51 protein-coding genes and 1 tRNA gene (1 of these 52 cut by a window edge) are annotated in these 55,672 nt (G+C 70.6%); 29 read left to right on the top strand and 23 right to left on the bottom strand.

Annotated features, from left to right (window positions below; genetic code table 11):
* The 3 genes from aroC to NON00_RS02905 form a co-directional block, all read left to right on the top strand.
* Positions 1-569 carry the 3' portion of a chorismate synthase gene (gene aroC, locus NON00_RS02895; protein WP_256017502.1) on the top strand. 538 nt of this gene lie to the left of the window's left edge, so the window shows 569 of its 1,107 coding nt (coding positions 539-1,107); the start codon falls outside the window, past its left edge; its stop codon occupies positions 567-569.
* A gap of 240 nt (positions 570-809) precedes the next feature.
* Entirely contained in the window at positions 810-2,039 is a 1,230-nt protein-coding gene (locus NON00_RS02900; protein ID WP_256017611.1) for a hypothetical protein, read from the top strand.
* A gap of 210 nt (positions 2,040-2,249) precedes the next feature.
* The gene (locus NON00_RS02905; protein WP_256017503.1) at positions 2,250-2,399 is read left to right on the top strand and encodes a peptide chain release factor 1; all 150 of its coding nucleotides are present in this window, start codon (positions 2,250-2,252) and stop codon (positions 2,397-2,399) included.
* Between the two features lie 104 nt (positions 2,400-2,503).
* Here the strand turns inward: NON00_RS02905 and NON00_RS02910 are convergent, their stop codons facing one another.
* From NON00_RS02910 to NON00_RS02940, 7 genes are all read right to left on the bottom strand, one after another.
* Complete coding sequence (locus NON00_RS02910) at positions 2,504-3,244, bottom strand: TlyA family RNA methyltransferase (RefSeq protein ID WP_256017504.1); 741 nt, start codon at positions 3,242-3,244, stop codon at positions 2,504-2,506.
* 92 nt (positions 3,245-3,336) lie between these two features.
* The gene (gene dxs / locus NON00_RS02915) at positions 3,337-5,301 is read right to left on the bottom strand and encodes a 1-deoxy-D-xylulose-5-phosphate synthase (RefSeq protein ID WP_256017505.1); all 1,965 of its coding nucleotides are present in this window, start codon (positions 5,299-5,301) and stop codon (positions 3,337-3,339) included.
* Positions 5,301-6,200: a polyprenyl synthetase family protein gene (locus NON00_RS02920; RefSeq protein ID WP_256017507.1), complete on the bottom strand. Its 900-nt coding sequence runs from the start codon at positions 6,198-6,200 to the stop codon at positions 5,301-5,303. Before NON00_RS02920 ends, dxs begins: the two co-directional genes overlap by 1 nt.
* An 11-nt stretch (positions 6,201-6,211) precedes the next feature.
* The gene (locus NON00_RS02925) at positions 6,212-6,457 is read right to left on the bottom strand and encodes an exodeoxyribonuclease VII small subunit (RefSeq protein ID WP_256017509.1); all 246 of its coding nucleotides are present in this window, start codon (positions 6,455-6,457) and stop codon (positions 6,212-6,214) included.
* 62 nt (positions 6,458-6,519) lie between these two features.
* On the bottom strand, positions 6,520-7,449 hold the full coding sequence (locus NON00_RS02930) for a histone deacetylase family protein (RefSeq protein ID WP_256017511.1): 930 nt from the start codon (positions 7,447-7,449) through the stop codon (positions 6,520-6,522).
* 10 nt (positions 7,450-7,459) lie between these two features.
* Positions 7,460-7,711 carry a sulfurtransferase TusA family protein gene (locus NON00_RS02935; RefSeq protein WP_256017513.1) on the bottom strand — a complete coding sequence of 84 codons (252 nt, stop codon included), beginning with the start codon at positions 7,709-7,711 and terminating at the stop codon, positions 7,460-7,462.
* 46 nt (positions 7,712-7,757) lie between these two features.
* Complete coding sequence (locus tag NON00_RS02940) at positions 7,758-8,090, bottom strand: DHCW motif cupin fold protein (RefSeq protein ID WP_256017515.1); 333 nt, start codon at positions 8,088-8,090, stop codon at positions 7,758-7,760.
* Positions 8,091-8,220: 130 nt separating this feature from the next.
* Between NON00_RS02940 and NON00_RS02945 the strand changes: the two genes are divergently transcribed.
* Both NON00_RS02945 and NON00_RS02950 read left to right on the top strand, forming a co-directional pair.
* The gene (locus NON00_RS02945; RefSeq protein ID WP_256017517.1) at positions 8,221-9,114 is read left to right on the top strand and encodes an ROK family protein; all 894 of its coding nucleotides are present in this window, start codon (positions 8,221-8,223) and stop codon (positions 9,112-9,114) included.
* A 120-nt stretch (positions 9,115-9,234) separates the two neighbouring features.
* Positions 9,235-10,497: a DNA polymerase IV gene (locus tag NON00_RS02950; protein WP_256017519.1), complete on the top strand. Its 1,263-nt coding sequence runs from the start codon at positions 9,235-9,237 to the stop codon at positions 10,495-10,497.
* 137 nt (positions 10,498-10,634) lie between these two features.
* Here the strand turns inward: NON00_RS02950 and NON00_RS02955 are convergent, their stop codons facing one another.
* Entirely contained in the window at positions 10,635-11,117 is a 483-nt protein-coding gene (locus NON00_RS02955; RefSeq protein WP_256017521.1) for a hypothetical protein, read from the bottom strand.
* A gap of 172 nt (positions 11,118-11,289) precedes the next feature.
* Between NON00_RS02955 and kdgD the strand changes: the two genes are divergently transcribed.
* On the top strand, positions 11,290-12,222 hold the full coding sequence (kdgD, locus tag NON00_RS02960; protein WP_256017524.1) for a 5-dehydro-4-deoxyglucarate dehydratase: 933 nt from the start codon (positions 11,290-11,292) through the stop codon (positions 12,220-12,222).
* Positions 12,223-12,357: 135 nt separating this feature from the next.
* On the opposite strand, the gene NON00_RS02965 is transcribed toward kdgD, so the two are convergent.
* Positions 12,358-13,116, bottom strand: coding sequence for an HpcH/HpaI aldolase/citrate lyase family protein (locus NON00_RS02965; protein ID WP_256017527.1), 759 nt, complete (start codon positions 13,114-13,116; stop codon positions 12,358-12,360).
* A 126-nt stretch (positions 13,117-13,242) separates the two neighbouring features.
* Here NON00_RS02965 and NON00_RS02970 point away from each other — a divergent pair, with 126 nt between their 5' ends.
* From NON00_RS02970 to NON00_RS03000, 6 genes are all read left to right on the top strand, one after another.
* Entirely contained in the window at positions 13,243-14,124 is an 882-nt protein-coding gene (locus NON00_RS02970; protein WP_256017529.1) for a dimethylarginine dimethylaminohydrolase family protein, read from the top strand.
* Positions 14,121-15,509 carry an FAD-binding oxidoreductase gene (locus tag NON00_RS02975; RefSeq protein WP_256017531.1) on the top strand — a complete coding sequence of 463 codons (1,389 nt, stop codon included), beginning with the start codon at positions 14,121-14,123 and terminating at the stop codon, positions 15,507-15,509. The genes NON00_RS02970 and NON00_RS02975 overlap by 4 nt, the downstream gene beginning before the upstream one ends.
* Before the next feature lie 222 nt (positions 15,510-15,731).
* Positions 15,732-17,291: a calcium-binding protein gene (locus NON00_RS02985; protein WP_305123172.1), complete on the top strand. Its 1,560-nt coding sequence runs from the start codon at positions 15,732-15,734 to the stop codon at positions 17,289-17,291.
* A gap of 138 nt (positions 17,292-17,429) precedes the next feature.
* Positions 17,430-18,530 (top strand): TRAP transporter substrate-binding protein, encoded by a 1,101-nt coding sequence (locus tag NON00_RS02990; protein ID WP_256017534.1) that lies wholly within the window; start codon positions 17,430-17,432, stop codon positions 18,528-18,530.
* A 73-nt stretch (positions 18,531-18,603) separates the two neighbouring features.
* Positions 18,604-19,152, top strand: a complete 549-nt coding sequence (locus NON00_RS02995; protein WP_256017536.1) for a TRAP transporter small permease subunit — start codon at positions 18,604-18,606, stop codon at positions 19,150-19,152.
* A 31-nt stretch (positions 19,153-19,183) separates the two neighbouring features.
* Positions 19,184-20,596, top strand: a complete 1,413-nt coding sequence (locus tag NON00_RS03000; RefSeq protein WP_256017538.1) for a TRAP transporter large permease subunit — start codon at positions 19,184-19,186, stop codon at positions 20,594-20,596.
* A gap of 130 nt (positions 20,597-20,726) precedes the next feature.
* Here the strand turns inward: NON00_RS03000 and NON00_RS03005 are convergent, their stop codons facing one another.
* The 7 genes from NON00_RS03005 to NON00_RS03035 all read right to left on the bottom strand — a co-directional run bounded on the left by NON00_RS03005 (position 20,727) and on the right by NON00_RS03035 (position 28,105).
* Entirely contained in the window at positions 20,727-22,028 is a 1,302-nt protein-coding gene (locus NON00_RS03005) for an esterase-like activity of phytase family protein (protein ID WP_256017540.1), read from the bottom strand.
* Between the two features lie 50 nt (positions 22,029-22,078).
* Positions 22,079-23,206, bottom strand: coding sequence for an FAD-dependent oxidoreductase (locus tag NON00_RS03010; RefSeq protein ID WP_256017542.1), 1,128 nt, complete (start codon positions 23,204-23,206; stop codon positions 22,079-22,081).
* A gap of 159 nt (positions 23,207-23,365) precedes the next feature.
* Positions 23,366-24,208 (bottom strand): aldose epimerase, encoded by an 843-nt coding sequence (locus tag NON00_RS03015; RefSeq protein ID WP_256017544.1) that lies wholly within the window; start codon positions 24,206-24,208, stop codon positions 23,366-23,368.
* A gap of 1 nt (position 24,209) precedes the next feature.
* A complete protein-coding gene (locus tag NON00_RS03020) occupies positions 24,210-25,052 on the bottom strand; it encodes an NAD(P)-dependent oxidoreductase (protein ID WP_256017546.1) in 843 nt (280 codons plus the stop codon).
* 194 nt (positions 25,053-25,246) lie between these two features.
* The gene (locus NON00_RS03025) at positions 25,247-26,527 is read right to left on the bottom strand and encodes a TRAP transporter large permease (protein ID WP_256017549.1); all 1,281 of its coding nucleotides are present in this window, start codon (positions 26,525-26,527) and stop codon (positions 25,247-25,249) included.
* A 13-nt stretch (positions 26,528-26,540) separates the two neighbouring features.
* On the bottom strand, positions 26,541-27,107 hold the full coding sequence (locus NON00_RS03030; RefSeq protein ID WP_256017551.1) for a TRAP transporter small permease: 567 nt from the start codon (positions 27,105-27,107) through the stop codon (positions 26,541-26,543).
* A 2-nt stretch (positions 27,108-27,109) separates the two neighbouring features.
* Positions 27,110-28,105 (bottom strand): TRAP transporter substrate-binding protein, encoded by a 996-nt coding sequence (locus NON00_RS03035; RefSeq protein WP_256017553.1) that lies wholly within the window; start codon positions 28,103-28,105, stop codon positions 27,110-27,112.
* A 251-nt stretch (positions 28,106-28,356) separates the two neighbouring features.
* Here NON00_RS03035 and NON00_RS03040 point away from each other — a divergent pair, with 251 nt between their 5' ends.
* Both NON00_RS03040 and NON00_RS03045 read left to right on the top strand, forming a co-directional pair.
* Positions 28,357-29,715 carry an amidase gene (locus NON00_RS03040; protein WP_256017555.1) on the top strand — a complete coding sequence of 453 codons (1,359 nt, stop codon included), beginning with the start codon at positions 28,357-28,359 and terminating at the stop codon, positions 29,713-29,715.
* 74 nt (positions 29,716-29,789) lie between these two features.
* Positions 29,790-29,866: transfer RNA gene (locus tag NON00_RS03045), tRNA-Arg, on the top strand.
* Between the two features lie 507 nt (positions 29,867-30,373).
* Here NON00_RS03045 and NON00_RS03050 read toward each other — a convergent pair.
* Both NON00_RS03050 and NON00_RS03055 read right to left on the bottom strand, forming a co-directional pair.
* On the bottom strand, positions 30,374-31,291 hold the full coding sequence (locus NON00_RS03050) for a DNA-binding response regulator (RefSeq protein ID WP_256017606.1): 918 nt from the start codon (positions 31,289-31,291) through the stop codon (positions 30,374-30,376).
* Positions 31,284-34,655 carry an ATP-binding protein gene (locus NON00_RS03055; RefSeq protein WP_256017557.1) on the bottom strand — a complete coding sequence of 1,124 codons (3,372 nt, stop codon included), beginning with the start codon at positions 34,653-34,655 and terminating at the stop codon, positions 31,284-31,286. Before NON00_RS03055 ends, NON00_RS03050 begins: the two co-directional genes overlap by 8 nt.
* Positions 34,656-34,860: 205 nt before the next feature.
* Between NON00_RS03055 and urtA the strand changes: the two genes are divergently transcribed.
* The 12 genes from urtA (at position 34,861) to NON00_RS03115 (ending at position 45,074) form a co-directional block, all read left to right on the top strand.
* The gene (urtA, locus tag NON00_RS03060; RefSeq protein WP_370688657.1) at positions 34,861-36,135 is read left to right on the top strand and encodes an urea ABC transporter substrate-binding protein; all 1,275 of its coding nucleotides are present in this window, start codon (positions 34,861-34,863) and stop codon (positions 36,133-36,135) included.
* 79 nt (positions 36,136-36,214) lie between these two features.
* Positions 36,215-37,141, top strand: a complete 927-nt coding sequence (gene urtB, locus NON00_RS03065; RefSeq protein WP_256017560.1) for an urea ABC transporter permease subunit UrtB — start codon at positions 36,215-36,217, stop codon at positions 37,139-37,141.
* A 10-nt stretch (positions 37,142-37,151) separates the two neighbouring features.
* Entirely contained in the window at positions 37,152-38,279 is a 1,128-nt protein-coding gene (gene urtC / locus NON00_RS03070; RefSeq protein ID WP_256017562.1) for an urea ABC transporter permease subunit UrtC, read from the top strand.
* Positions 38,280-38,319: 40 nt separating this feature from the next.
* Complete coding sequence (urtD, locus tag NON00_RS03075; protein ID WP_256017564.1) at positions 38,320-39,078, top strand: urea ABC transporter ATP-binding protein UrtD; 759 nt, start codon at positions 38,320-38,322, stop codon at positions 39,076-39,078.
* Positions 39,079-39,080: 2 nt separating this feature from the next.
* Positions 39,081-39,818, top strand: coding sequence for an urea ABC transporter ATP-binding subunit UrtE (gene urtE / locus NON00_RS03080; RefSeq protein WP_256017567.1), 738 nt, complete (start codon positions 39,081-39,083; stop codon positions 39,816-39,818).
* A gap of 86 nt (positions 39,819-39,904) precedes the next feature.
* Positions 39,905-41,134: a formamidase gene (fmdA, locus tag NON00_RS03085; protein WP_256017569.1), complete on the top strand. Its 1,230-nt coding sequence runs from the start codon at positions 39,905-39,907 to the stop codon at positions 41,132-41,134.
* Between the two features lie 7 nt (positions 41,135-41,141).
* Positions 41,142-41,471: an FmdB family zinc ribbon protein gene (locus NON00_RS03090; RefSeq protein WP_256017571.1), complete on the top strand. Its 330-nt coding sequence runs from the start codon at positions 41,142-41,144 to the stop codon at positions 41,469-41,471.
* Between the two features lie 52 nt (positions 41,472-41,523).
* Positions 41,524-42,573 (top strand): aliphatic amidase, encoded by a 1,050-nt coding sequence (locus NON00_RS03095; protein ID WP_256017573.1) that lies wholly within the window; start codon positions 41,524-41,526, stop codon positions 42,571-42,573.
* Between the two features lie 174 nt (positions 42,574-42,747).
* Positions 42,748-42,951, top strand: a complete 204-nt coding sequence (locus tag NON00_RS03100) for a hypothetical protein (protein ID WP_256017575.1) — start codon at positions 42,748-42,750, stop codon at positions 42,949-42,951.
* A gap of 120 nt (positions 42,952-43,071) precedes the next feature.
* Positions 43,072-43,299: a DUF2934 domain-containing protein gene (locus NON00_RS03105; RefSeq protein ID WP_256017577.1), complete on the top strand. Its 228-nt coding sequence runs from the start codon at positions 43,072-43,074 to the stop codon at positions 43,297-43,299.
* A 53-nt stretch (positions 43,300-43,352) separates the two neighbouring features.
* A complete protein-coding gene (locus NON00_RS03110) occupies positions 43,353-43,847 on the top strand; it encodes a CreA family protein (RefSeq protein WP_256017579.1) in 495 nt (164 codons plus the stop codon).
* A gap of 99 nt (positions 43,848-43,946) precedes the next feature.
* On the top strand, positions 43,947-45,074 hold the full coding sequence (locus NON00_RS03115) for an MBL fold metallo-hydrolase (RefSeq protein ID WP_256017581.1): 1,128 nt from the start codon (positions 43,947-43,949) through the stop codon (positions 45,072-45,074).
* Between the two features lie 155 nt (positions 45,075-45,229).
* On the opposite strand, the gene NON00_RS03120 is transcribed toward NON00_RS03115, so the two are convergent.
* From NON00_RS03120 to NON00_RS03140, 5 genes are all read right to left on the bottom strand, one after another.
* On the bottom strand, positions 45,230-45,892 hold the full coding sequence (locus NON00_RS03120; protein ID WP_256017584.1) for an MBL fold metallo-hydrolase: 663 nt from the start codon (positions 45,890-45,892) through the stop codon (positions 45,230-45,232).
* Positions 45,893-45,923: 31 nt separating this feature from the next.
* Positions 45,924-47,306, bottom strand: a complete 1,383-nt coding sequence (locus NON00_RS24705) for an O-antigen ligase (RefSeq protein WP_305123173.1) — start codon at positions 47,304-47,306, stop codon at positions 45,924-45,926.
* Positions 47,306-48,802 carry an exopolysaccharide biosynthesis polyprenyl glycosylphosphotransferase gene (locus NON00_RS03130; RefSeq protein WP_256017586.1) on the bottom strand — a complete coding sequence of 499 codons (1,497 nt, stop codon included), beginning with the start codon at positions 48,800-48,802 and terminating at the stop codon, positions 47,306-47,308. Before NON00_RS03130 ends, NON00_RS24705 begins: the two co-directional genes overlap by 1 nt.
* An 82-nt stretch (positions 48,803-48,884) precedes the next feature.
* Entirely contained in the window at positions 48,885-49,685 is an 801-nt protein-coding gene (locus NON00_RS03135; RefSeq protein ID WP_256017588.1) for a polysaccharide biosynthesis/export family protein, read from the bottom strand.
* Between the two features lie 74 nt (positions 49,686-49,759).
* The gene (locus NON00_RS03140; protein WP_256017590.1) at positions 49,760-51,811 is read right to left on the bottom strand and encodes a hypothetical protein; all 2,052 of its coding nucleotides are present in this window, start codon (positions 51,809-51,811) and stop codon (positions 49,760-49,762) included.
* Positions 51,812-52,452: 641 nt separating this feature from the next.
* On the opposite strand from NON00_RS03140, the gene NON00_RS03145 reads away from it, so the two are divergent.
* The 3 genes from NON00_RS03145 (at position 52,453) to NON00_RS03155 (ending at position 55,671) form a co-directional block, all read left to right on the top strand.
* Complete coding sequence (locus tag NON00_RS03145; protein WP_256017593.1) at positions 52,453-53,229, top strand: WecB/TagA/CpsF family glycosyltransferase; 777 nt, start codon at positions 52,453-52,455, stop codon at positions 53,227-53,229.
* Between the two features lie 169 nt (positions 53,230-53,398).
* A complete protein-coding gene (locus NON00_RS03150; protein ID WP_256017595.1) occupies positions 53,399-54,337 on the top strand; it encodes a glycosyltransferase family 2 protein in 939 nt (312 codons plus the stop codon).
* Positions 54,338-54,384: 47 nt separating this feature from the next.
* Positions 54,385-55,671 (top strand): hypothetical protein, encoded by a 1,287-nt coding sequence (locus NON00_RS03155; RefSeq protein ID WP_256017597.1) that lies wholly within the window; start codon positions 54,385-54,387, stop codon positions 55,669-55,671.
* The last annotated feature ends 1 nt before the right edge of the window (position 55,672 follow it).

Genomic DNA, 55,672 nt, shown 5'->3' on the forward strand with positions numbered 1-55,672 from the left:
GCCCCGACCCCGGCGCCGTGCCGCTGTGGGAGGAAAAGCTGGCCGCCACCCGCAAGGCCGGCTCCTCCCTCGGCGCCGTCATCGAACTGGTGGCGGAGGGCGTGCCCGTGGGCCTCGGCGCGCCGCTCTATGGCAAGCTGGATGCCGACCTCGCCGCCGCGCTGATGAGCATCAACGCCGTCAAGGGCGTCGAGATCGGCGAGGGCTTCGCCAGCGCCGCCCTCGATGGCGAGGCCAATGCCGATGAGATGCGCATGGGCGCGCAGGGCGAGGTGGAATTCCTCTCCAACCATGCCGGCGGCATCCTGGGCGGCATCTCCACCGGGCAGCCCGTCATCGCCCGCTTCGCGGTGAAGCCGACCTCCTCCATCCTCACGCCCCGCCGCAGCGTGGACCGCTTCGGGGAAGAGGTCGAAGTGCTCACCAAGGGGCGGCATGACCCCTGCGTCGGCATCCGCGCCGTGCCGGTGGGGGAGGCCATGATGGCCTGCGTCCTCGCCGACCACCTGCTGCGCCACCGGGCGCAGAACCCGGATGCCCCCACCCGGCCCCGGCTGCCGCGCAACTGAGGCGGGAGGCGCCGCCTCCCCACACCAGGCTTTGCTCTCTGGGGAGGCTCCGCCTCCCCAAACGAAAAGAAGATTCTCTGGGGAGGCTCCGCCTCCCCAGACCCCTCCACCGGGGTGGCAGGGCCACCCCGGACCCCGCCATCAGAAAGAGCATCCACCGAATAACCAAGCAAAGCACTTGACTATTTTCGGGTCTGTCAGGATAGGGAAGGCACACAGAACGGCCGAGGCACCTCAACCATGCTCCAGGCTTCCCCCGCCACCGACGATGCCACCTCCGATGCCAGCGGCGCCTGCCGCGGCTTCCTGGCCCTGGCCGGGGAACAGGTCTGGCGACAGCGCATGGCCGATATCGCCGCCCGCGCCCGCCCCCGCTCCTGGAGCGGCCGCGCCGCGCAGCAGCGCCACGCCCTGGAACTCCTCCTCGCCCGCCTCGCCGACCCGCGCCAGACCCCGCGCCTGAGCGCCGCCGAGCAGCAGGTCCTCGCCCTGGCGCGCGAGGCCGTGGCCCTGGCCGATACCCTGCCCGCCCACCCCCGCGCCCGCCTGCGCCAGCGCCTGATGGAGGGGCTGACGGGGGAGGCCACCCTCATCCCCCTCTTCCACCTGCTGCGCGAGGCCAGCCGCCAGCGCGCGCGCGGCTTCACCGTGCATTTCGCCGGCCTCGCCGATGACGCGCCCTATGACCTGCTGATCGAGCGCGAGGGCATGGCGGCGGAACTCGCCTGCCGCACCGTCTCCGCCGAGGAAGGCCGCCACCTGCACCGGCAGGACTGGTGCACCCTGGTGGATGGCATCAACCCCGACCTGCAAACCTGGCTGGCCGCCCATCCCGGCCGCTACCTGCTGAAGATGACCCTGCCCGAGGGCATCCAGGACCAGGCGGCCCTCGCCGACCTCCAGCGCCAGGTGAGCAACCTCCTCGCCACCGAGAAGCGGCAGGACGCCACCGCCGCCGCCGTGCTGAAGCTGGACCCGCTGATGCTCGCCGGCGTCCAGGCCGCCGGGCAGTCCATCGCCCAGGCCCTGCCGCAGAAGCTGCGCGACCTCTTCGGCCCCGATGCCCATCTGGCCGTGACCGGCGACCCGGCGGCGGGCAGCCTCTTCGTCATGGCCGCCCGCGCCGGGCGGGAGAACGCCCTGGCCGCCACCGTCGTCCGCCACCTCGGCGCGGCGGCGGAGCAGGGCCTCACCGGCACGCGGCCGGGCATCGTCTGCATCTTCCTCGACGATATCGAGCGCGCCGAATGGCGCATGCTGCGCGAGACGCTGGAGCTGGAAGGCGCCGTGCGCCGCTTCTTCACCACCCAGGCCGCGGCGCGAATCACCGCCGCCGCCTGCGCCACCCGGCTGGAGATGTTCGGCCTCGCCCCGCCCGACGGCGCGGAGGCCGGGGAGCTGCGATTCCGCAACCAGTCCCATCCGGCGGCGCGGGAGCCCGCCCTGCTGCCGGCCATCGCCTCCTGCTGAGGCTTCTCCTTTAACATTTTGAAAACAAAAAACCCCTGCGGCACCCGATCGGTGCGGCGGGGGTTTTTGTATCAAACCGAGGCATTCGTAACCGAAACGTGACGGACACATTCCACGCCCACCGCAAAGTTTCGTCTCGGTGCTGCCACTTTTTCCCGGCATGGTGCGTTGCAATGCAATCCCGCAACCCCTGCCTCCAAGGGCGCTCCGATGTCTGAACGAGAGATGGAAGCCAAGCTGGTGGAGCTGGACCGGCTGCTGAACGATCCGGAGGTCCAGATGGACCCGCATCGTGTCTGGTCGCTGCTGCAGGAAATCTCCGGCGCCAAAGCCGCCCCGGCCGCCCCCCGCGCGGCCTGAGGGAGAGGACTCACGGATGGGTTTCCAAAGGCCTCAGGCCTTTGGTGGGGAGAGTATGAGAGGGGCAAAGCCCCTCTCATAAAGGCCGCGCCGGCAGGCCCGGCCTAGCCTTCCCGCCGTGCCGCGATCAGGAATTCCCGGTTGCCCTCCGGCCCCAGGATGGGGCTGGCCTCCACCCCCAGCACGGACCAGCCCGCCAGGGCGGACCACCATTCCACCACCCGCGCGCAGACCTCGTCATGCACCGCCGGGTCGCGCACCACGCCGCCCTTGCCCACCTTCTCCGGCCCCGCCTCGAATTGCGGCTTGATCAGCGCCACGGCCCAGGCCCCCGGCGCCGCCAGCCCCAGCGCCGCCGGCAGCACCGTCGCCAGCCCGATGAAGCTGGCATCGCACACCACCACCCCCGGCGCCTCCGGGATCAGCGTGGCATCCAGGCGGCGGGCATTGGTCTTCTCCAGCACCACCACCCGCGCATCGCTGCGCAGCTTCCACGCCAATTGGCCATGGCCGACATCGACGGCATAGACCTTCGCCGCGCCATGATGCAGCAGCACATCGGTGAAGCCGCCCGTCGAGGCCCCCACATCCACCGCCACGCGGCCCGCCGGGTCCAGCCCGAAATAAGACAGGGCATGGGCCAGCTTCATGCCGCCACGGCTCACCCAGGGGTGCTCCTGGCCCTTCACCTCCAGCGGCGTGTCCTCCGCCACCGGCTGGCCAGGCTTCTCCACCCGGCGCGTTTCGGAAAACACCTTGCCGGCCATGATCAGGGCCTGCGCCTTGGCGCGCGACTCCACAAGGCCGCGCTCGACCAGCGCCACATCGGCGCGTTGCTTGGGCATGGTTATCACTCCAGGGGCAGGATTCCAGGGGCTCCGCCCCTGGACCCCGCCGGGGGGACAGGGTCCCCCCGGACCCCGCCTTCCGTTCTGATTTACGCGCGGGCGGTCTGCGCGGCGACGCCCAGGGCGGCGCAGGCGGTCTCGACAATCGCGCGGGCGGAAAGGCCGGCGGTCTCGTACTGGGCCTTCGGGGTGTCGTGGTCCAGGTAGAGGTCCGGCAGCGTCATCGGGCGGAACTTCAGCCCATGGTCGAACAGGCCGCGCCCGGCCAGATGGTGCATCACCAGCGCGCCGAAGCCGCAGACCGAGCCCTCTTCCAGGGTGATCATCACCTCATGCTCGCGCGCCAGCCGCTCCACCAGCGCGGTGTCGAGCGGCTTGGCGAAGCGGGCATCGGCCACGGTGCAGGACAGGCCGCGCGCCGCGAGCTCGTCCGCCGCCTTCAGGCATTCCTGGAGCCGCCCGCCATAGCTGAGCAGCGCCACCTTCGTGCCCTCCCGCAGCACCCGGCCACGGCCGATCTCCAGCACCCGCCCGCGCGCCGGCACCGCCTCCAGCCCGAACCCCTCCCCGCGCGGGAAGCGGAAGGCCACCGGCCCCTCGTCAAAGGCGGCGGAGGTGGCGACCATATGAGCCAGTTCCACCTCATCGGCGGGCGCCATCAGCACCATCTGCGGCAGGCAGCCGAGATAGGCGATGTCATAGGCCCCGGCATGGGTGGCGCCATCCGCCCCCACCAGCCCGGCGCGGTCCAGCGCGAAGCGGACGGGCAGCTTCTGCAGCGCCACGTCATGCATCACCTGGTCATAGGCGCGCTGGAGGAAGGTGGAATAGATCGCCACGAAGGGCTTCATCCCCTCCGTCGCCATGCCGGCGGCGAAGGTCACGGCATGCTGCTCGGCGATGCCGACATCGAAGCAGCGCTTCGGGAAGCGCTTCTCGAACAGGTCGAGCCCGGTGCCCGAGGGCATGGCCGCCGTCACCGCCACGATGCGCGGATCCGCCTCCGCCTCGGCGATCAGCGACTGGGCGAAGACCTTGGTATAGGTCGGCGGGCCGGGCGGCGCCTTGGCCTGGGTGCCCGTCACCACGTTGAACTTGGCCACCGCGTGGTACTTGTCGGCGCTGGCCTCGGCGGGGGCATAGCCCTTGCCCTTCTGCGTCACCACATGCAGCAGCACGGGCGCGCCATCCTCCGCATCGCGCAGGTTGCGCAGGATGGGCAGCAGGTGGTCCAGGCTGTGGCCATCGATCGGGCCGACGTAATAGAAGCCCAGCTCCTCGAACAGCGTGCCGCCGGTCAGCAGGCCGCGCGCATATTCATCGGCCCGCCGCGCGGCGCGCTCCAGCGGCGCCGGGAAGCGCCGCGCCAGCTTCGCCATCATCTCCCGCAGCGAGAGGAAGGGGCGGGAGGAAATCAGCCGCGACAGATAGGCCGACATCGCCCCCACCGGCGGCGCGATCGACATGTCATTGTCGTTCAGCACCACGATCAGGCGGGAGCGCATGGCCCCGGCATTGTTCATGGCCTCATAGGCCATGCCCGCGCTCATCGCGCCATCGCCGATGACGGCGATGACGTTGCGGTCATCCCTCGCCCCCGCCTGGCGCTTCAGGTCGCGCGCCACCGCCATGCCCAGCCCGGCCGAGATGGAGGTGGAGGAATGCGCGGCGCCGAAGGGGTCGTATTCGCTCTCGCTGCGGCGGGTGAAGCCGGACAGCCCCCCCGCCTGCCGCAGCGTGCGGATGCGGTCGCGCCGCCCGGTCAGGATCTTGTGCGGATAGGCCTGGTGGCCGACATCCCAGATCAGCCGGTCCCGCGGCGTGTCGAACACGGCGTGGATGGCCACCGTCAGCTCCACCACGCCCAGCGAGGCGCCGAGATGCCCGCCCGTCTGGCTGACGGCGTGGATCGTCTCGGCGCGCAGCTCGGCGGCGAGCTGCCGGAGCTGCTCGGCGGAGAAGTTGCGCATGTCGGCGGGGATGCGCACGCGGTCCAGCAGCGGCGTGGCGGGGGGCACGAGGCCACCCGCCGCCGCATTCGGGGAATTCGCCATCAGGACCTCCGGGCGATGGTGTAGTCGGCCAGCATCCGCAAGAGATCGGCACGATCCCCGAAGCTGTCGAGATGCGCCCGGGCCTGGGCGGCCAGTCTTTCCGCCTGCACCTTCGCGCGATCGAGGCCGAGCAGCCCGACCAGCGTGGCCTTGCCGGCGGCGGCGTCCTTGCCGGTGGCCTTGCCCGCCTCCTCCGCGCTGGCGGTGGCGTCCAGGATGTCATCGGCGATCTGGAAGGCCGCGCCGAGTTCGCGCCCATAGGCGCAGAGCGCATGGCGCTGCGGCCCCGGCGCCTTGCCCAGGATGGCCCCGGCCTCGGCGGAGAACTCGATCAGCTTGCCGGTCTTGAGCAGCTGGAGGCGGCCGATGGCCGGCTCGCTCAGCGGCTCGGCGCTGTCCTCGGCCAGCATGTCCAGCATCTGGCCGCCGCACATGCCCTTGGGGCCGGCGGCGAGCGCCAGGCGCAGACACAGCTCGGCCCGCACGGCGGGGTCGGAATGCGTGTCCTCCGCCGCCAGCACGGCGAAGGCATGGGCCTGGAGGGCATCCCCGGCCAGGATCGCCGTCGCCTCGTCAAAGGCGCGGTGGGCGGTGGGCTTGCCGCGGCGCAGATCGTCATTGTCCATCGCCGGCAGGTCGTCATGCACCAGCGAATAGGCGTGCAGCATCTCGATCGCCGCCGCGGCGCGCAGGGCGGAGACGCGGGAGACGCCGAACTGCGCCGCCCCCTCCAGCACCAGGAAGCCGCGCAGCCGCTTGCCGCCGCCCATGGCGGCATAGCGCATGGCCGCGTAGAGCCGCGCCTCCGCCCCCTCCGCCGGGGGCAGCAGGGTGTCGAGGGCGTGCTCGATCTCGGCCGCGGCGGCGGCCAGGGCGAGGGTGAGCGGCGTGCCGGACATGGGGCGGCCGCTCAGTCGAGGTCGCGCAGGCCGGCGGCGGCCCCGCCGGGGCCGGCCACGATGGCCTGCACCTTCTGCTCCGCCTCGGCCAGCTTGGCCTCGCAGTGGCGGCGCAGCAGGGCGCCGCGCTCGTAATCGGCGATGGCGTCCTCCAGCTTCGCCTGGCCGCCCTCCAGCTTCTTCACGATGGCGTCCAGCTCGGCCAGGGCGGCCTCGAAGGACAGGGCGGCGACGTCCTGGTGGAGCGTCTCGGACATGGGAGCAACCTCAGGCGAAGGAACAGGCAGGGGAATGTCAGGCAGGCGAACGTCTGGCAGGCTCAGGCGCGCATCAGCGCCCGCACATGGCTGGCGGCCGAGGCCGCCAGCGCCGCCAGATCATAGCCGCCTTCGAGCAGCGAGACGACCCGCCCACCGCATAGCCGGTCCGCGATCTGGCAGATTTCCGTGGTCAGCCAGCCGAAATCCACCTCCCGCACGCGCAGCTGCGCCAGCGGGTCCCGCGCATGGGCGTCGAAACCGGCGGAAATCACCACGAGGCCCGGGCGGAAGGCCTCCAGCGCCGGCAGCAGCCGGTTGCCCCAGGCGGCGCGGAAGGCCGCGCCATCCGCCCCCGGCGGCAGGGTGGCATTGACGACATTGCCCACCCCCGTCTCGCTCTCCATCCCCGTCTCCGGGTAGCAGGGCGACTGGTGGGAGGAGAGGAAGAGGATGGAGCCATCCGCCTCCACCGCCGCCTGGGTGCCATTGCCGTGGTGCACGTCGAAATCCAGCACCGCCACGCGGGCGATGCCATGCGCCGCCTGGGCATGCCGGGCGGCCACCACCGCATTGGCGAAGAGGCAGAAACCCATGGGCCGGCCCGGCTCGGCATGGTGGCCGGGCGGGCGCACGGCGCAGAAGGCCCGCCGCACCTCGCCCCGGCACACGGCATCGACCGCCGCCACCCCGGCCCCGGCGGCGCGCAGCGCGGCCTCGGCGCTGCCCGCGCCCATCGCCGTGTCGCCATCGATCGAGACCCATTCCCCCTCCGGCGGGCGGATGGCCAGCAGGCCCTCCACATAGGAAACGGGGTGGACGCGGGCGAGCTGCTCCAGCGTCGCCGCCGGGGCCTGCTCACGGATCAGGTCGGAAAACTCCTCGGCCTCCAGCGCCGTCAGCACCGCGCGCAGGCGGTCCGGGCATTCCGGGTGGTCCTCGCCATTGGAATGGCCGAGGCAGGCCCGGTGGGTGACGAGGAGGACACTCATGGCAGGACGCTCATGGCGCCTCAGCCACCGCCGGCTCGTCCCGCTTGCGGAGCGTGAAGCGGTACAGCCCGGCCGACTCGCTGAAGCCAACCAGGGCATGCCCCGTCTCGCGGCTATAGGCCTGGAAATCCTTCACGCTGGCCGGGTCGGTGGCCAGCACCACAAGCTTCGCCCCGGCGGGCAGGCCGCGCAGGGCCTTGTTGGCCTTCAGCACCGGCAGGGGGCAGGTCAGGCCCTGGACGTCCAGCGTTGTCTCGCTCATGCCCGGCATGATGAACGCCGGGCGGGCGAGGACGCAAGGCCAACTCTCAATCGACGATGAACAGCTTCGCGCCCTTCGGCGTGCAGGAACGGTGCGCGGCATCGCCGAAATCAGACACCTGGTAGCCCATGCCAGGGCGCAGCACGAAGCGGCGGCCATCCTTCAGCTCGGCCTCCACCTCGCCCTCCAGCACATAGACGACATGGCCGCGGTCGCACCAATGGTCGGCCACATAGCCCGGCGAATACTCCACCACCCGCACCCGCAGCTCGCCCACGGTGAAGGTACGCCACAGCGCCTCGCCGCTCTCGCCCGCATGGCGCGTCGGCTCGATTTGGGACCAGTCAGTGACGGTATAGGGGAGGGGGGGAATCTTCATGGGGAATAAGGTTAGGGGAAAAGGGGGGGGGAATGAATTCCCCCGCACCCCCTTCTTTTTTCTGCCAGGGCCGCCCGCCGCTGGCGGGCGGCGGGTTGTCCGGGCCCATCGCAAGGGGCATCGTCGCGGCATGATCCCGCGCATCGGCCTCGACCTGGGAGGCACCAAGACCGAAATCGTCGCCCTCGGGGAGCAGGGAGAGGTGTTGCTGCGCCAGCGCCAGCCCACGCCCGGCGACTATGAGGGCATCATTGGCAACCTCGCCGCCATGGTCGAGGGGGTGGAAGGGCAGTTGGGCGCGCGGGCGGCGCGCATCGGCATGGGAATTCCCGGCAGCCTCAGCCCGGCCACGGGGGTGGTGCGCAACGCCAACACCCAATGCCTGAACGGGCGGGCGCTGGACCAGGATCTGGCGGCACGGCTCGGCCGGCCCGTGCGCGTCTCCAACGACGCCAATTGCCTGGCGCTCAGCGAGGCCGCCGATGGCGCGGGGGCGGGGCATGGCGTGGTCTTCGCCGTCATCCTCGGCACCGGGGTGGGCGGCGGCGTGGTGGTGGGCGGCCGGGTGCTGGAAGGGCTGAACCGCGTCGCCGGCGAATGGGGCCATACCCCCCTGCCCTGGGCCTCCGCCGCCGAGCACCCCGGCCCGCGCTGCTGGTGCGGCCATCACGGCTGCATCGAGACGATGCTCTGCGGCCCCGCCCTGGCCGCCAGCTGGAAGGGCGAGGGCCAGCGCGACGCCGGCGGCATCGAGGCCGCCGCCACCGCCGGCGACCCCGCCGCCCGCGCCGCCCTGGAAACCCACGCCCACCGCCTCGCCCGCGCCCTGGCCGGTGTGGTGAACCTGCTGGACCCGGAGGCCATCATCCTGGGCGGCGGCCTCTCCAACCTGCGCACCCTCTACGAGCGCGTCCCCGCCCTGATGGCCCCCTATATCTTCGGCGACGTGGCGCGGGTGAACCTCCTCCCCGCGCGACACGGCGACTCGTCAGGCGTCCTCGGCGCCGCCCGCCTCTGGGACTGAAGGCGGGGTCCCCCAAGGAAAATTTGGGGTGGCCCTGCCACCCCGGCGGGGGTGCCCAAGGCAACAGAGGGGGCGGCGCCCCCGCTGGAACTTTCCCAGAACATCCTGTAACCTGCCCCCATGCCCGCGCTCTGCCGCGACTGCCTCCATCTGTTCGATGAGGCCAGGTCCTGCCCTTCCTGCGGGGGCCGGCGGGTGGTGCGCCATGCCGCGCTGACGCGGCTCTCCATCGCGCATATCGACTGCGATGCCTTCTTCGCCAGCGTGGAAAAGCGCGACAACCCGGCCCTGCGAACGAAGCCGGTGATCGTCGGCGGCGGCCGGCGCGGCGTGGTGGCGGCCTGCTGCTATCTGGCGCGCATCCGCGGCGTGCGCTCGGCCATGCCGATGTTCAAGGCGCTGCCGCTCTGCCCCGATGCCGTGGTGGTCCCCCCGGACCATGCCAAATACAGCGCCGTGGGCCAGCAGATCCGCGCCCTGATGGAGGAACTCACCCCCCTGGTCCAGCCGCTCTCGATTGACGAGGCGGTGCTGGACCTCTCGGGCACCGAGGCGCTGCACCGCGCCCCGCCCGCCGCCGTGCTGGCGCGCCTCGCCCTGCGGGTGGAGCGCGAGGTGGGGGTGACGGTCTCGGTCGGGCTGGCGCCCAACCGGCTGCTGGCCAAGCTGGCCGTGGAGCGGGACAAGCCGCGCGGCTTCGCCATCATCAGCCAGGAGGAAGCCGCCGCGCTGCTGGCGCCGGAGCCGGTGGGCGTGCTGCCCGGCGTCGGCCCCGTGCTGGCGCGCAAACTCCAGGCGGCGGGCTTCGCCACGCTCGGGCAGCTCCAGGGCCTGACCCCGCGCGAGGCGGCGATGCGCCTGGGCGAGGACGGCCCCGCCCTGGCCGCCCGCGCCCGGGGCGAGGACAGCCGCCCGGTGACGCCGGGGCGGGACACGAAATCCGTCAGCGCCGAAACCACCTTCGAGGCCGACCTGCGCGCCCTGCCCGCGCTGGAGGATGCGCTGTGGCGCCTCGCGGAAAAGCTCGCCCGGCGGCTGGCGGAGAAGGACCTGGCCGCCGGCGGCGTGGTGCTGAAGCTGAAGACCGCCAGCTTCGCGCTGCGCAGCCGCACCGCCCGCCTCGCCGCGCCCAGCCGCCTGCCGGACACGCTCTTCGCCGCCGCGCGGCCGCTGCTGGCGCGGGAGGCGGATGGCACGCCCTTCCGCCTCATCGGCATCGGCGCCCAGCCGCTGCTGCCGGGGGCGCAGGCGGACCAGGGCGACCTCGTGGACCCCGAAGCCCCCCGCCGCGCCGCCCGCTGGGCCGCCGAGGAAGCCCTGCGCGCGCGCTTCGGGGCAGGCGCGGTGATGCGGGGGAGGGCTTTGAAGAAATCAGAATATTGATTTTTAAGAATTTTCTTTTTCTGAAGAAAAAGAAACAAAAAGACTTTTTTCAGGCTGCCGCCGTCTCCCGGCACAGCGGGACGCCGCACTGAAAAAGTTTTTTGGTTCTTTTTTTCAAAAAAGAACGTCTTGCTGACCTACCACTCCGCCGCGTTGCGCGGCTTGAAGAAGGGCGGCGCGGTCAGGACGATCCGCAATTCCAGTTTCACGCCGAGATCGGTCACTTCAAGGGTCTTGGCAGCCTGGGTGGGCACCGGAATACCGGCGCCGATGCAATAGGCGATCAGCATCGCCGCCAGGGCGGGCGTGCCCACCACCACCTCCCCCGCCCGCCCCTGGGGGCCGAAGCGGAAACGGACGGCCTGGCTGTCCGGCAGCAATTCAGCGGCCGAGATCTCGCCGACCGGCAGGCGCATCTGGTTGCGCCCGGCATGGTGCAGCGCCAGGCACAGCATCTGCGGCGCGAAGGTCAGGATGCGGTGGTCCCGCAGCAGCACCGGCGGGCCAGAGGGCACAGGCGCGGGGCGCGGCGGTGGCTCGGCCTTCGGCGGGGCGGGGGCCGGCAGCGCGGCGGCGGCCTCCTGCGGCGGCGCCGCGCCGGCCGCGCCCCAGCGGCGCATTCGGCCATCCTCGGAAGGGGGCGGGGAGTCGCTCACAATGGCCGGACCCTCACTCTGTTTTGCAAACGGTTTGTTAACAAACTCCCATCTCCCTTTCACTTCGGCGGTGGACGCCCGGCGCCCAAGATGTATGATGACCGTACAGCATGACATGAGCAGGAGGATACCCGGCATGCCCATGACCCCGGACGCGATGGCGAAGCAGATCGGCAGCGGCCTGCTCTCCTTCCCCGTCACGCATTTCCGCGCCGACCACAGCTTTGACGAGGCGCCCTATCGCGCGCATGTCTCCTGGCTGCTGGAATATGATCCGGCCGGGCTTTTCGCCGCTGGCGGCACGGGCGAGTTCTTCTCCCTCTCCCCGGCCGAGGTGGAGACGGTGGTGCGCGCCGCCGTGGCCGAGACGGCCGGCCGCGCGCCGGTGATCGCGCCCTGCGGCATGGCGACGCCGATCGCGCAGGACCTGGCGAAGTCGGCCGAGGCGGCGGGGGCGGATGGCCTTCTGCTGCTGCCGAACTACCTGGTGAATTCCGAGCAGGCGGGCCTTGCCGCGCATATCGAGGCGGTGTGCAGGAGCACGGGCCTCGGCGTCATCGTCTACAACCGCGACAACGCCATCCTGAACGAGGACACGCTGGCGCGGCTGTGTGAGCGCAACCCGAACCTCGTGGGCTTCAAGGATGGCGTCGGCGATATCGAGCTGATGACGCGCATCTATGCCCGCATGGGCGACCGCCTGACCTATGTCGGCGGCCTGCCGACGGCGGAGACCTTCGCCCTGCCCTATCTGGAGATGGGCGTCACCACCTATTCCTCGGCCATCTTCAACTTCGTGCCGGAATTCGCGCAGAGCTTCTACGCCGCCGTGCGCCGGCATGACCGCGAGGCGGTGTTCCAGGGCCTGCGGGATTTCGTGCTGCCCTATATCGCCATCCGCAACCGCAAGAAGGGCTATGCGGTCTCCATCGTGAAGGCGGGCTGCGCGGCGGTGGGCCGCCCGGCCGGCCCGGTGCGCGCGCCGCTGACCGACCTGGAGCCGGCCGAGCTGGCCGCGCTGACCGCCCTCATCGAAGCCCTGCCCGGCAAGCTGGCCAAGGCCGCCTGAACCTGCCGCCTGGGGCCTTGAGGCGGCTTCGCCCCCTCAAGGCTCCCCCCGCAGATGGGTTTCCAAAGGCCTCAGGCCTTTGGTGGGGAGAGTTTGAGAGGGGCGAAGCCCCTCTCAAGACCGCGCAGGGTATTGTCAGCCCTTGGCCGTGGCGACCGCGGCGCGGGCGGCCTGCAGCAGCAGGCCGCTGTCATTGAGGATGGTGGTCAGTTTGAACCCCATCTGGATCATCCGCTTCGCGTAGGGCGCGCTGCCATTGTGCAGGCCGACGGCGAGGTTGCGCTTGCCGCATTCGGAGAGCAGCCGCTCATAGACGCGCAGGATCTCCGGCTCCTCGCGGTCCAGCTTCGGCGGCAGGCCGAGCGAGATGCCGAGATCGGCCGGCCCGACATAGATGCCATCGATGCCCGGCGTGTCGAGGATGGCTTCCAGGTTGTCGAGCGCCTGCTTCGTCTCGATCATCGGCATGACGATGATGTCGGTATTGGCGGTGGCGAAATAGTCACCCCCCTCGCCATAGATGCCGGCGCGGATGGGGCCGAAGCTGCGCGTGCCCTGCGGCGGGTAGCGGCAGGCGGAGACCAGGGCGGCAGCCTGCTCCGCCGTGTTCACCATCGGGCAGATCACGCCCATGGCGCCGGCATCCAGCACCTTGCCGATGATGCCCGGCTCGTTCCAGGGCACGCGCACCAGGGGCGTCACCGGATGCGGCTGGGCGCCCTGGAAGCAGGCGACGGTGGAGAGGTAGTCCTGCACCCCGTGCTGCATATCCACGGTCAGGCTGTCGAAGCCGGCCTGGGCCATCACCTCGGCGCTGAAGGCGCTCGGGATGGAAAGCCAGCCATTGACCACGGCGCGTCCTTGCGCCCAGGCCTCTTTCACCTTGTTCGCCATTGTTATTCCATTTCCTCCGGGACGGCGGGAAGGAAACGCTAGGACTCGTTCCGGGGGGCGTCAACGCGCGGGGCCGCGAATTCCCGCCCTTTGCGGCGGGGCGCGCCGGGCGTAGCCTGCGCGGCCATGTCGACTTCCCTGCCGCGCTGGCGCGTCTCCTCGGAAACCGGTGTGCTGACCGATGTGCTGGTCTGCCCGCCGGACCATTACCGGTGGATCCCCACCAACAGCATCGTCCGCCGCACCCTGGCCGAATCCCGCCAGGGCCCGGCGCTGCCGCACCTCCAGGCCCAGCATGCCGAGCTGGTGGCGGCGCTGGAGCAGGGCGGCGCGCGGGTCCACCGGCTGGAGCCGCAGCCCCACCTGCCCTACATGGTCTATACCCGCGACAGCGTGGTGGTGACGCATCAGGGCCCGGTGCTGTGCCAGCTGGAACGCCCCCAGCGCCGCGGCGAATATTTTTTCCTGTTGGATTTTCATCGCCGGCAGGGCGGCGACTTTTGGAAGATGTCCAATGCCGGCACGCTGGAGGGGGGCGATATCCACATCCTTCGCCCCGGCCTGGCGCTGATCGGCCATTCCGGCGGCCGCACCGACGAGGCGGGGGCGGAGCAGCTCGCCGCCTGGCTGCGGGAGGAGGGCTGGGACGTCCGCCTGCAGCCCTTCGATGAGCATTTCCTGCATCTCGACGTGCTGTTCTGCATGGCCGCCCCCGGCCTCGCCGTGGCCTGCACCGAGGTGCTGGACGAGGATTTCCTGGCCTGGGTCAAGGCCCATGGCATCCGCATCCTGCCCGTCTCCTACAAGGACGCCATGCGGCTCGGCTGCAACATCGTGGCGCTGGGCGGGGGCAAGGTCGTCTCCGCCCGGGGCAGCACGGCGCTGAACGCCGCGCTGCGCGCCGAGGGGCTGACCGTGCTCGACCCGGAACTCTCCCTCTTCACCCTGGGCGGCGGCGGCCCCCATTGCCTGACCTGCCCGCTCGCGCGGGAGGAGGAAACCGCATGACCATCGACACCACCCCGCTGGACGCCGTGCTGGCGGCCGCCCGCGCCTTCCTGGGCGAGCGGCTTTCCACCAACGCCTCCATCCGCGAGCAGCACGCCAAGGGCGAGGATTCCAACCCGCCCGTGCTGCCCGATGCCGTGGCCTTCGTCGAGACGACGGAGGAGGTCTCCCGCCTGCTGGCGCTGTGCCACGCGCAGGGCGTGCCGGTCACGCCCTTCGGCGCCGGCACCAGCCTGGAGGGGCATGTGGTGCCCGTCCGCCGTGGCATCAGCCTCGACCTCAGCCGCATGACGGCGGTGCTGGAGGTCAATGCCGAGGACATGGACTGCCTGGTGGAGCCGGGCGTCACCCGCCACCAGCTCAACGACTTCCTGCGCGACCAGGGCCTGTTCTTCCCGGTGGACCCGGGCAGCCACTGCACCCTGGGCGGCATGGTGGCGACGCGCGCCAGCGGCACCAATGCCGTGCGCTACGGCACGATGCGCGAGGCGGTGATGGGCCTCGAGGTGGTGCTGGCCGATGGCCGCGTCATCCAGACCGGCGGGCGGACGCGCAAATCCGCCAATGGCTATGACCTGACGCGGCTGTTCATCGGCTCCGAGGGCACGCTCGGCGTGGTGACGAAGATCCGCCTGCGCCTGCACGGCATCCCGGAGGCGACCACCGCCGCCGTCTGCCAGTTCGACAGCCTGCAATCCGCCGTCGAGGCCGTCATCATGACGATGCAGGCGGGCATTCCCGTGGCGCGGATCGAGCTGGCCGATGCCGACCAGATGCGCGCCTCCATCGCCTATTCCAGGCTGCCCTACGAGCCGCTGCCGACGCTGTTCCTGGAGTTCCACGGCAGCCCCGCCGGCGTGCGCGAGCAGGCCGAGGCGGTGGAGGCCATCGCCGCCGAGATGGGCGGCAAGGGCTTCGCCTGGGCCGAGGACGCGGAGACGCGCAACCGCCTGTGGAAGGCGCGGCATGATGCCTGGTGGGCGGCGAACGCGCTCTATCCCGGCTGCCGCGGCATCACCACCGATGTCTGCGTCCCCATCTCCCGCCTGGCCGAGGCCATCGTGAGCGCCAAGGCGGAGGCGGTGGCCATGGGGCAGAACACCTGCATCGTCGGCCATGTGGGGGATGGCAATTTCCACTGCGTCATCCTCTTCCCCGCCGACGATCCGCAGGGGCTGGAGAAGGCGTGGGAGCTGGACCGCCGCATCGTCGCGCGCGGGCTGGCGCTGGGCGGCACCTGCTCGGGCGAGCATGGCATCGGCCTCGGCAAGCGCGAATTCCTGGTGCAGGAGCATGGCGACGAGGTGCTGGCCGTGATGCGCGGCCTGAAGGCCAGCCTGGACCCGAAGGGCATCCTCAACCCGGGCAAGCTCTTCCTGAACTGAGCGAGGGGCCGGGCCTGCCGGTCTGACTGTCTGTTTGAAAACCCTTGCCGCTTGTGGCTTTGAGGGTTTTTTTTACAAAAGGGCTTCCAAAGGCCTCAGGCCTTTGGAAGCCCTTTTGCGAAGGCGGCCGCGGGGGCCTCGGCGCCGCGTATTTCTTCACACCCCATTCAACTTATGTGGGATATTTTCCCGCACGGATATCCACCTCCGGGCGAGGACCCCATGACCCAGTTCCGCGGCTCAGCCAGGACCAACTACCTCACCGGCTCCGGCGGGGAGGACGCCCTCTTTGGCTTCGGCGGCCATGACCGCCTGAATGGCGGCGGGGGCAATGACACCCTCTCCGGCGGCGAGGGCAACGACACCTTCGTCTTCCACCGGGGCGACGGCTTCGACACCATCACCGATGCCGAGGCAGGGGATACGCTGATCTTCGGCGGCGCCTATACCGACCTTTCCTTCGCCCGGCGGGAGGGGGATGACCTCGTCCTGCTCTCCGGCGGCAGCGGCCGGATGGCGGAGGGGGTGCGCATCGCCGGCCATTACGCGGGGCATGGCCTGGGCACGGTGCAGCTCCGCCTCACCCTGCACGAGGCCAGCAGCGGCAGCGACCTGCCCTTCACCAGCGCCCGCTTCGCCAGCGGGCTGGCGGGCACGGACCAGGGCGACGGGCTGGAGGTGATCCTCGGCACCAGCGGGGATGACACCATCACCGGCGGCGGCGGCTTCTACGACCATATCGATGCCGGGGCGGGCCATGACACGGTGGCGGTCGGCGCTGGCACCACCTATTCCCTGGTGATCGGCGGCGCCGGCAATGACAGCCTGACGGGCGGCGACGGCAACGACACCTTCCGCCCCGGCAGGGGCGACGACACCATCGATGGCGGCGCCGGCTGGGACATGGTGGATTACAGCGACGCCAGCGCCGCCGTGACGGTGGACCTCGCCCTCTCCACCGCCCAGGCGGTGAACGGCCGCGACGGCGCCGATACCCTGGCCCATATCGAGGCGGTGGCCGGCAGCCGGGGCAACGACACCCTCTCCGGCGACGCCGCCGCCAACACGCTGATGGGCGGCGATGGCGCGGATACGCTGGATGGCCGCGCCGGGGCGGACCGGCTGGAGGGCGGCACCGGCAGCGATCTCTATTATGTGGATGATGCCGGCGACGTGGTGGTGGAGGTGGCCGGCCCCCGGGGCGGCGCGGACCGCGTCATCAGCAGCGTCAGCTACACCCTGGGCGATGGCGTGGAGCGGCTGAGCCTGGCCGGCAGCGCCGACCTCACCGCCACCGGCAATGCCCAGGGCAACCGCCTCGATGGCAATGACGGGGCCAATACCCTCTCCGGCCTCGCCGGGAATGACGTGCTCTACGGCGGCGCCGGCAACGACACGCTGCTGGGCGGCGCGGGGGAGGATTTCCTCTTCGGCCAGGGCGGCGCCGATCTCCTGACCGGCGGCGCCGGGCGGGACAGCTTCGTCTGGAGCGCGCTGGACGACAGCAGCGCCACCAGCCTGGACAGCGTCACCGACTTCACCCAGGGCACGGACCGGCTGGTGCTGGCGCCGATCGACGCGCGCGGCGCCACCGCCGCCAATGACGCCTTCGGCTTCATCGGCAGCGCCGCCTTCAGCGCCGCCGGGCAGGTCCGCGCCGAGGCCACCGAGGGCGGCACCCTGCTCCAGCTCAACACCGATGCCGATACGGCGACGGTGGAGATGGAGATTTTCCTCGCCGGCTTCACCGGCACGCTGACGGCGCGGGACTTCCTGCTGTAGCCGGGCGCGGGCGGGGGGAGCGCAGGCGGTGGCCGCCCCCCCCCACCCGCCACATGGATGACAAAGGCTGAAGAATATCTGAAAATGGTTCCGTGCCGGCGCACCAGTCGCCGGGTGTCCAAGGGAGCCATTCAGCCCATGATCCGACGTCAACTGCTGGCGGGGGGAGCCGTGATCGGCGCCTCCGCCCTCGCCGCGCCGGCCATCGCGCAGACCGCGCCCGAAATCCGCTGGCGCCTCGCCAGCTCTTTCCCGCGCTCCCTCGACACCATCTTCGGCGCCGGCGAACATGTGGCCAGGCGCGTCGCGGCGCTGACCGACAACAAGTTCCAGATCCGCGTCTTCCCGGCGGGCGAGCTGGTGCCGGGCCTGCAGGTGGCCGATGCCGTGCAGAACGGCACGGTGGAGGCCGCCCACACCGCCTCCTACTACTTCGTCGGCAAGGACCCGACCTTCGCCTTCGACGGCGCCGTGCCCTTCGGCCTGAACATGCGCCAGACCAATGCCTGGCTGAACCAGGGCGGCGGGCGCGAGGTGATGAAGGACTTCTTCGCGAAGTACAACATCGTCTCCATCCCCGCCGGCAATACGGGCGCCCAGATGGGCGGCTGGTTCCGCAAGGAGATCAAGACGGTCGCCGACCTCAACGGGCTGAAGTTCCGCATCGGCGGCTTCGCCGGCAACGTGCTGCAGAAGCTCGGCGTCGTGCCGCAGCAGATCGCCGGCGGCGACATCTACCCGGCGCTGGAGAAGGGCACCATCGACGCCGCCGAATGGGTCGGGCCCTATGACGATGAGAAGCTGGGCTTCAACCGCGTCGCGCCCTACTACTACTACCCCGGCTGGTGGGAGGGCTGCCTCAACCTCTCCCTCTACATCAACAAGGCGAAGTATGAGGAGCTGCCGCCCCTCTACCGCGAGGTGCTGGAAAGCGCCTGCCGCGACTCCACCATCGAGACGATGGCGAAGTACGACGTGCAGAACCCCGCCGCGCTGCGCCGCCTGATCGCCGCCGGCACGCAGCTCCGCGCCTTCCCGCGCGAGGTGATGCAGGCCAGCTACAAGGCCGCCTTCGAGCTCTATGACGAGACGGCGGCGAAGAACGAAGCCTTCAAGAAGGTCTATGCCCACTGGAAGGCCTTCCGCGACGAGCAGTATGGCTGGTTCCGCGTCGCGGAATACGGCTTCGACCAGTTCGTCTACGCCATGTACGGCCAGGAGGCGCAGGCGCGCCGCTGACCGTGACCCGCCCCGGCGCCGGCCCCCCCGGCGCCGGATTTCTTCGTGACCCCTCTTGGGAGGACCCCCCGGTATGGGTGCCCTGCTTGGCTTCAGTCGGGCAATGGACAAGGTCAGCACCGTCTTTGGCGTCATCGCCTACTGGCTGGTGCTGCTGGCCTGCGCGACCAGCGCCGGCAATGCCGTGGTGCGCTATGGCATCAGCTACTCATCGAACGCCTGGCTGGAGGTGCAGTGGTACTTCTTCGCCGGCATTGTCATGCTCGGCGCCGCGCCGACCCTGCTCCGCAACGAGCATGTGCGCGTCGATCTCGTCTTCGGCAATCTCTCGCCACGGGCGCAGCTCTGGGTGGATGTCTTCGGCCTCATCCTCTTCCTGCTCCCCGCCATGGGGCTGCTGGCCTGGATGACCTGGCCCTTCTTCCTCGACAGCTTCGTGCGGCTGGAAGAGTCCTCCAATGCCGGCGGGCTGATCCGCTGGCCGGTGAAGCTGCTGCTGCCGGTGGGCTTCCTGCTGATCTGGCTGCAGGGGCTGGCCGAGCTGATCAAGCGCATCGCCCTGCTGCGCGGCATCACGCCGGGGACAGAGGTGGTGGTCGAATACCACCGCCCCGAGCAATGACCCCGCAACCGCAACCCGGAACCCTCCCCCGATGCTGACCCTTGAGATGATGCCGCCGCTGATGTTCGGCGGCCTCGTCGTCTTCCTTCTGATCGGCTTCCCGGTGGCCTTCTCGCTGGCCGCGGTCGGGCTGTTCTTTGGCTTCCTCTCGATCGAGCTGGGCTTCTTCACCACCGCCTATCTCGGCAACCTGCCGCTGCGCGTCTTCGGCATCATGTCGAACGACCTGCTGCTCTCCATCCCCTTCTTCACCCTGATGGGGGCCATCCTGGAGCGCTGCGGCCTGGCGGAAGATCTGCTGGAGGGCACCGGCCAGCTCTTCGGCAAGATCCCGGGCGGCCTCGCCTATGCCGTCATCCTGGTGGGCGCGGTGCTCGGCGCCATCACCGGCACCGTCGCCGCCTCGGTCATCGCCATGGGCATGATCAGCCTGCCGGTGATGATGCGCTACGGCTACGACATGCGCATCGCCACCGGCGTCATCGCCGCCTCGGGCACCATCACCCAGGTCATCCCGCCCTCGCTGGTGCTGATCATCCTGGGCGACCAGCTCGGCAAGAGCGTGGGCGACATGTATGCCGGCGCCATCGGCCCCTCCATCCTCCAGGTCGGGCTGTTCATCCTCTTCATCGCCGCCGTCTCGATCTTCGCGCCCCACAAGGTGCCGGCCCTGCCGGACGAGGCGCTGGGCACCCGCGGCTGGCCGCTGATCTGGCGCGTCGCCAAGGGCATGGTGCCCTCCGTCGTGCTGATCTTCCTCGTCCTCGGCACCATCTTCATGGGCCTCGCCACGCCGACGGAGGCGGGCGCCATGGGCGCGGTCGGCGCCATCGGCCTCGCCGCGCTGAATGGCCGCCTCACCTGGACGCTGGTGCGTCAGGCGATGGACAACACCATGCGCATCACCTGCATGGTGATCTTCATCCTGGTGGGCTCCACCGTCTTCTCCCTCGTCTTCCAGGGCGTCGATGGCGGGCTGTGGATCGAGCACCTGCTCTCCCACCTGCCCGGCGGGCAGGTCGGCTTCCTGGTCTTCGTCAATATCTTCGTCTTCTTCCTGGCCTTCTTCCTCGACTTCTTCGAGATCGCCTTCATCATCGTGCCGCTGCTCGGCCCGGTGGCGCAGAAGCTCGGGATCGACCTGGTGTGGTTCGGCGTGCTGCTCTGCGTGAACATGCAGACCAGCTTCATGCACCCGCCCTTCGGCTTCGCGCTCTTCTACCTGCGCGGCATCGCGCCCAAGGAAGTCCGCTCCAGCGATATCTACTGGGGCGCCATCCCCTGGGTGGGGCTCCAGCTCATCCTGGTCGCCATCGTCATCTTCTGGCCGGAAAGCGTGACCTACTGGCTGGAACCGCCCTCCGGCGTGGACCCCAGCACCGTCCGCATCGAAGTCCCGATGCCGGACATGCCAGACGACGACGCACCCGTCGTCTTCAAGTAAGACTGGAAAGGGGAGGCTCAGGCCTCCCCTTTTTTCAGGAAAAGACGTTCTTTTTTGAAAAAAAGAACCAAAAAACTTTTTTCAGTTCAGCGTCCCGCCGCGCCGGGAGACGGCGGCAGCCTGAAAAAAATCAATCCAAAACTCCGCGCACCAGGATGATCTTGGTGCGCTCGCCGCCAATGCCGAAATCATCATCGTTGATCAGCATCAGCGTGTTCTGCGGCAGCACCGCCACGCCCTCGATCTTGCCCGGCAGTTCCGCATGGTCGGCGCTGTCGAGGATCAGGCGCTTGGCCAGCGGGGTGATGCCGGTGCCCGAGAGGTCGTTGCGCTGCTCCAGGCTGGGCAGGGTGGCGGGGTCATCCCAGCGGCTGCCGCTGATCTCGCTGATGGCCGGGTCCAGCCGCACCTCGTAGAGCTTGGTCGTCTTCTCCGTCCGCTCCAGCACCAGCAGGCGGTCCGGGCCGAGCCAGGTCAGTTCCGAGATGCGCGGGTCGTTCTGCCTGTCCGAGGGGTCGCGGCGGAAGCTGCGCGGGTCGTCCAGCTGATAGACCCATTCGCCCGTCACCCGGTTGGCCGCCGGGTCGAAGCGCATCAGCCGCACATTCCGCGCCGTGCGGTAGGCCGCCGCGTCCGGGTTGGCCAGCGGGTTCTGGAGGATGAAGTAGAGGGTATCCCCCTCCGGCGTGCCGCTCATGCCCTCGATGCCGCGGTTGGACTGGCGGCGCGCCAGGATGGCCGGCAGGCCCTCGACGATGGGGTAGCCCGCCCCGGCGAATTCATGCGCCGTGCCCGCCGGCACCACGCGGCGGCGGATGCGCCCATCCGGCGCCACCTCGGCCAGGGAGGGGCCATTCTCCTCCCCCACCCAGAAGCCGCCATCGGGCAGGCGCAGCAGCGCCTCGGCATCCAGCGCGGCGGGGTCGTGGTCCAGCTTCTTGCCCTGGCCGTCCAGCGGCTGCTCCGTGCGGCCGGTCAGCGGGTTGGTCAGGCCGGTGATGGGCCGGCCATCGGCCCGCTTCAGCGCCACCATGTCAAAGACGTGGAAGCGCCGCTGCTCCGGCAGCAGCCGCACGCCATAGAGGGTGGGGGCATAGTCCGGCACGGGGTAGAGCCGGCCGCGCGGATCGGCGGCGCAGATCTGCGCCGGCTTCTGGCCGGTGAACTCCTCCGCATCGGCGCAGGCGATGTTCGGCCCGCGGTCGGAGAGGGTGTAGACGATATCCTCCGGATCATCCGGGCGGCGAGACGCGGCGCTGCCGATGCCCACCGTCAGCTCCGCCGTGCGGCCGCCGGGGAAGGTGTAGCGGCCCAGCCGCAGCACCGGGTCATCGCTCTCCAGCACCAGGATTTCCGGCGCGGCGAAGGCGGGGGCGAGCGGGGCGGCGAGCCCCGGCAGCATCAGGCAGGTGGCGAGGAGGAAGCGTCGCATCGGGTTCGTGTCCGCGGCTTGGGGAAACCGCGCGGACCCTAGCCGCAGCTTTATGCGCTGCCGTGTGACGGTTCCATGAAAGGCGCGACACCCTCCGCCCCGGCGGCCCAGGCGGCGCGGCGGCGGCGCTCCTCCGACCCCACGGCCAGGCCCAGCAGGGGGCCAAATTTGAAGCCGTGGCCGGAGAAGCCGCTCATCACCAGCGCGCGGTCCCCGAGGGGTTCCAGCAGGAAGCGCTCCTGCGGCTCCACATCGTAGAAGCAGGCGCGGGCGCCGAGGACGCGGTAGCCATCGGCGCCGCGCAGCCGGGGCCAGGCGAGGGCCAGGATGGCCTCCGCCTCCTCCGGCGTGGCCTCGCGCGGGCCATCCGGGTCGCCATGCAGGGAGAAGCGGTGGTCGCCGATCTTCAGCGCCGTCCCGGCCACCGGGGGCACGGCGTAGAAGCCGCCCGCCGCCGAGAGATCGAGCAGCATCGGCGCCGCCGCCCAGGCCGCGCGCTGCGCCGCCGGCGCCTCCAGATAGACGACGATCTGGCGCGAGGCGGTGACGCGCCCTTCGAGCGCCGGCAGGAAGCGCGGCGCCCAGGGCCCGGCGGCGATCACCAGCAGGTCGGCCCCCAGGGTGGTGCCATCCTCCAGCACCAGGGCGGCGCGGGCGGGGTCCGCCTCGCGGGCGCGGGCGGGGCGGAAGGTGACGCCGCGCCGCGCCAGATGCGCCGCCAGCGCCGCCACGACCGGCCGCGCCAGCAGCACGCCGCCGCGCGTCATATGGAAGGCATCGCCCACCCCGGCGGCGCGCAGCATGGGGAAGCGCGATTCCAGTTCCGCGGCGTCGAGATCGGTGAAGTCATGGCCATCGCCGGAGAGGGCGGCGCGGCTTTCGGCCAGCCAGCCCCCGGCGGCATCGCCCAGCGCCAGCACCCCGGTGGGGACATAGTGCCGCGCGCCGAGATCGGCCCAGAGCAGCTCCCAGGCGGCATAAGCCTCATCGACCATCCGCATGTAGCCGCGCTGGGCGCCATAGGCGTGGCGGATCAGCCGGTGCTCGTCCACGCTGGCACCGCGCGGATTGGGCAGGTCATCCTGCTCCACCACGGTGACGGACCAGCCCGCCCGGGACAGCCCCCAGGCAGCGGAGAGGCCCATGATCCCGGCCCCGAGGACAAGCGCGTGCGGCATGGCCGGAAGCATGGCGGAAAAGCAGGGTTCAGGGAAGATTTAGTTCTTTTTTGAAAAAAAGAACCAAAAAACTTTTATCAGTTTGGCGTCCCGCTGTGCCGGGAGACGGCGGCAGCCTGAAAGAAAGTCTTTTGCTTCTTTTCTTCAGAAAAGAAGATTCTAACTCTCTTCCAAGGACAGACTGATCCCCCCCCGCAACACCTCCCCCGGCGCCAGCACGCGCATCGCCCCCCAGAGCGCGAGATGCGGGCGGTTGATGACGGCGGGCACGTGGCTGACCGGCTCCAGGCACAGCACCGGCAGATGGGGCGGCGCGTAGAGTTGGAGATGGCGGGCCCAGTCGCCGCTGGCGCGCAGGCGCAGCACCTCCCCGGGGCGGCGCAGTTCCACCTGCCCGCCCCAGCCGGCGAAGGCCGAGTCGAGGCCCAGCCATGCCGCTTCGCCCCCTTCAAGGCCGGGGCATGGCTCCGGCGGCAGGGGCAGCTTGCGCGCATCGGTGGGGAAGCGCGCCGTGGCGGCGAAGGACAGCGCGCAGCCCGCCGGGCGGGCGAACCAGGGATGCCAGCCGAAGCCCATCGGGCAGGGCGCGGCGCCGGCATTGGCCAGCACCATCTCCAGCCGCAGCCCGGCGGCGGAGAGCGCGACCTCCAGCCGGGCGCGCCAGCGGAAGGGCCCACCCTCCCCCTCCTGGGCGAGCAGGGCGGCGGCGGGGCCGGCCTCCTCCACCGCCCAGGGCAGGGCGCGGGAGAGGCCATGCAGCGCATTGCCCTCGGCCGGGTGGGTCAGCGGGAAATGGTGCGTGGCGCCCCCCCAGGGGAAGGCGCCATCCTCCAGCCGGTTGGTCCAGGGCAGCATCCAGAAGGCGCCGGACTGGCTGGCATTGGGGTCGGCGCCGGGCGGCAGGGGGGCCAGCACTTCCCGCCCCTGCCAGCGCAGCGCGGCGAAGGCGGCGCCCCGAGCGGGGAGAAGCTCCGCCTCCCACCCCGCCGCGGCCAGCCGCACCTCAGTCCTCCAGCGAGAAGGCGTCGCGCGGGCTGAAGCCCTTCCGGCTGTAGTCATTGGCGCAATAGCTGCCGCCCTGGTAGCGCTCCGCCACCGGGTTGCCGGAGAAGATCTGCCCCACCTTGTCGCGGAACGCCTCGGCCGTGTCCTGCGGCTGCCAGCCGATGCGGTCGCGGTGGTCCACGCCCCAGAAGCTGGCCGGGTTGTTGCTGGCGCCCCAGACGACGGCATGGCCGATGCGCGGCGCCTCCAGGAAGGCGGCGGCCAGGCGGGCGAGGTCGTCGAAGGAGAGCCAGGTGGAGAGCATCCGCGCATCCACCGGCTCGGGGAAGCAGCTGCCGATGCGGAGGTTGAGGTTCTCCACCCCGTGCTTGTCCCAGTAGAGCCGGCCCATCAGCTCGCCATAGGCCTTGGAGAGGCCATAGAAGCTGTCAGGGCGGAAGGAGCCGGGGGCATCCAGCTTCGGCTCGCCCTCGCCGGGGCGGCTGTGGAAGCCGATGGCGTGGTTGGAACTGGCGAAGAGCACCCGCGCCCCGGCCCGCCGCGCCGCCTCGTAGATGTGGTAGAGGCCGCGGATATTGGGGTCCAGCACCTCCTCGAAGGGCCGGTCCACCGAGACGCCACCGAGATGGAGGATGGCGAAGCAGTCATCGGCGATGCGCAGCATGTCCGCCTCATCGCCCAACTCGGCGGTGATGAACTTGGCGCCGGCCGGCAGGTCCTCCGGGAAGGCCTTGATGTCGGTCAGCCGCAGGCGGTAGCCGCGGGCCGAAAGCTCGCGCGCCAGCATGCGGCCGAGATTGCCGGAGGCGCCGGTGATGAGGACGGTCTTCGGGGCACTCATGCAGAACAGACTCCTGACGATTCGGGCTCGGGCCACGACGCGCCGAGGCTCCAACAAAACGGCGCCCCTGGCCAGGGCGCCACGCCTTCCGCGAGGGGAAGGAGAGAGAGAATGTTCTTTTTTGGAAAAAAGAACCAAAAAACTTTTTCAGGGCGGCGTTCCGCGCCAGGGGAAAGGGTGGAACGCCGCGAGGGTCAGTGGAACAGGGCGGGGAGCCAGAGCGAGACCGCCGGGATATAGGTGACCACCATCAGGACGGCGAAGGCGGCGGTGTAGAAGGGCAGGCTCGTCTTGGTCGCCTCCCACATCGAGACCTTGCCCACCGCGCAGGCGACGAAGAGCACAGGGCCAACCGGCGGGGTGATCAGGCCGATGCCGAGGTTGAGGATCAGCACCACTCCGAACTGCACCGGGTCCATGCCGAATTTCAGCGCCAGCGGCAGGAAGATCGGCGTGCCGATCATGATCAGCGGCGCCATATCCATGAAAGTGCCGAGGATCAGCAGGATGATGTTGATGAGCAGCAGCATCATCAGCGGATTGTCGGTGATGCCCTGCATCATAGCGACCGTCATCGCCGGCACCTGGAGCAGCGCCATCAGCCAGCCGAAGGCGCTGGCACAGCCGATGATCAGCATGACCATGCCGGTGGTGCGCGCGCCGCCCATCACGGCATGGACGAAGCCGTTCCAGTCCAGGCTGCGGTAGACCAGCACCGTCACCAGCAGGGCATAGAGCACGGCGACCACGGCGCTCTCGGTCGCGGTGAAGATGCCGCTGCGCACACCGGCGAAGATCAGCACGATCAGCATCAGGCCGGGGAAGGCGCCGACCGAGAGCCGCGCCAGCGCCCACCAGCCGGGGAAGGTCTCGCGCGGGTAACCGCGCTTCACGGCCACCGCCCAGGCGGTGAACATCAGCACCGCCATCAGCAGCATGCCCGGCACGATGCCGGCGGTGAAGAGATCGGCCACGCTGATCGCGCCACCGGCGGCGATGACGTAGAGGATCATGTTGTGGCTGGGCGGGATCAGCAGGTCGATCAGCGCCGCATTGGCGGTGACGTTGACCGAGTAGTCCGGCGCATAGCCACGCGCGCGCATCTGCGGGATCATCACGCCGCCAATGGCCGAGGCATCGGCCACGGCCGAGCCGGAGACGCCGCCGAACAGCGTGGCCGCCACCACATTCACCTGGCCGAGCCCGCCGCGCATATGCCCGACCAGCGCGGCGGCGAAGGCCACCAGCCGGTCGGCGATCTGCCCGCGCATCATCAGGTCGCCGGCGAAGACGAAAAAGGGAATGGCGAGCATGGAGAAGACGTTCATGCCCGAGGAAAGCTGCTGGAACACGACGATCGCCGGCAGGTCCATGTAGAGGACGGTGGCGAGCGAGGCGGCGCCAAGCGCGAAGGCGACCGGCGTGCCGATCAGCAGCAGCAGCGTGAAGCTGCCGAGCAGGATGGTGATTTCCATCGGTGGGGCGTCCTCAGGCGTCGCTGACCAGCGGGGTGACCATGGCCTCGGCCGGTGCCTCCTGGCCGGTGGCATGGGCGGCGAGGCGCTCGGCGCCGAACAGGGTGATCATCAGCCCGCCCAGCACCAGGGGCAGGTATTCCACCGCCCCCGGCACGCCCAGGGCCGGCAGCGTGGCATCCCACACGCCGAGCGCGAGATCGGCGCCGAACCAGGCCATGCCGGCACCGAACAGCGTCACCACCGCATCCGAGAGAATGTCGCAGATGCGCGCGAGCGGCGCGGGCAACAGAACCTTCAGCGTGTCGAAGCCCATGTGGAAGCCCTCGCGCACGCCGGCGGCGGCGGCCCCCAGGATGACCCAGCCCAGCAGCAGCAGCGCCGTGGCATCGGCCCAGGCGGGCGTGTCGTTCAGCACGAAGCGGCCGAAGACACTCCAGGAAACGACCCCGGTCATCAGCACCAGGGAAAGGCCGGCGATACCGAGGCAGATGGTGCAGCAACGGTCCAGCGCCTGGCCGAGGGCGCGCGCCAGCGCCCCCCGGCCTCCCCGCTGGCGGGCCTCCCAGGAGCCCGCCATGGTCAGGCGGTCTCCCGGATGCGCTGCACCATCGCCTTCAGCCGCGCATCGCGCACGAACTGGTCATAGACCGGCGCCATCGCCCGCTCGAAGGAGGATTTGTCCACCGTGTTGATCAGCGAGCCGCTGGCAATGACATCCTTGCGCGCGGCCTCGCTGCGGGCGACCCAGAGCTTGCGCATCTCCGGCACGCTGTCGCGCGCCGCATCGCGCAGGATGGTCTGCATGTCCTTGGGCAGCTTGTCGTAGCTGCGCTTCGACATCACCAGGATCTCGGGCGACATCGAATGCTCGGTGACGGAGTAGAACTTCGACACCTCGAAATGCCGCTGGGACTGGTAGGTGGGGTAGTTGTTCTCCGCCCCGTCGATGACGCCCGTCTGCAGCGCGGAATAGACCTCGCCCGTGGGCAGCGGCGTCGGGTTGGCGCCCAGGGCGCGCATCATCGCCAGCCAGAGATCCGACTGCTGCACACGGATCTTCATGCCCTTCATATCCGCCAGCTCGTTGATCGGGCGGATGCGGTTATACATGCTGCGCGCGCCGCTGTCGTAGCAGCAGAGCCCGACCAGCCCGTGCTTCTCGGCCCCCGCCAGGATCTCCTGGCCAATGGCGCCGTCCATCACGGTGTGCATGTGCTTCTCGTCGCGGAACAGGAAGGGCAGGCCGGGGATCACCGTCTCCGGCACCAGGTTGTTCAGCCCCGCGAAGTTGGTGCGGTTGAGGTCGATGACACCAAAGCGGGTCTGCTCCAGCGTGTCCTTCTCCTCGCCCAGCTGGCGGGAGTGGAAGACCTGGATGTTGATCCGGCCGTTGGAACGCTCCTGCGCCAGCTTCGCCATGATCTTCACGCCCTCGACGGTCGGGTAGCCATCAGGGTGGATATCGGCGGAGCGCAGATTGATGGCCTGCGCACTGGCCTTGAAGCCGATCAGCGCCGGCGCGGCAAAGGCAGAGGCGGCCAGCAGCGCGCGGCGCCGCGAAAGCATGGGGGTCATCAGACGTCTCCTGTTGGCCGCCGCTCCCGGGCGGGCTGCGGCCTGGGTTTTTCCTCACGGCGTATGACGTCTTGTCATCATACAACGCGAGGCGTGCTTATTTTGTGCGGATCATGAAACGCTTGCCCGCCCCTGTCAATCATCCGCCGCATGGCCGGCGCCCCTCCCCTGCCTCCCTCTCCCCGCCCCCTTGCCCGGAGCGGGGCCGCGCCGCAGCATGCGCCGCCTTTCGCCCGCCCTGAGGACCCCGCATGACCGAGCCCCGCACCCTCGCCGCCGCCGCCGCCGACCTCGCCGCCGGCCGCACCACCGCGCGGGCCCTGGCCGAGGCGGCCCTCGCCCGCATCGCCGACCCCGCCGGCGAGGGCGCCCGCGCCTTCATTGCCGTCCAGGCGGAGCAGGCCCTCGCCGCCGCCGGGGCGATGGACGCGCTGCGCGCCGCCGGCCGCGCCCCCTCCCCCTGGGCGGGCATCCCCATCTCGGTGAAGGATCTCTTCGACCAGCGCGGCGCCACCACGCGCGGCGGCTCCGCCATCCTGGCCGATGCGCCGCCCGCCCCCCGCACCGCCCCCGCCGTGGCGCGGCTGGAGCGTGCCGGCTTCGTCGTGCTCGGCCGCACCAACATGGTGGAATTCGCCTTCAGCGGCCTGGGCGTGAACCCGCATTACGGCACCCCGCTCTCGCCCTGGGACCGCGCCACGGGGCGGCTGCCGGGCGGCTCCTCCTCCGGCGCCGCCGTGGCGGTGGCCGATGGCATGGGCCTGGCCGGGCTGGGCTCGGACACTGGCGGCTCCTGCCGCATCCCCGCCGCGCTGTGTGGCATCGTCGGCTACAAGCCCACGGCGAAGCGCGTGCCCCTCACCGGCACCCTGCCGCTCTCGGCCAGCCTGGACAGCATCGGGCCCATCGCCAACAGCGCGGGCTGCTGCGCCGTGCTGCACGGGCTGATGAGCGGGGCGGAGGAGGCGGCGCCGCCCGCGCCGCGCCCGGTGGCCGGGCTGCGCTTCGGCATCCCCGAGGAGAGCTACCTGTTCGAGGGGCTGGAGCCCGCCGTGGCGGACGCCTTCACCCGCGCCGTGGCACGGCTGGAGCGGGCGGGCGCCTTCATCGAACGCTTCGCCCTGCCGGAACTGGCGGAGATCCCGCGCGCCAATGCCACGGGCGGCTTCGCCGCCGCCGAGTCCTATGCCTGGCACCGCGCGCTGATCGCGCGGGCCGGGGCGGGGTATGACCCGCGCATCCTGGCCCGCATCCAGCGCGGCGCGGCGATGAGCGCGGCCGATTACCAGGCGCTGCAACAGGAGCGCGCGCGCATCATCGCCGCCGCCGCGCCGCGCACCGCGCCTTATGACGCCGTGCTCTGCCCGACCACGGCGCTGACCCCGCCCCCCCTCGCCGCCGTGGCGGAGGAGGAGGCGTATAACCGCATCAACCTGCTGCTGCTGCGCAACACGGCGGCCTTCAACTTCCTCGACCGCTGCAGCATCAGCCTGCCCTGCCACGCCCCCGGCGAGGCGCCGGTCGGGCTGATGCTGACCGGCGCGCATGACGGGGATGCCGCCCTGCTCGGCGTGGCAACGGCGGTGGAGGCGACGCTGGCCTCAGCCTGAGGCAGAAGGACGAGGGAGAAGGCGATCCGGGGCTTCCCATGCCGGCCACATCCGGCTAAAGAAGTCCCTGGCGAGGACCCGTAGCTCAGCTGGATAGAGCGTTGCCCTCCGAAGGCAAAGGTCGTACGTTCGAATCGTATCGGGTCCGCCACCCTTCCCGCCTCGCCGCATGACCCTGCCGCCGCGCCTCGCGCCGGATCAGAGCAGGGGTCCGAACAGCGCCGCCGTCCAGGGCAGGGCCATCAGCCCTTGCAGGACGGAACCCAGGGTCATCATGCGGGACAGCTTCTTCGCACTCATGGGGCACCTCAATCATTTTTAATTGCGAAGATTTACTCTCAATAAATTTAGAATAATCTTCGCAATATTCTGTCGCATGCCCGGAGCCAACTTCACGAGCCAACTTTGCGCTGGCGTGTCAGCCGGACAGGCTATTGATGGGGTCGACTATGCGCCATTGCGACGGAACTGGCAGTGAAACCTTCGCAATCCATAAGCAACCTCTTACTCATCTGGGCATGGCGGCGGGGCCGGTCGGGCAGCAGCCCCCGCGCTTCATCTGTTTTCAGCCTGGCGTCCCGCCTCAGGCCTGAAGCGGAACGCCACCTGAAAAAAGTTTTTGGTTCTTTTTTCCAAAAAGAACGCTTTCTTCCAGCCGTCAGGCCAGCAGATCCTGCAGATGCTGCGTCACCAGCAGGGAGGCGGAGGTCCGGTTCTCCACGCCGAGCTTGGCGTAGATCTGCTCCAGGTGCTTGGTCACGGTGCGCGGGCTGAGGGAGAGGATGTCCGCGATGTCACGGCTGGACTTGCCGCGGAACACCCAGAGCAGGACCTCGGCCTCCCGCGCTGTCAGCTTCAGCCGCTCGCGCAGGCGGTGGATCTGCTCGTCCATGGTGTTCTGCGTCAGGCGCAGCAGCCATTCGACCCCTCCCACCCGCCCGACGAGGCTGACCTGAAGGGAGCGGCCCTCCACCTCCAGGTGGAAGGCGCTGCCCTGGCCGGCGCGCAGCCAGGCCTGCATGGCCGGCGGCAGGGGCGCGCCGCCCTCCGCCATCGGCCCCAGCAGCCGCGCCGCCTGGGGCGTGTACCAGCGCACCCCGCCTTCCGGCCCGACGGCGAAGAGGAAGCGCCCCGCCGTGTCCAGCGCCAGCCGCACGCTCTGTGCCGCCCGCGCATTGGCGACATGGACGCGGATGCGCGCCAGCAGCTCATCCGTGCGGATCGGCTTGGTGACATAGTCCACCCCGCCCGCCTCCAGCCCGCGCACGATATGCTCGGTCTCGCTGAGGCCGGTCATGAAGATCACCGGCACATGGGCGAGGCCGGGCAGCGCCTTCAGCCGCCGGCAGGTCTCGAAACCGTCGAGGCCCGGCATCACCGCATCCATCAGGATGATGTCGGGCGTGATGTGGCCGACGAGGGAGATGGCGAGATCCCCCGCCACGGCGACCAGCACGGTGGCGCCGCCGCGCTCCAGCGCCTCGGTGAGGAAGCCGAGCGTATCGGGCGAGTCATCGACCACCAGCACGATGTCGCGCCGCCCGGCCTCGCCACGGGGCTCCGCCGCGTCAGCCATCGCCACGGAGCCGCTCCAGGAAGGCCAGGTATCGCCGCATGTCGTAGACCCGCAAAAGGCCACGGATCTCCTGCACGAAGGGAGCATGGAGGGGTTCCTCTGCCTCGATCTCGGCAAGCTTGGCCTCGATGCCGCGCACGTAACCGATGCGCCCGAGGGCCAGCAGCTCGCCCAAATGGTCCGCGCGGGGCGGCACGATCAGCCCGTTCGCCGGTTCGGCCGGCGGGGGCGCCGGCTCCGCCCAGTCCAGCCCGAGCAGCACCTGCAGCCGCCCCAGGAACAGGTCGATGTCGATGGGCTTGGAGATGATGTCATCATGCGGCGGACGGATCCCGCCGCGCAGCGGCAGGATCTCGTGCACATTGGCCGAGAGCATGGCGATGCGCGCCTGGTCGTGCCCGGCGGCGCGCAGCGCCTCGGCCAGTTCCCAGCCATTCATCCCCGGCATGGCGATGTCGAGCAGGAAGAGATCCGGCCGCTGCTGCGCCGCCAGCGCCAGGGCGGTGGGCCCATCCGGCGCGGTGAAGAGAATGAAGCCGAGCGGCAGCAGGATCTCGCGCATCAGCTCGCGGTGGTCGGGATTGTCGTCCACCACGAGGATGCTGCGGCGCGGGCCGCGATAGCCGCCGGGCCGCGCCTTGGCGGCGGTGCGCGCCGGCGCCTCCACCGGAGAAAGCAGCAGGCGCAGGCGGAAGCTGCTGCCCTCCCCGGGCCGGCTGGTGGCGCTGACCTCGCCGCCCATGACGCTGGCCAGGAGCTGCACGATGGTCAGGCCGAGCCCCGTGCCCGGCACCGTATCCGCCCCCGGCTGCTGGCCACGGTAGAAGGGCTCGAAGATGCGCGGCAGTTCTTCCGGCGGAATGCCTCGGCCGCTGTCGCTGACGACGAATTCCGCGATGTGGCTGCGGAAGCTGAGATCGAGCGAGACATGCCCGGCGGCGGTGAACTTGATGGCGTTGGACAGCAGGTTGATGAGGATCTGCCGCAGCCGCTTCTCATCCGCCGCCACCACCTCCGGGATTCGCTCGGGGCGGGAGAAGCGGAATTCGAGGCCGCTGGACTGCGCCTGGAGGCGGAACATGTCGACGATCTGGTCGAGGAACTCGCCGAGGCGGATCTCGTTGCGCTGCAATTCCAGCCGCCCCGCCTCCATGCGGGAGATGTCGAGCAGCCCGTCGATCAGGCCCGAGAGATGCTCCGCGCTGCGGCGGATGGCGCGGATGCCGCCCTGCCGCGCGCCGGGGATGGAGGGGTCCGCCTCCAGCAGCTGGGCGTAGCCGAGCACGGCGTTGAGCGGCGTGCGCAGTTCGTGGCTGAGGCCGACGACATAGCGGCTCTTGGCGTTGTTGGCGGCCTCGGCGGCTTCCTTGGCGCGCTGGAGCTCGGCATCGGTCTTGCGGTGGGCGGCGATTTCCTGGCGGTAGAGGGCGGCCTGCCGCGCGGTTTCCTCAAGCGCCACGCGCCGGCTCTCCTGCCCCAGCAGGAACAGCCAGACGACAACGCCGAGGATGATCATCAGCACGAGGAAGATGGTGACGAGCGCCTGCGTCACCGGCGCGTGCTGGTCGGGCGGCAGGGCGGCCACCTGCCGGTCCATCAGCGCCAGGACGAGGCTGAAGATCAGCCCCAGCAGCAGCATGACGGCGAGGTAGCGGCCGACGCGCGAGGTCAGCCAGGCGGCGAGCGGCGCGGGCAGCGTCCATTCCAGCGCGCGGTTCACCTGGGCGGAGAGGCGCGCCTGCGGCTTGCAGGCATCATGGCACCGCGCGTCGAGGGAGCAGCAGAGCGAGCAGATCGGCCCGCCATAGGCCGGGCAGAAGGCCATGTCCTCCGCCTCGAAGCCATTGTCGCAGACGGTGCAGGTGATGGTGCCGCGCATGGCCCAGCCGGCGCGCGGCTTGCGCGCGCGGTAATAGCGGCCGCGCGTCAGCGCGGCGATGGCCGGCGCCGCCGCCAGCGCGGCGAAGAGCGAGACGAGCGGCGCCGCGGCGCGCGCCAGCGGCCCGAGCAGCCCGGCATAGGCGGCGAGGCCGAGCAGGATGGCGAAGGCCATGGCGCCCACGCCCACCGGATTGATGTCGTAGAGATGGGCGCGGCGGAACTCGATGCCCGGCGGGCTGAGGCCGAGCGGCTTGTTGATGGCGAGATCCGCCGCCACAGCGCCGATCCAGGCCACGGCGATGATGGCATAGAGGCTGAGCGTGCCTTCCAGCATCTTGTAGATGCCGAGCTCCATCAGCAGCAGCGCGATGACGACGTTGAACACCAGCCAGACCACCCGGCCGGGATGGCTGTGCGTCAGGCGCGAGAAGAAATTGGACCAGGCGATGGAGCCGGCATAGGCGTTGGTGACGTTGATCTTGATCTGGCAGAGCACCACGAACAGCCCGGTGAGCGCGATGGCCAGGTGCGGCTGCGGCAGGACATGGGCGAAGGCGGCGGCATACATGCGGGTGGGCTCGCCCGCCAGCGCCGCCGGCACCCCCTGCCCCACCGCGAGCACGGCGAGGAAGGAGCCCAGCAGGATTTTCAGCGCGCCGGCGATGATCCAGCCCGGCCCGGCCGCCAGCACGCAGGCCCACCAGCGGCGGCGCGCGGCTTTCTCCCCGGCGCGCGGCTCGGGCATGAAGCGCAGGAAATCGACCTGCTCGCCGATCTGCGCGATGAGGGCGATGACGACGCCGGTGGCGCCGGCGAAGAGCGTGATGTCGAACCCGCCCTCCGGCAGCCGCGCGCCGGGATACCCCACCCAGTCATGCCAGGGCTGCGTGCCCGAGGCGGCGATGAAACCGAGCGGCAGCAGGTTGAGCACCAGCCAGACCGGCTGCGACCAGAGCTGGAAGCGGCTGATCAGCGTGATTCCGTAGACCACCAGAGGAACAATGGCGAGGCTGCTGACGAGATAGCCCCAGGCCAGCGGCAGGCCGAGCCAGAGTTCCAGCGCCAGCGCCATGATCGCCGATTCGATGGCGAGGAAGATGAAGGTGAAAGTGGCGTAGACCAGCGAGGTGAGGGTGGAGCCGATATAGCCGAAGCCCGCGCCGCGCGTGAGCAGGTCGATATCCACCCCGAAGCGCGCGGCGTAGTAGCCGATGGGCAGGCCGGTGAGGAAGATCAGCAGCCCGGCGGCGAGCACGGCGAGGGCGGTGTTGGTGAAGCCGCAGCTCAGCACCAGCGTGCCGCCGATCGCCTCCAGCGCGAGGAAGGAGGTGGCGCCGAGCGCGGTCTGCGCGACGCGCGCGCCGGACCAGCGCCGGGCCTGCTTCGCCGTGAAGCGCAGCGCGAAATCCTCGAGCATCTGGTTGGCGACCCAGCGGTTGTAAGCCCGCCGGATCGGCATGATTCTGGGACGATTGGCCACCATCACTCCGCGCATCCGCTCCGCGAGGACAAGACGCCCGGTGACTGGCTTTCATGGGGCGCGGCGTCGCATCCCCGCAGGATGCGGCGGCAGGATGCAACAGCCGCGCCGCCGCCCTTATACGCATTTCTCCTTATTCCTGGCAGCACAAAACGGCCCTTAGCGTCAGCCCCGCACAGCCACCACAGGAAGCAAGGGGCATCCCGAGATGTCAGGAGAGAAGGACAGCCGCCCGCGGGCGGAAGGGCCGGACTCGTCGCTGCGGCGGCGGCTGCTGATGGGCATGGCGGCGCTGCCGGCGATGGCGGCGGCACCCCGCCTGGCCGCCGCCGCCGGCCCGGCCACGGCCGCGGTGAACACCACGGGCCTCGCCATCACCGACAGCGAGGTGACAGTGGGCATCCTGCATTCCGTCACCGGCACCATGGCGATTTCCGAGACCGGCTCGATCCAGGCGGAGAAGCTGGCGATCGAGCAGATCAACGCCATGGGCGGCGTGCTCGGCCGCCGCATCAAGGTGATCCAGGAGGATGGCGGCTCCGACTGGCCGACCTTCGCGGAAAAGGCGAAGAAGCTGCTGGTCAACGACAAATGCGCCGCCGTCTTCGGCTGCTGGACCTCGGCCTCGCGCAAGGCGGTGCTGCCGGTCTTCGAGCAGTATAACGGCATGCTCTACTACCCGACCTTCTACGAGGGCCTGGAGCAGTCGAAGAACGTCATCTACACAGGGCAGGAGGCGACGCAGCAGATCCTCGCCGGCCTCAACTGGATCAACAAGGAGCGCGGCAGCAAGTCGTTCTTCCTGATCGGCTCGGACTATATCTGGCCGCGCACCTCCAACAAGATCGCCCGCAAGCACATCGAGGCCGTGCTGAAGGGCCGCGTGGTGGGTGAGGAATACTTCCCTCTCGGCCACACGCAGTTCAACTCGGTGATCAACAAGATCAAGCTGAGCAAGCCGGACGTGATTTTCGCCGATGTCGTCGGCGGCTCCAACGTCGCTTTCTACAAGCAGCTGAAGGCGGCGGGCGTCGATCTCTCCAGGCAGGCGCTGATGACGATCTCCGTCACCGAGGACGAGATCGACGGCATCGGCGGCGAGAATATCGCCGGCGCCTTCGCCTGCATGAAGTACTTCCAGTCCCTGCAGAACGAGAACAATACCCGCTTCGTCGAGGCCTTCCACCGGATGTGGGGCCCGAAGACGGTGATCGGCGATGTGACGCAGGCTGCCTATCTCGGCCCCTGGCTGTGGAAGCTGACGGCGGAGAAAGCGGAATCCTTCGACGTGGACAAGATCGCCGCCGCCTCCGCCGGAATCGAGTTCAAGGGCGCGCCGGAAGGCTATGTCCGCATCCACCCGAACCATCACCTGTGGTCGAAGACGCGCGTCGGCCGTGCCCGCACCGACGGGCAGTTCGACGTCATCTACGAAACGGCGGAGCTGATGGAGCCGGACCCCTTCCCCAAGGGCTACCAGTAAGCGACGGCGCGGCGCACCGCGCCGGGGGCGGGCCGCGGGCCCGCCCCGCACGGCAACCCTGCAACGGCGGAGAGGCCCCATGTTCGGCGACTATTCGCTCAGCGACCTCGGCTCCATCTTCGTGATGCAGGGCTTCGCTGGGCTCATCCTCTTCTCGGTCTTCGTGCTGATGGCGCTTGGCCTGGCCATCATCTTCGGCCAGATGGGCGTCATCAACATGGCGCATGGGGAGTTCATGATCCTCGGCGCCTATGTCACCTACCTGACGGCGACCTTCTTCCAGAACCATCTTCCCGGCCTGTTCGACGCCTATTTCTTCGTCGCCATGGTGCTGGCCTTCCTCGCCGCGGGCGCGCTCGGCATGGCGGTGGAATGGCTGCTGATCCGCCATCTCTACCGGCGGCCGCTGGATACGCTGCTGGCAACCTGGGGCCTCAGCCTGATCCTGCAGCAGGCCTACCGCTCCAGCTTCGGCGCGCGCGAGGTGGGTGTCGATCTTCCTGGCTGGATGATCGGATCGCTGCAGGCGACAGAGACGATCGAAATCCAGATCAACGGGCTTTTCATCATGGCGCTGACGGTGCTGATCACCATCGCCGTCGGGCTGATGATGTTCCGCTCACGCTGGGGGCAGCAGGTGCGGGCGGTGGTGCAGAACCGCGTCATGGCCGGCGCCGTCGGCATCGATACCGGGCGGGTCGACCGGCTCACCTTCGGCATCGGCTGCGGCATCGCCGGAATCGCCGGCTCGGCCTTCACCATGATCGGTTCCACCGGGCCGACCTCGGGCCAGCTCTATATCGTCAACACCTTTCTGATCGTCGTCTTCGGCGGCGCGCAGAGCCTGCTCGGCACCATCGCATCGGCCTTCACCATTTCCCAGACGCAGTCGACGCTGGAGTTCTTCACCTCGGGCTCGATGGCCTCGGTCATCACGCTGCTCGGCGTGGTCGGCATCCTGATGCTGCGGCCGCAGGGCCTCTTCACCCTCAAGATCCGCCGCTGAGGAACGGATGATGCAGAACGACAATCCCTTCCTGACGCGCCTCGACTGGCTGAGCCTCGCGCTGCTCGCGGCGCTGCTGCTGGTGGCCTTCCCGCTCGGGCTCGACACCTTCCGCCTCAACCTCGTCGGCAAGTACCTCACCTATGCCTTCGTCGCGCTGGGGCTGGTGATCTGCTGGGGCTATGGCGGCATCCTCAGCCTTGGCCAGGGCCTGTTCTTCGGCCTCGGCGGCTACTGCATGGCGATGTTCCTCAAGCTCGAGGCCTCGACCGTCGAGAACACGAAGATCCAGTCCACGCCAGGAATCCCGGATTTCATGGACTGGAACCAGATCACCGCGCTGCCCTGGTTCTGGCAGCCCTTCCACAGCCTGGCGCTGACGCTGCTGCTGGTGGTGGCGGTGCCGGTGGCCTTCGCGCTGCTGGTGGGGGCGGCGATGTTCAAGCGGCGCGTCAGCGGCGTCTACTTCGCCATCATCACCCAGGCCATCGCCGCCATCATGACCATCCTGATCGTCGGGCAGCAGGGCTATACCGGCGGCATCAACGGCATCACCGACCTGCGCACCCTGGCGGGCTGGGATATCCGCACCGATGGCGCGAAGCTGCTGCTCTACTTCGTCAATGCCGCACTGCTGATCGGCTGCATCCTGGTGGCGCAGTCCGTGCGGCGCTCCAAGCTCGGCCGCATCCTCGTCGCCATGCGCGACAAGGAGGACCGCGTCCGCTTCTCCGGCTATGCCGTCGCCAGCTTCAAGATCTTCGCCTTCTGCCTGGCGGCGGGCTTCTCCGCCATCGGCGGCGCCATGTTCACGCTGCAGGTCGGCTTCATGTCACCTTCCTTCGTCGGCATCACGCCCTCGATCGAGATGGTGATCTACGCCGCCGTCGGCGGCCGCACCTCGCTCTTCGGTGCCGTCTACGGCACGCTGCTGGTCAATGGCGCGAAGACCGCCTTCTCCGAGAGCTTCCCGGAACTCTGGCTCTTCGGCCTCGGCGCGCTGTTCATCGCCGTCGTCCTGGCCTTCCCGGACGGGCTGGCGGGCCTGGTGCGCAACCGCCTGCTGCCCTGGGCCGGGCGCATGCTGGCACGCGGCGGCAAGCCCGCCCCCGTGCGCCCGGGCATGGTGACGAAGTGATGCCCGCCCTTCCCTTCCCCTCCCACGGGAGCGCGCCGCGATGAACGCCACCCCCACACCCGCGCAGGATTTCCTGCTGAGCGTCGAGGATCTCACCGTCTCCTTCGATGGCTTCAAGGCCGTCAACGGCGTCAATTTCTACGTCGACCCCAACGAGATCCGCGTCATCATCGGCCCCAACGGCGCCGGCAAGACGACGGTGCTGGACCTGATCTGCGGCCGCACCCGCGCCACCGCCGGCTCCATCCGCTTCCGTGGCCGCGAGCTGACGCGCATGAGCGAGAGCGACATCGTCCTCGCCGGCGTCGGGCGGAAATTCCAGAACCCGTCCATCTATGACGACCTGACGGTGTTCGAGAATCTCGAGATCTCCTTCCCGCGCGGGCGCAGCGTCTGGGGCGCGCTGCGCTTCCGCCGTGATGCCGAAGTGCGCGACCGCATCCATGAAGTGGCCGAGATGATCTTCCTCAAGGAGCATCTCCAGGCCCGCGCCGAGTTCCTCAGCCACGGCCAGAAGCAATGGCTGGAAATCGGCATGCTGCTGATCCAGGACCCGGAACTCCTGATGCTGGACGAACCCGTGGCCGGCATGAGCGTCAGCGAGCGGAAGAAGACGGCCGAGCTGCTCAACCGCATCATCCGCAACCGCTCCGTCCTCGTCATCGAGCACGACATGAAGTTCGTCGAGGACATCGCCCACCGCGTCACCGTGCTGCACCAGGGCAAGGTGCTCTCGGAAGGCTCGATGGAGCATGTGAAGAACGACCCCAAGGTCGTCGAAGTCTATCTGGGGCATTGACCATGCAGGAGCTTCTCGACCGCGCGCCCCCCGCCGCCCATGGCCAGGCCGCGCTCTCCCTCACCGACCTGCACGTGGCCTATGGGCAGAGCGAGGTCCTGCACGGCATCACGCTCAACGTCGCGCCCGGCGAGATCGTCGCCATCATGGGCCGCAACGGCATGGGCAAGACCACGCTGATGAAAAGCCTGATGGGCATCGTGCCCGCGCGCGCCGGGCGCATCCGCGTCGCCGGGCAGGATGTCACCGCCCTGCCCAGCCACCGCCGCGTCGCCGCCGGCATCGCCTATGTGCCGCAGGGGCGGATGATCTTCTCCACCATGACGGTGCAGGAGAATATCGAAACGGGGCTGACCGTCTCCGGCGCGCGGCGCGTGCCGGATTCCATCTACGCCCTTTTCCCCGTCCTGCTGGAGATGCGCCGGCGGCGCGGCGGCAACCTCTCGGGCGGGCAGCAGCAGCAGCTGGCCATTGCCCGCGCCCTCGCCTCCAACCCGAAGGTGCTGCTGCTCGACGAGCCGACCGAGGGCATCCAGCCCTCCATCATCCGCGAGATGGCCCGCACCCTGAAAAAAATACGCGGCGAGCGCGGCCTGTCCATCATCGTGTCGGAACAGGTACTCAGCTTCGCCCTCGACGTCGCCGACCGTGTGCTGGTCATCGAGAATGGCAGCATCGTGCACGAGGCGGCGCGCGCCGATGTCGATGAGGCGAAGGTCTCCGCCTTCCTGTCGGTCTGACGGGAAGGCGGCCAGTCTGCCCGGCGCCCCCGGCCAGGCCGGCGGGGCGCGCCGGGCGCGGCAGAAACCACGGAGAGAACAGATCCATGCCTGAGACGCTGATCAAGGTCGACCTCACCCAGTCCGCCTATGACAACGACATGGTCCACAACCGGTGGCACCCGGACATCCCGATGGTCGCCATGGTCAGGCCGGGCGATGACTTCATCATCGAGACCTATGACTGGACCGGCGGCTTCATCAAGAACAACGACTCCGCCGATGACGTGCGCGACATCGATCTGTCGATCGTGCATTTCCTCTCCGGCCCCGTCGGCGTCGAGGGCGCGGAGCCGGGCGACCTGCTGGTGGTCGACCTGCTCGACATCGGCGCGAAGCCGGACAGCCAGTGGGGCTTCAACGGCTTCTTCTCGAAGAAGAATGGCGGCGGCTTCCTGACCGACCATTTCCCGCTGGCGCAGAAATCCATCTGGGATTTCGAGGGGATGTTCACCAGGTCCCGCCACGTGCCGGGCGTGCGCTTCCCCGGCCTGATCCACCCCGGCCTGATCGGCTGCCTGCCCGATCCGAAGCTGCTGGAGACATGGAACACGCGCGAGACGGGCTTCATCGCCACCAACCCCACGCGCGTGCCGCCGCTGGCCAACCCGCCCTTCGCCGCCACGGCGCATATGGGCCGCCTCTCGGGCGAGGCGCGCGACAGGGCCGCCGCCGAGGGCGCCCGCACCGTGCCGCCGCGCGAGCATGGCGGCAACTGCGACATCAAGGATCTCTCGCGCGGCTCGCGCATCTATTTCCCGGTCTATGTGCCGGGCGCAGGTCTTTCCATGGGCGACCTGCATTTCAGCCAGGGCGATGGCGAGATCACCTTCTGCGGCGCCATCGAGATGGCCGGCTGGCTGCACCTGAAGGTCAGCCTCATCAAGGGCGGCATGGCGAAATACGGCATCCGCAACCCCGTCTTCAAGCCGAGCCCGATCACGCCGCGCTATGACGACTACCTGATCTTCGAGGGCATCTCCGTCGATGAAAGCGGCGCGCAGCACTATCTCGATGTCAACGTCGCCTATCGCCAGGCCTGCCTCAACGCCATCGAGTATCTGAAGAAGTTCGGCTATTCCGGCGCGCAGGCCTATTCCATCCTCGGCACCGCGCCGGTGCAGGGGCATGTCTCGGGCGTGGTCGATATCCCCAATGCCTGCGCCACGCTGTGGATTCCCACCGGAATCTTCGACTTCGACATCAACCCGAGCGCGGCAGGGCCGACGAAGTTCCTCGACGGCTCGGTGGACATGCCGCTCTCGCCGGATCTGTGAGGGCGCCATGCCGGTCTATGACTATGCCTGCGGCGCCTGCGGCCCCTTCACCGCCTTCCGCCCGATGGCGGCCAGCCGCGAGGCCTGCGCCTGCCCCGGCTGCGGCGCGGCGGCACCGCGCGCCTTCCTCACCGGCCCGCGCCTGGCGGTGATGGAGGCCGGCGCCCGGCGCGCCCACGCCACCAACGAGCGCAGCGCCCATGCGCCGCGCCGCTCGGCCGGGCACGCGCCGGGCTGCGCCTGCTGCGGCCCCTCGCCCTTCCCGCGCAAGGCCGCGGCCACGGCGGCGGAGGCGAAGTCCTTCCCCGGCCGCCGCCCCTGGATGATCAGCCACTGACGCCCGGCGCGGCCCCGCCCGGGCCGCGCCGCCCCCACCGCAGGAGGCCCGCATGATTCACGGTGATATCAGCAGCAGTCAGGACACGGTCGGCGTCGCCGTCGTGAACTACAGGATGCCCCGCCTGCACAGCCGCGCCGAGGTGCTGGCCAATGCCCGCCGCATCGGCGAGATGGTGGTCGGCATGAAGGCCGGCCTGCCCGGCATGGACCTCGTCATCTTCCCCGAATACTCCACCCACGGCATCATGTACGACCGGGAGGAGATGTTCGAGACCGCCTCCCAGGTGCCGGGGGAGGAGACGGAGATCTTCGCCGCCGCCTGCCGCGCCGCGAAGGTCTGGGGCGTCTTCTCCCTCACCGGCGAGCGGCACGAGGACCACCCGCGCAAGGCGCCCTACAACACCCTGATCCTGATGAACGACCAGGGCGAGATCGTACAGAAATACCGTAAGATCATGCCCTGGGTGCCCATCGAGGGCTGGTACCCCGGTGACTGCACCTATGTCTCGGCGGGGCCGAAGGGGCTGAAGGTCAGCCTGATCATCTGCGACGACGGCAATTACCCCGAGATCTGGCGCGACTGCGCGATGAAGGGGGCGGAACTCATCATCCGCTGCCAGGGCTACATGTACCCGGCCAAGGAACAGCAGATCCTGATGGCCAAGGCGATGGCCTGGGCGAACAATGCCTATGTCGCCGTCGCCAACGCCACGGGCTTCGACGGGGTCTATTCCTATTTCGGCCACTCGGCCATCATCGGCTTCGATGGCCGCACCCTCGGCGAATGCGGCACGGAGGAAATGGGCATCCAGTACGCCCAGCTTTCCACCACGCTCATCCGCGACGCGCGGCGGACGATGCAGTCGGAGAACCATCTCTTCAAGCTGCTGCACCGCGGCTATACCGGCGTCATCCACTCCGGCGACGGCCCGCGCGGCGTCGCCGCCTGCCCCTATGATTTCTACCGCCGCTGGATCACCGACCCCGAGGGCACGCGCGATGCCGTCGAGGCCCTGACACGCCCGACCATCGGCACGCAGGAATGCCCGATCGACGGGCTGCCGAACGAGGCGATGCTGAACACCGCGGAAAAAGTTTGATTTTTCAAAGATTTCTTTTTCTGAAGAAAAAGAAACAAAAAGACTTTTCCAGTCTGGCGTCCCGCCTCAGGCCAAAAGCGGGACGCCTCCTGGAAAAATTTTAAAAAGTTTTTTGGTTCTTTTTTCCAAAAAAGAACATTCTCTTCCGGATCCCCTTGCCCAGGAAGCGCCCCGATGATCGGCCATAATGGCGGCCCGCCGCTGGACCCGGAACCTGACCTCTCCTGGAACGCCTGGAACTGGCGCCGCGCGCACCGCAAGGCCTGGAAGACGCCGCCGCGCGAGATCGCCCTGCGCCGGCTGGAACGGGCGGAGGAGCTGGGCATGAGCTACCGCGCCTATACGCTCGAGATCATGGAGCGCGGCCGCTACCTCTGAGGGGCGGGCCCGACGCAAGCGTGAAGCAGGCCGGCCCTGGGTTGCGTAAACCCGCGGGCCTTCCCGCCATTGTGCCCGCGGGGCGGCGCCACAACGCCCCCGGCCACAGGAGGGAAAAGCATGACCGACGCAGAGCGCCAGATCGAGGACCGCATCCGCCAGCGCGCCTATGCCCTGTGGGAGGCGGAGGGCCGCCCCGAAGGCCAGGAGGAAGCCCATTGGCACCGCGCCCGCGCCGAGATCGCGGCCGCCGGCGCGCGGGAGGCGCCAGAGCCCGCCCCCCGCAAGGCGGCCCCACGCAAGGCCGCCCCCCGCAAAATGGCCCCCCACAAGATGGCCCCACACTGACCCGCCCCTTGCGCACCCGCACGGGTGGCGGAGAATGGCGCCGGAGAATGCCCATGCCCCCTCGCCGACCCCGCGCCCTGCTGCCGCTCGCCCTGCTGCTCGCGCCCCTGGCCGCCCTCCCCTGGCTCGCCATGCCGGCGGCGGCGCAGACCCGCGTGGGCGAGGTCAGCACGACCTTCCGCCTCGTCGGCCCCAACGACAAGGTGGTGGTGGAGCGCTATGACGATCCGCGCGTCGCCAATGTCTCCTGCTACGTCTCGCGCGCCGATACGGGCGGGCTCTCGGGCTGGGTCGGGCTGGCGGAGGATCCCTCGCGCTTCAGCATCGCCTGCCGCGCCACCGGGCCGGTCGCCCTGCCGGCCAACCTGCCGCAGACGGAATCCGTCTTCCGGCAATCCACCTCGGCGCTGTTCAAGTCGCTGACGGTGACGCGCATCCACGACCGCGAGAAGAACGTGCTGGTCTATCTGGTGACCAGCACGAAGGTGGTGGATGGCTCGCCCTTCAACAGCGTCACCGCCGTGCCGGTCGAAGCCGCGCCGCGATAAGGGGGTTTTTCACGATAGGGGCTTTCCGCCCGGAGCGATTGCGCCACATGGGAAGGCCGGCGAGGCTCCGGCCGCGCCGCCGCCCCTGGAGCCCCCCGCGTGACCGACCCGACCCGCCGCACCCCGCCCTTCCTCCGGGGCCGCCTGCCCCGGCGCCGCCTGGCCCTGCTGCCGCTGCTGGCGGCGCTGCCCTGGATCGGCGGCTGCGCCAATGGCCGCCCCAATGGCCGCGCCGCGCTGGCCTCCGGCAGCGGGGACTTCCCCGCCAGCGACCACTTCGATGGCGGGCGCTTCTTCAACCCCGGCGGCGCCGCGCCGCGCGGCCTGCTGGATCTGGCGCGCTGGAAGCTCGGCGGTGGGGACGAGCCCTGGCCCGAGGCCTGGCCCAGCCCCTTCCCGCCCGACCGGCCGCCCGCGCGGGTGGAGGGGGCGGCGCTGCGCGTCAGCTTCGCCGGGCATGCCAGCTTCCTGATCCAGGGCGCGGGGCTGAACATCCTGACGGACCCGGTCTGGTCCGAGCGCGCCAGCCCCTTCTCCTTCATCGGCCCGCGGCGGGCCAACCCGCCGGGCATCGCCTTCGACGACCTGCCGCGCATCGATGCCGTGCTGCTCTCCCACGGGCATTACGACCATCTGGATGTGGAGACCCTGGCCCGCCTCTGGCGGCGCGACCGGCCGCGCATCATCGCGCCGCTGGGCCAGGAGGCGACGCTGCGCGCGCATGAGCCGGAGATGGTGGCCACCACCGCCGACTGGGGCGCGGTGGTGCCCCTCGCCCCCGGGGTGGAGGTGGTGCTCGAACAGGTCCACCACTGGACGGCGCGCGGGGTGTGGGACCGCAACCGCGCACTGTGGTGCGGCTTCGTGCTGCGGGGGCTGGGCGGGGGCGTTTTCTTCGCCGGGGATACCGGCTTCGACGAGGGCCGGCCCTTCCGGCGCGTCGCCGCGCGGCACGGGGCGCTGGAACTGGCCCTGCTGCCGATCGGCGCCTATGAGCCGCGCTGGTTCATGGCCGACCAGCACATGAACCCGGCGGATGCGGTGCAGGGCTTCCGGCTGCTCGGCGCGCGGCAGGCGCTTGGCTACCACTGGGGCACCTTCAAGCTGACCGACGAGGCGGTGGGCCGCCCGCTGGCCGATCTCGCCGCCGCCCTCGCCGCCAGCGGGGTGGAGCCGGAGCGCTTCCTCGCCGCGCGGCCGGGCCAGGTGTGGTCCCGCCCCGCCTGAGAAGGCGGCGCCTGCTGTTGAGAGGGGCTTCGCCCCTCTCAAACTCTCCCCACCAAAGGCCTGAGGCCTTTGGAAACCCATTTGTTAGAATCTATAAACTGATGGCAGGTGCAGGGGACCCTGTCCCCTGCTGGGGGCGAGGGGGCAAAGCCCCCTCAAGGCCCCTGGAGGAAGGGGTTGGCGCGGCGCTCCGCCCCGAAGGTCGAGCCGGGGCCATGGCCGCAGAGGAACTGGATCTCATCGCCGAGCGGCAGCAGCTTCGCCTGGATGGAGGCGATCAGCGCGGCGGAGTCGCCATAGGGGAAATCGGTGCGGCCGACCGAGCCCCGGAACAGCACATCCCCCACCAGCGCGACGCCGAGCGCGGTGGAGACATAGGCCAGATGGCCCGGCGTATGGCCGGGGCAATGCAGCACGGCGAAATCCTGCCCGGCGATGGCCACCGTCTCGCCCTCGGCCAGCCAGCGGTCGGGGGTGGCGTTCTCCAGCCCGGTGATGCCGAAACGCGCGGCCTGCCCGGCGATATCCTCGAGCAGGAAGGCATCGCGCCGGTCGGGGCCGAGGATGGGGACGGCCCCACCCTGGCGCGCCTCCAGCGCCCGCTTCAGCGCGGCGGCGCCGCCGGCATGGTCGAGATGGCCGTGGGTGAGCAGGATCTGCTCCACCTGGAAGCCGGCGCGGTCGAGCGCGGCCAGGATGCGCGGCACATCGCCGCCGGGGTCGATGACGCTGCCGCGCCCGCTCTCCGCGTCCCAGATCAGGGCGCAGTTCTGCTGAAAGGGCGTGACCGGGATCTGGGCGGCCTGGAGCTGGGGCATGGCCTCTGCCTGCCATGCCGGGCGGCGGGGGTCAACGGCGCGGCGGGAGGGGGGGCGGGGCGCCCGGCGCCCCGCCGGGGTGGCGGGCGCTGTAGCCGGCGCGGCGCCACGCCGGCACCGGCACGGCGCGGGGGCTGCGCTCCTGCACCGCCAGCAGCATCATCAGCCAGTAGGCCATCGGCAGGTCCGGGTTCAGCAGGGCGGATTCGCTCTGGTTGAAGATGCCGATCACCAGCAGCAGCATCAGCAGCCACAGGCCGCGCCGGCGCGGCCCATGCCACAGCGCCCGCAGCGCCAGGGCCAGCGTGCCCAGCGCCATCATCGCCAGCAGCACGCCGCCCACCCAGCCGAGTTGCACCAGCACTTCCAGATAGCCGCTATGGGCCGAGGGCACGTTCCACTGGACGATGTCGCGGATGGCCTGGACCTGGGGCGAATCCGGCAGCCAGAAGGCGGCATAGCCATGGCCGAGCAGCGGCTTGCGCTCGATCGCCGCCCAGACGCCGGCCCAGATGAAGGTGCGGCCGGTGAGCGAGGAATCCTTGCCCAGCAGCTCGAACAGCCCCTCGACGCCGAGGGCGGCGAAGACCAGCAGCCCGGCCATGGCGCCCACCGTGGCGGCCAGCAGCACCGCCGCCATCCAGGCGCCGCCACGGTCGAGCCAGAGGAAGGCCACCGTCGCCCCCGCCACCAGCAGCGTCAGCAGCAGCGAGGTGGTGGAGCGCGCCAGCACCAGCATGGCCAGCAGCAGCAGCAGCAGCGCGCCATCCCGCCAGCGCAGCCGGCCGCGCTCCATCACCAGGGCGGAGAGCGCCAGGGCGCAGCAGAGCAGCGCCATGCCGAAGACGTTCTTCTGGCGGAAGACGCCGCGGATGGCATTGGCGTATTCGCCCGTGTCGAAGCCGAGGGCGGGGCGCAGCGCGGCCTCGGCCAGGCTGGCCAGGATCAGCGCCAGGCTGGTGCCGACCACCAGCGCCATGAAGCGCTCCAGCCCCGGCCCGGCCAGGGTGGAGAGCACGAAGACCATCAGCACGCCCAGGCTGACCGCGCGGCGCAGCGAGGCCGCCGGCGCCTCCGACCACAGGGCGGAGGCCAGCACCAGCAGCATCAACGGCAGGAAGGGCCAGAGGCGCGGCAGCAGCGCCAGCACGCGCCGCCAGTGCAGCAGCGCCGAGACCGCGCAGCCCAGCAGCAGCAGCAGCGGCAGCACGGCGCCGAGCGGGTCGGAGGCATTCAGCTCATCGGCGTCCGGCGTGCCGATCTGCAGCCGGGCGCTGCTGTAGGAGAGCACCGCCACCACCACCAGCGCGGCCTGCAGCCAGGCCAGCCAGGGGCGGTGCGGCGCCCCCGCCGCGGCGGCGGGCGGCGGGAAGGGCATGGGCCGCGCCACGCCGGCGGCGCGCGCGGCCGGCATCAGAAGACGTTCCGCCCGGCCAGCCCCACCATCACGGTGCGCACCATGATGCGGATATCCAGCCAGAGCGACCAGTGGGTGATGTAGTAGAGGTCCATCTCGATGGATTTGCGGGCATTCTCGGGCGAGCGCAGGGCATAGCTGCGCATCCCGTTGGCCTGGGCCCAGCCGGTCAGCCCCGGCTTGATGCGGTGCCGCGCGGCGTATTGCCGCACCATCTCGGAGAAGCGCTCCTCCCCCACCAGCATGTTCGCCACATAGGGGCGCGGGCCGACGATCGACATCTCCCCGCGCAGCACATTGAAGAGCTGCGGCAGCTCGTCGATCGAGAGGCGGCGCAGGATGCCGCCGACGCGGGTGATGCGCGGGTCGTCGCGGCTCTGCGTGCCCACCGAGCCATCATCCTCCGGGTCCACCAGCATGGTGCGGAACTTGTAGATGGCGAAGGGCTTCTGGCCGAGGCCGGGGCGCCACTGCCGGAACAGGATCGGCCCCGGGCTGTCGAGCCGGATGGCGATGGCGGCGACCAGCATGATCGGGCTGACCAGCAGCAGGGCGAGGCTGGCCACCAGGTAATCCTCGATCACCTTGACCACGCCCTGCGTGCCCTTGAAGGGGCGGACCATCACCTGCAGCGCGCTCATCGCGCCGAGCGGGGCGATGCGCGCATAATTGGGCGGCACCCCCTCCGGGTCGAAGGGGATGACGACATCGGCGGCGATCCACTCCACCTGGTGCATCAGGCGGAAGATCTCCGGCGCGCGGCTCCAGGGCAGGGCGAGGACGATCAGGTCGATGGTGTGGTCCTGCGCGTAGGCGGCGAGTTCCTCCAGCCCGCCGGAGACGGGCAGGCCGCCCACCGCCTGGGGCAGCGGGCCGGCGGCGGCGTCGCTGTCATCGGCGAAGAGGGCATCGACGGCGAAGGCCTCCGGCCGCGCCGCCATCTCGGCCAGGACGCGCGCGGCGGTGGGGTTGGCGCCGACGACGACGACGCGGCGGCAGAGCAGCCGGCGCCGCTCCACCACATAGACCAGCAGCCGCGTGCCCTGCCGCCCCGCCACGACGGCGAGGAATTGCAGCCCATGCCCCTCGACGAACCAGGGCTGGGTGAAGGGCAGGCCGGGGACGCAGGCCTGGAGCGCCACCAGCCCCACGCCCCAGGCGATGGCCAGCCCGGCCAGCACATGGCCGATCTGGCCGAAGAAGCCGGCATAATGCTCCACCCGGTAGGCGGAGATGCGCTTCATGGTCGAGAGATAGGCCCAGAGCTCGGCCCCGGCGACGACCAGCACCTGCTGCCAGGTGAGCGGCGTGGCCGCGCCGGCGCCGAGCAGCCCGAGCAGCAGCGGCGGCAGGGCCAGCATCAGCAGGTCCACCGCCTTGGCGATGCGGTTGATCAGCCCGTGCGTCCAGCGCACCACGGACAGGCGCCGGACCAGCCCTTCCGCGGCCGGGGCGGCGGCGGAGGGGGGGGCGGAAGCAGGCGGGGACGTCACGCGGCGGGATCTCCGGAGGGGCGGGCAGGCAGCGGGCGGGGCAGCGGGCGGGATGACAGGCGGGGCAGCGGGCGGGGCGGCATCAGAAGCCCCCCGTGGCCGTGCCGTTGCGGTTGATCGCGTAGCTGAAGGAGCGGTTGAAGGGCACGAGGCGGTTGACGAACTGGTCGATCCACAGATTGACCTCGCCGATGCGGCTGCGCGGCACATAGACGATGTCGCCGGGGAAGAGCGGCACGTCATTGGCCGCGCCCTGGAGGAAGCCGCGCAGGTCGATGGCGCGCAGCATCGGCCGCTCACCCGGGCCACGGCGGATCAGCACCACCTGGCCCATGCGCGCCGTGTCGTCGAAGCCGCCGGCCTGCAGCACCGCCTCCATCACGCCGCGGCGGCCGGGCAGCGCATAGGCCCCCGGGTTGCGCACCGCGCCGCCCACCAGCACGCTGGAGCCGCCCGCCTCCTCCAGCCCCAGGGTGACGACGGGGTGGAGCAGGATGCGGCGCGACGCACCGGCCACCGCCGCCTCCGCCTCCGCCAGGGTCATGCCGGAGACGGGCACGCGCCCGGCGGCGCGCAGCGCCACCTGGCCATCCGGCGGCACCAGCACCGTCTCGTTCATCTCCGGCGTCAGCAGGAACTGCACGCGCAGCCGGTCGCCGGTGCTGATGCGGTATTCCGGCGTGGCCTCGCTCCAGGGCGCGAAGCCGGCGGGGTTCTGCTCCACCGGGTCGAGCGTCTGGCCGGTGCAGCCGGCGAGCAGGCTGAGCGCCAGCAGCCCAAGGCCCAGGGACCCGGCGCAGCGGCGGCGCGACAGCCCCGGCCCGGCAGGCGGCGGCCCGGCAGGCGGCGGCCCGGCAGGCAGCGGTCCGGCAGACGGCGGCACCGAAAGAAGCCCGGCAGGCGGCGGCACCGAAAGAAAAGGGGCGCGAAAGGGCGGGCGGGGCATGGCGGGCAGGCTCACAGCAGGCGGGCCAGGGCCGGGGGCAGCAGCCGGCGCTGGCCGGTGAAGGCGAAGCCGAGCAGCGCGCCGCCCGAGCCCAGCACCCAGTCCCGCACCGCGCGCGCCTCGGGCCCGCGCGTGCGCTCGCCGCGCACCACCATCAGGTTGGCGTCCACCATCGCGGCGAGGCGGCGCATGGCGTAGTTCTCCGTCTCGTCCGGGCCGACCAGGACCACGGTGTCGAAGGCGGCGCGCAGGCGGTCGAGCAGGGTCTGCGTCTCCTCGCGCGAGGCGCGCGGGTTGGTCAGGTCCGACTCCATCGCCTGGTAGGAAATCCAGAGATTGGGCAGCACCGTGCTGTAGACCAGCACATGGCCCGGGATGCGCTCCGCCTCCACCGGCTGGGAGCCGAGGGCGGCGAGGTGGCCGCGCCCGTCCGTCTGCAGGTCGAGCAGCGCGACATCCCCGGCCTCGCGGCGGGCGAGGGCGACGGCCAGGGCGCGGCCGAGCTCGTCCCGCCCATCGGCCGGGCCGGTGGCGACGAGCTGCACGATGCGCGGCCGGCGGCCCTGGAGGCGGGTGTCGCGCAGCAGCGCCACGAGGTCCTCCACCGGCGGCATCGGCCGCAGGTCGCGCGCGGCGGGGGCGAGGCTGGCGAAGCGCGCCAGGGCGGGCAGGCGCAGGCCACGCTCCGCCTCCTCCGGCGTGGCGAGGACGCGGCGCGTCAGGGTGAGCAGCAGGGCCAGCCCGCCGGCCAGCCCCAGCCCGCCGGCGATGCCGCCCGCCGCCACCAGCCGGCGCAGGCTGCGGCCCTGGAGCGGCGCGGCGGGGGGCTGCACCAGCTGCACGCCGGGGCGGCCCTGGCGGCGCGCCTCCTCGCCGATGCGGCTGCCGGCCTCGCGCGTGGTGAGCTGGCGGGCGATGGCCTCGAAGCCCTCGCGCTCCCGCCCCAGGTCGCGCAGGCGCTGCTCGGCCACCAGCAGGGCGCCGCCGCGCGCCTCCGCCTCCTGGCGCTGGCGCGTCAGCTCCGCCTGCTGGCGGTCCAGCGCCTCGGCATCCAGCCGCAGGGAGACGACGCGCTGGCTCAGCATCTCCACATTCGGGTTGCGCACCTCGCGGGTGGTGGAGAAGGTGGCGCGCGCATTCTCCCGCATGGCGCCGCGCAGGGCGGCGATGCGCTGGTCCAGCTCGCGCAGGCCCGGGTAATCGGCGGTGTACTGGCCGGCCATGCGCTCGCGCTCCAGCATCAGCCGGGCAAGCTGGCCGCGCGAATCATCGCCGGGGGCGAGGTTGGTGGCCTCGGAGGAGGCGAAGACGCGGCCCGGCTGGGCGGCCAGCGCGGCCTCGGCGGCGGCGAGCTGGGCGCGCGCCGTGGCCTGCTGCTCGCGCACCTGGTTTTCCCGCCGCGACAGCTCCTCCCGCCGCGTGGCGGCGAGCTGGATGTCCTGGCCGATCTCCAGCACGCCGTATTGCGCGCGCACGGCGCGGATCTGCTCCTCCACCGCGCGGATGCGCTGGTTGTAGCGGTCCAGCTCCGCCATCAGCAGGCGGGCGCTCTCATCGGCATACATCTGGGCGCGGCGGTCGAGATAGGCGCCCACCACCGCCTCCAGCCCGCGCAGGGCGCGGCCGCGGTCCGGCAGGGTGAGGCTGACGCGCAGGATGGTGCTGGCGGTGTCGGCCTCGGTCTTGAGCGCGAGCTGCAGCGCCTCCACCGCCTTTTCCTCGGCGGCGCCGCCCTCGTCGCGCAGGTCGGGGAAAAGGGTGTGCAGCCCGGCGCGGCGCAGCGCCTCGCGCAGCACCTCGGTGCTGCGCAGGATCTCAAGCTCCGCGCGCGACACCTTCAGCATCTCCACCGGGATGACGCTGGGGCCGAAGCCGGTGACATCCGGGGCGCCGGTGGCCTCGCGGCTGGTCTGCACCAGCAGCACGCTCTCGGCCGTGTGGCGGGTGGGCAGCAGGGGGGCGAGGCCGAGGCCGAGCGCCACCGGCGCGGCGAAGGCCAGCGCCAGCAGCCGCCAGCGCAGCCGCAGCGTGACCAGCAGGTCCGCCAGATGGAAGCCCCCCACCGGCGGCGCGCCGAAGGGGTCGGCCGCCGGGGGGGCGGCCAGAGGGGCAGCCAGGGAGGCGGCCGGTTCCGGCGCGGGGGCGGGCAGCGGCGCGGCCAGCCCACCGGCTTCTGGCCCACCGGCTTCTGGCCCACCGGTTTCTGGTCCACCGGTTTCTGGCCGGCTTTTTCCCTGTCCGGCCGTCTCGCCGCCGGCGCGGGCCTCCTGGCGGGGGGGCGGGACGACCCTTTCCCACTCCGCCTCCGGCTCGTCCTCCGCGCGCGGCGCGGCTGGTTCCTGCCCCCGGGGCTCCTTGCCCCGGGGTTGCTCCTCACGAGGCTCCCCGCCCGGCGGCGGCTCTCCCTCGCGCGGCTCTCCCTGGTCCCCCCCCTCCTGGCCCGGCGGCGTCCCGTTGCTCATGCCAGCAGCCTTTGGCCCGGCGGCGGGGCCTTCACATCCAGAACGATCGGCAGGCGCACCAGCGGGATTTTCCTCAGCGGATGACGAAAGACGATGAGCACGAGAGGGAGCGGCGGGCGGGGAAAAGCGCGGCCCGGTGGAACAGCCCCGCGCTTCCTGTCCCACCGCAGTTTAGGACGAAGACGCGATGCAGTGGTAGTGTTGGCGCCGCATCATTTCGCCCTTCCAGCGCCGAGCCCCGCATGACCGAGCCCGCGACCGCCCCGCCTGCCCAGCGCCTGCTCGGCCTGCGATTCGATATGCTGGATCTTGAAGAAACCTTACAGCGCCTCGCGGCGCGCGATGCGGCGGCGCCTTTCGCCTATGTCGTCACGCCCAATGCCGACCACCTGCTGCGCCATGCCCGCGCCGATGCCGCGCTGCGCGCCATCTATGAAAACGCCTGGCTCTCCGTCTGCGACAGCCGCGTGCTGCGGCTGCTGGCGGCGCGGCGCGGCATCGCGCTGAAGCTCGCGCCCGGCTCCGATCTCACCGCCGCGCTGTTCGCGCGCGGGCTGGTTGGGCCGGAGACGCCGCTCACCGTCATCGGCGGCGCGCCGGAGGTGGCGGAGGCGCTGCGCGCACGCCTCGGTCTGCGCCGCCTCGCCCACCACAACCCGCCGATGGGATTCATCGACGATCCCGCAGCCGTCGCGGATTGTGTGGATTTCGTCCTCGCGCATCCCGCGCGCTTCGTGCTGCTCTGCGTCGGTTCGCCCCGGCAGGAAATCCTCGCCGCGCGCATCGCCGCCAGCGGGCGCGCCACCGGCATCGGCCTGTGCGTGGGCGCGGCGCTGGAATTCGTCACCGGCGCCAAGCAGCGCGCCCCGGCCTGGATGCAGCGCGCCCATCTGGAGTGGCTGCACCGGCTGCTGAGCGAGCCGCGCCGGCTGTGGCGCCGCTACCTGCTGGAGGCGCCGCGCCTGCTCTGGCTGATGCGCCAGGTGCCGCGCCAGGACAGGCGGCGCGCCGGCGGCTGAGGCCGCCTCACGGATGGGTTTCCAAAGGCCTCAGGCCTTTGGTCGGGAGAGTTTGAGAGGGGCGAAGCCCCTCTCAACGGCAGGCGCCCCACGCCCCTGGCGCGCACGGCTTTCCTTTCCCGAGGGCTTCGGGAACAATCCCTCCCCCTTCCCCAGCGCAGGACCCGCCATGCCGCGCAGCGCCATCGTCATCTGCACCTACAACCGGCCGGAGATGCTGCGCCGCGCGGTGCGGAGCGCGCGCGCCCAGGCCCTGCCACCCGGGCATGAGGCGGAGGTGCTGGTGGTGGACAATTCCCCCGCCGCCAATGCGCGCGACAGCGTCGCCGCCCTGGCCGCCGAGGGGCCGGGCCTGCCGCTGCGCTACCTCTCCACGCCGGTGCCCAATGTGTCCGAGGCGCGCAATGCCGGCGTCGCCAACACCGCGGGGGAGACGCTGATCTTCCTCGATGACGACCAGTGGTTCGAGCCCGGCTGCGTCGCCGCCCTGCTGGAGACGGCGGAGGCGACGGGGGCGGACATGGTCTTCGGCCCGGTGCGCCCCTTCTTCCCCGGCGGCATGCCGGCGTGGGACCCGACCGGGCGTAGCTACCGCCGCGATGTGGACTGGCCGAGCGGCACGCCCATGCCGCTCGACCACAATGACAGCCAGAGCGGCCGCTGGATCGCCACCGGCAACCTGCTGCTGCGGCGCGCCACCTGCCTGGCCGAGCCGGTGCCCTTCGACCCTGCCCTGGGGATCTGCGGCGGCGAGGATTACGACCTCTTCGTGCGGCTGCACCGCGCCGGGCGGCGCATGGTCTGGTGCGCCGGCGCCGTGGCCCAGGAGGAAGTGCCCGCCAGCCGCACCACCCTGGCCTATATCCGCCGCCGCAGCTTCCATGCCGGGCAGATCTACGGCGTCATGACCTTCCGCCACAGCGCGTGCAAGCCCTGCTTCGCCCTGCGCACCGCGCTGCGCGCCAGCGTGCAGCTCGGGCTGGTGGCGCTGCGCTGGGGCCTCGCCACGCTGCGCGGCGAGGCGCGGGCGGAGCGCCATTCGGTCAAGCTGGCCGAGGTCGCCGGCAAGCTGGTCTGGTGGAGCATGTCGCGCAAAACGCCATGGTAGGGCGGCCCCCGTTGGCAAAACGGTGCAAATAAGAAACAAATCGCGGGATGAACGCCCCCATCCCGCCCCTTCCCGCCGCGCCACCGGCCGCCGCCCCGGCCACACCGCGCCCCGCCGGGCCCGAAGGGGAGGGCCCGCGCCTGCTGGTCGTCTCCACCCAGCCCTGGACCATGGCGGCCCGGCTGGCCGGGGCCCTCGCCCAGGCCGGCTGCGTGGTGGAGGCCGCCAGCCCGCCCCACGCCCTGCTGGCCCGCAGCGGCGCCCCCCGCGCCCATCACCGGCTCCACCCGTGGCGGCTGCGGCGGGACCTCGCCACGGCGCTGCGCCGCGCCCGGCCGGACCGCGTCCTGCCCGCCGATGACGCCGCCGCCGCCCTGCTCGCCACCCTGCGGCCCGAGCCCGACCTCGCCGCGCTGGTCGAGGCCTCGCTGGGCGCGCCGGAGAGCACCGCGGTGGCGCACAGCAAGACCGCGCAGATGGCGCTGGCCGCGCGGCTCGGCCTGCCCGTGCCGGAGACGCGGCCGGTGGAGAGCCTGCCCGCCCTGCTGGCCGCGCTGGCCGAGTCCGGCCTGCCGCGCGTGCTGAAGGCCGATGGCAGCTGGGGCGGCACCGGCGTCACCCTGCTGCGCGAGGCCGCCGCCGCCCCGGCCGCCTATGCCGCGGCCACCACCCGGCCCTCCCTGCTGCAGACGGCGAAGCTGGCGGCCTGGGAGGGCAGCCTGCGCCCCTTCGCCGCGCGCCGCGCCTGGCGCCGGCCGGCGCTCCACCTCCAGGCCTTCATCGCCGGCCCGCCGGCCAACCGCGCCGTGCTGGCCGAGCGCGGCCGCGTCCTGGCCGGGCTCAGCGTCGAGGTGCTGACCACCCTCTCCCCCACCGGGCCGGGCAGCGTCGTGCGCGTCATCGACCACCCGCAGATGGCGGCGACAGCGGCGGCGATGGCGGCGCGGCTCGGCCTGTCCGGCCTGCTCGGCTTCGACTTCGTGCTGGAGGCCGGCACCGGCCGCGCCCTGCTGCTGGAGATGAACCCGCGCGCCACGCCGATCTGCCACCTCAGCGACGCGCCGGGCGGCGGGCTGGCGGGGGCGCTGGCGGCGCATCTCGCGGGGCGCGACCCGGCGGCGGTGCCCCTGCCCGCCCCGGGCACCACCATCGCCCTCTTCCCCAGCGAATGGCTGCGCGACCCCGCCAGCCCCTGGCTGCGTGAGGCACGGCATGACGTGCCCTGGCATGACGCGCCCCTGCTCCGCGCGTATATGGAGGACGCGGCGGCGCTCCGGCGCTTCGAGCGGCGCCGCGCCTGGCTGCGCCGCCTTCTCGGCCGCCCGCCCTGCTGAC

It is taken from the genome of Roseomonas sp. GC11, assembly GCF_024437745.1.
Lineage (GTDB): Bacteria > Pseudomonadota > Alphaproteobacteria > Acetobacterales > Acetobacteraceae > Pseudoroseomonas.

What these genes read in the sequence shown, in the direction of transcription:
- NON00_RS02900 (WP_256017611.1), top strand. Translation starts at nt 810, where the DNA reads ATGCTCCAGGCTTCCCCCGCCACCGACGATGCCACCTCCGATGCCAGC.
- NON00_RS02905 (WP_256017503.1), top strand. Translation starts at nt 2,250, where the DNA reads ATGTCTGAACGAGAGATGGAAGCCAAGCTGGTGGAGCTGGACCGGCTG.
- NON00_RS02910 (WP_256017504.1), bottom strand. Translation starts at nt 3,244, where the DNA reads ATGCCCAAGCAACGCGCCGATGTGGCGCTGGTCGAGCGCGGCCTTGTG.
- dxs (WP_256017505.1), bottom strand. Translation starts at nt 5,301, where the DNA reads ATGGCGAATTCCCCGAATGCGGCGGCGGGTGGCCTCGTGCCCCCCGCC.
- NON00_RS02920 (WP_256017507.1), bottom strand. Translation starts at nt 6,200, where the DNA reads ATGTCCGGCACGCCGCTCACCCTCGCCCTGGCCGCCGCCGCGGCCGAG.
- NON00_RS02925 (WP_256017509.1), bottom strand. Translation starts at nt 6,457, where the DNA reads ATGTCCGAGACGCTCCACCAGGACGTCGCCGCCCTGTCCTTCGAGGCC.
- NON00_RS02930 (WP_256017511.1), bottom strand. Translation starts at nt 7,449, where the DNA reads ATGAGTGTCCTCCTCGTCACCCACCGGGCCTGCCTCGGCCATTCCAAT.
- NON00_RS02935 (WP_256017513.1), bottom strand. Translation starts at nt 7,711, where the DNA reads ATGAGCGAGACAACGCTGGACGTCCAGGGCCTGACCTGCCCCCTGCCG.
- NON00_RS02940 (WP_256017515.1), bottom strand. Translation starts at nt 8,090, where the DNA reads ATGAAGATTCCCCCCCTCCCCTATACCGTCACTGACTGGTCCCAAATC.
- NON00_RS02945 (WP_256017517.1), top strand. Translation starts at nt 8,221, where the DNA reads ATGATCCCGCGCATCGGCCTCGACCTGGGAGGCACCAAGACCGAAATC.
- NON00_RS02950 (WP_256017519.1), top strand. Translation starts at nt 9,235, where the DNA reads ATGCCCGCGCTCTGCCGCGACTGCCTCCATCTGTTCGATGAGGCCAGG.
- NON00_RS02955 (WP_256017521.1), bottom strand. Translation starts at nt 11,117, where the DNA reads ATGCGCCGCTGGGGCGCGGCCGGCGCGGCGCCGCCGCAGGAGGCCGCC.
- kdgD (WP_256017524.1), top strand. Translation starts at nt 11,290, where the DNA reads ATGCCCATGACCCCGGACGCGATGGCGAAGCAGATCGGCAGCGGCCTG.
- NON00_RS02965 (WP_256017527.1), bottom strand. Translation starts at nt 13,116, where the DNA reads ATGGCGAACAAGGTGAAAGAGGCCTGGGCGCAAGGACGCGCCGTGGTC.
- NON00_RS02970 (WP_256017529.1), top strand. Translation starts at nt 13,243, where the DNA reads ATGTCGACTTCCCTGCCGCGCTGGCGCGTCTCCTCGGAAACCGGTGTG.
- NON00_RS02975 (WP_256017531.1), top strand. Translation starts at nt 14,121, where the DNA reads ATGACCATCGACACCACCCCGCTGGACGCCGTGCTGGCGGCCGCCCGC.
- NON00_RS02985 (WP_305123172.1), top strand. Translation starts at nt 15,732, where the DNA reads ATGACCCAGTTCCGCGGCTCAGCCAGGACCAACTACCTCACCGGCTCC.
- NON00_RS02990 (WP_256017534.1), top strand. Translation starts at nt 17,430, where the DNA reads ATGATCCGACGTCAACTGCTGGCGGGGGGAGCCGTGATCGGCGCCTCC.
- NON00_RS02995 (WP_256017536.1), top strand. Translation starts at nt 18,604, where the DNA reads ATGGGTGCCCTGCTTGGCTTCAGTCGGGCAATGGACAAGGTCAGCACC.
- NON00_RS03000 (WP_256017538.1), top strand. Translation starts at nt 19,184, where the DNA reads ATGCTGACCCTTGAGATGATGCCGCCGCTGATGTTCGGCGGCCTCGTC.
- NON00_RS03005 (WP_256017540.1), bottom strand. Translation starts at nt 22,028, where the DNA reads ATGCGACGCTTCCTCCTCGCCACCTGCCTGATGCTGCCGGGGCTCGCC.
- NON00_RS03010 (WP_256017542.1), bottom strand. Translation starts at nt 23,206, where the DNA reads ATGCCGCACGCGCTTGTCCTCGGGGCCGGGATCATGGGCCTCTCCGCT.
- NON00_RS03020 (WP_256017546.1), bottom strand. Translation starts at nt 25,052, where the DNA reads ATGAGTGCCCCGAAGACCGTCCTCATCACCGGCGCCTCCGGCAATCTC.
- NON00_RS03025 (WP_256017549.1), bottom strand. Translation starts at nt 26,527, where the DNA reads ATGGAAATCACCATCCTGCTCGGCAGCTTCACGCTGCTGCTGCTGATC.
- NON00_RS03030 (WP_256017551.1), bottom strand. Translation starts at nt 27,107, where the DNA reads ATGGCGGGCTCCTGGGAGGCCCGCCAGCGGGGAGGCCGGGGGGCGCTG.
- NON00_RS03035 (WP_256017553.1), bottom strand. Translation starts at nt 28,105, where the DNA reads ATGACCCCCATGCTTTCGCGGCGCCGCGCGCTGCTGGCCGCCTCTGCC.
- NON00_RS03040 (WP_256017555.1), top strand. Translation starts at nt 28,357, where the DNA reads ATGACCGAGCCCCGCACCCTCGCCGCCGCCGCCGCCGACCTCGCCGCC.
- NON00_RS03050 (WP_256017606.1), bottom strand. Translation starts at nt 31,291, where the DNA reads ATGGCTGACGCGGCGGAGCCCCGTGGCGAGGCCGGGCGGCGCGACATC.
- NON00_RS03055 (WP_256017557.1), bottom strand. Translation starts at nt 34,655, where the DNA reads ATGGTGGCCAATCGTCCCAGAATCATGCCGATCCGGCGGGCTTACAAC.
- urtA (WP_370688657.1), top strand. Translation starts at nt 34,861, where the DNA reads ATGTCAGGAGAGAAGGACAGCCGCCCGCGGGCGGAAGGGCCGGACTCG.
- urtB (WP_256017560.1), top strand. Translation starts at nt 36,215, where the DNA reads ATGTTCGGCGACTATTCGCTCAGCGACCTCGGCTCCATCTTCGTGATG.
- urtC (WP_256017562.1), top strand. Translation starts at nt 37,152, where the DNA reads ATGCAGAACGACAATCCCTTCCTGACGCGCCTCGACTGGCTGAGCCTC.
- urtD (WP_256017564.1), top strand. Translation starts at nt 38,320, where the DNA reads ATGAACGCCACCCCCACACCCGCGCAGGATTTCCTGCTGAGCGTCGAG.
- urtE (WP_256017567.1), top strand. Translation starts at nt 39,081, where the DNA reads ATGCAGGAGCTTCTCGACCGCGCGCCCCCCGCCGCCCATGGCCAGGCC.
- fmdA (WP_256017569.1), top strand. Translation starts at nt 39,905, where the DNA reads ATGCCTGAGACGCTGATCAAGGTCGACCTCACCCAGTCCGCCTATGAC.
- NON00_RS03090 (WP_256017571.1), top strand. Translation starts at nt 41,142, where the DNA reads ATGCCGGTCTATGACTATGCCTGCGGCGCCTGCGGCCCCTTCACCGCC.
- NON00_RS03095 (WP_256017573.1), top strand. Translation starts at nt 41,524, where the DNA reads ATGATTCACGGTGATATCAGCAGCAGTCAGGACACGGTCGGCGTCGCC.
- NON00_RS03100 (WP_256017575.1), top strand. Translation starts at nt 42,748, where the DNA reads ATGATCGGCCATAATGGCGGCCCGCCGCTGGACCCGGAACCTGACCTC.
- NON00_RS03105 (WP_256017577.1), top strand. Translation starts at nt 43,072, where the DNA reads ATGACCGACGCAGAGCGCCAGATCGAGGACCGCATCCGCCAGCGCGCC.
- NON00_RS03110 (WP_256017579.1), top strand. Translation starts at nt 43,353, where the DNA reads ATGCCCCCTCGCCGACCCCGCGCCCTGCTGCCGCTCGCCCTGCTGCTC.
- NON00_RS03120 (WP_256017584.1), bottom strand. Translation starts at nt 45,892, where the DNA reads ATGCCCCAGCTCCAGGCCGCCCAGATCCCGGTCACGCCCTTTCAGCAG.
- NON00_RS24705 (WP_305123173.1), bottom strand. Translation starts at nt 47,306, where the DNA reads ATGCCGGCCGCGCGCGCCGCCGGCGTGGCGCGGCCCATGCCCTTCCCG.
- NON00_RS03145 (WP_256017593.1), top strand. Translation starts at nt 52,453, where the DNA reads ATGACCGAGCCCGCGACCGCCCCGCCTGCCCAGCGCCTGCTCGGCCTG.
- NON00_RS03150 (WP_256017595.1), top strand. Translation starts at nt 53,399, where the DNA reads ATGCCGCGCAGCGCCATCGTCATCTGCACCTACAACCGGCCGGAGATG.
- NON00_RS03155 (WP_256017597.1), top strand. Translation starts at nt 54,385, where the DNA reads ATGAACGCCCCCATCCCGCCCCTTCCCGCCGCGCCACCGGCCGCCGCC.